This is a genomic window from Streptomyces sp. NPDC041108 (assembly GCF_055592645.1).
In genome coordinates this window covers 1-44,893 of sequence record NZ_JBVIYK010000032.1, presented here as the reverse complement: position 1 = coordinate 44,893, position 44,893 = coordinate 1, and the positions used below count along the sequence as shown (strand labels likewise).

Here is a 44,893-nt window from a genome sequence, read left to right as displayed (position 1 = left end):
CGCTGAAACAGCTCCCACAACTCATCCGGCACCAGCCGCTCAACGATCCTCACCACGACCGGCAGCTTACCCAGCCAAATGAGATGACGTCTAAGAGCGCGGTCCCCAGCGACGCTCTAATCCTGGCCTCAGGTTGATCGGGGACAATGAGCGGCAAAAACATCGACTGGAAGGGGGCGGGCCGGCGTGCGGATCATGATCGCGGATGATGAAGCGGCCATCCGTGAGTCGCTGGAGCGGGTGCTCCAGGTCGAGGGTTACGACACCAGCACCGTCGCCAACGGTTTCGCCGTGCTCGACGGGGTCGTTGGGGCCGATGGCGACACGCTGGATCTGCTGATCCTCGACGTGATGATGCCTCGCCTCGGCGGGTTGGAGACCTGCCGGCGTTTGCGGGCCGCGGGTCGGGATCTGCCGGTGCTGATGCTGACCGCCCGTGACCAGGTCTCCGACCGGGTCACGGGGCTGGACGCGGGCGCCGACGACTACCTGCCCAAGCCGTTCGCCACCGAGGAGTTGCTGGCCCGGGTGCGGGCCCTGCTGCGCCGGCGCACGCCGACCGACGGGGAGTCGCAGATCCTGTCGTTCGCCGATGTCCGGCTCGATCCCGACAGGTTCGAGGTGTGGCGGGGCGGGCGGCCGCTGCGCCTGACCCGGACCGAGTTCTCCCTCCTGCAGGTCCTCATGAGCAACGCGACCCGGGTCGTGACCCGCGACGCGCTGTTCGAGGCGATCTGGGGCTTCGACATGAGCGCCACCGCCAACAACCTGCAGGTATACGTGAGTTACCTGCGCCGCAAGCTGGAGGCCGAGGGTGAGCCGCGATTGATCTACACGCTGCGCGGCCTGGGATACACGTTGCGGGAGACTCCTCCGTGAGCAGGCCGGCCGGACGGGAACCGCGCCGGCTGACCCGATGGTGGCGCCGGCGGTCCCTGCGGAGCAGGCTGACGGTGATCGCGGCGACGGCCATCGCGGTCAGCGTGTTCGTGGCCTTCCAGGTGGCCAGCGAGCTACTGAGCTGGGAGCTGCAGGACAGCGCCGAGAATCAGCTGCGCGCCGACTCCCGCGTCCTGGCGACGAACGCGCAGCGCGCCGGTCTGGCGCAGGTCCAGCTACCGCCGTATCCCGGATCCGGTCGGCTGGTGCGGGTCATCCTGCCCGATGGCTCGACCCGGACGCCGGCCGGCCAACCCGCGCTGCCCCCCGTCAGCGAGCACGCCGGGCGCGTGGCGCAGGGCGCGTCGGCCGACCTGATGGAGTCGAACGACAGCGACGAGGACGGCTACCTCATCTACACGCTGCGGGCGGGCGACGGCGCGGTCCAGGTGGCCCAGGTCGCCGACGACAGCCCGATCAACCAGTTCGGGTTCGGCATGCTGCTGATCGGGCTGTTCTGCGTGGTGGGCGGCGCCCTTGTCGGGCGGACCGTGGCGCGGACCGGGCTGGCACCGATCGACCGGCTCACCGTCGCCGCGGTACGTGTCGCGCACACCCGGGATCTCGACGCCGACATCCCGGATGAGGGCGGTGGGGAGATCCGGCGGCTGATCCAGTCGATCAACGACATGCTCGCCGCGCTCCGGGACTCCCGGCGGGCCCAGCGGCTGCTCGCCGAGGACGCCGCCCACGAGCTCAAGACCCCGCTCACCAGCCTGCGCCTCAACGTCGAGCTGCTGATCCGGCTCGATCGGCGCGGCACCCTGGACAGCGCACTGCCGGCGGAGAGCCGGACCCGGCTGCTGACCGATCTCGGCGCCCAGGTGGCCGAGTTGAGCACCCTTGTCGCCGAGCTGACCGACCTGGCGCGCGGTGACGTCAGCGACGAGAACACCGAGCTGCTCGACCTCGCCGACGTGGTGGCGGCCGCCGCGACCCGGGCACGTTCCCGCACGCCCGACGTCGAGGTCGCGCTCGACGTGACCTCCGTGTGGGTGAGCGGGCGTCCCGCTGCGCTCGAGCGGGCGGTGCTCAACCTCATCGACAACGCAGGCAAGTGGTCCCCCGCGGACCAGCCGGTCCAGGTCCGGCTCCGTGCCGAGGACGCGTCGGTGGTGCTCGAGGTCGACGACGCCGGGCCGGGCATCGACGCCGCCGACGTACCGCGGGTGTTCGACCGGTTCTACCGTGCCGACAGCGCCCGGGCGTTGCCGGGATCCGGTCTGGGGCTGTCGATCGTGCAGCGGGTCGTCGACGCCCACGGCGGCCGGGCCAGCGTCGCCCGCTCCGCACGCGGTGGCGCGCTGCTTCGCATCGACCTTCCGGCCGCGGCCCCGCCCGCCCCGCCCGCGCGGCTCACCACCGGGGAGGACACCGCGGCGTGCTGACCCGCCCCGGCGGCGCGGCGCGGGACAAGGGACGGCGGCCCTCGGGCATGGCCCCGCGCGGCTCACCGTCGGGGCAGGCCACCGCGGTGCGCCGACCCCGGCCCCGGCCGCACGGCGTAGGACCAAAGGGCGGCGGCCGTCGAGCCCCATCAAAAGATCCGGGACGGGCCTGGGTCCCCGTCCCGGATCTCGTCCGTGCCGCCGCGCTCACCGTTGCAGCGCGGGCTCCTCCTCGTCGGCGAGCGGCTGTTGACCGTCCGGCAACTTTGCCGCTGGACGGGACAGCCGGCTCGGCCACCACATCCGGCGGCCGATCAGCAAGGTGAGGGCGGGCACCAGGACCGACCGCACCAGCAGGGCGTCGAGCAGCACGCCGAAGGCCACCAGGAACCCGACCTCGACCAGCATCACCAGCGGAAGTGTGACGAGGACCCCGAACGTGGCCGCCAGGACCAGGCCTGCCGAGGTGATGACGCCACCGGTGGCCGAGAGGGCTTTGAGCATGCCCTCTCTGGTGCCGAGACGCACGGTCTCCTCCCGGGCCCGGCTGGTCAGGAAGATGTTGTAGTCGACGCCGAGCGCCACCAGGAACAGGAATGCCAGCAGCGGCACCGAATAGTCGATGCCCTTGAACCCGAGGATCGTGTCGAAGACGAACACGCTGCCCCCGAAGGCTGCGGCGAATGAGACGATGACGGTGGACATCAGGACCAGCGGGGCCAGGATCGCGCGCAGCAGCAGTCCGAGGACGATCAGGACGACGACGAGCACCAGCGGGATCACCAGCTTCTCGTCGCGCTTGGTGGTCACCTCGGTGTCGAGGTTCTCCGCACTCGGCCCGCCGACGATCGCCTCCGCCCCGCTCACCGCGTGCACGGCGGTGCGCACCCGCAGAATCGTGTCGTACTCCGCGGCGGTGTCCGGCGCGTCCTTCGGGAACACGGAGATGTTGGCCCAGCCACCGCTGGTCTGCTCCGGGATGGCCATGGCCACACCGCGCGTGTCCTTGACGACGTCGAGCACCCGCTCCTGGTGCGCCGGCCGCGTGAAGATCTCCATCGGCTGGCCGCCGAGCTCCGGGAAGTGCTGGCGGAGAACGGTGAAGCCGGTGACCGACTCCGGCGCGGACAGGAACTGGTCCTGCTCCCGCAGGGCGCCGGTGTTGCCCGCCAGCCCGAGGGCGAGCACGCCGAGGACTCCGAGCGAGCCGAGCGTCGCCACCCACCGGCGGCGGCTGATGGCGGTGCCGAGCCGTCCCCACAGCCCCGGCTTCTCCTCCACGGCCGTGCTGAACCGCGGGATGGCCGGCCAGAAGATCCGCCTGCCGAGCACCACGAGCACCGCCGGGAACAGCGTCAGCATGGCCACCAGCGCGCACAGGATGCCGGCAGCACCGATCGGGCCCAACCCGCTGGTGCTGTTCAGGTCCGCGACGAGCAGGCAGAGCAGGCCGGCGACCACGGTGGCCGCGGACGCGACGATGGCCGGCGCCGCGCCGCGTATCGCGTGGACCATCGCGTCCCGGACGTTCTCATGGTGGTGCAGCGCCTCCCGATATCGGGCGATGAGCAACAGCGCGTAGTCCGTGCCGACGCCGAACACCAGGATCGTCAGCAGCGCCGAGTTCTGGTCGTTGACCACGATGCCGAATCCCTTGACGAGCAGGTAGACGGTCCCCATCGAGGTCAGTGCGGCCGCACCGACGGCCACCAGCGGGATGATCCACAACACCGGGCTGCGGTAGGTGAGGATCAGCAGGAGCGTGACGACGGCGATGGTGGTGAGGAGGACCTGCTCGTCGATGCCGTCGAAGACGGCATCCAAGTCGCCGTCGATCGCGCCCGGGCCGGTCACGTCCAGTTCCAGACCGGAGGGGCGGTCCTTCGCGGCGTCACGCAACGGGCCGACGATCTCCTCCGGTGGGCCGTAGGCCGTGCTCACATCGAGGGTGAACGTCATTGCTTTGCGGTCGGTGGAGAGGCTCGTCGGTGAGCCCTCGTCGTCCTCGCCGGCCGCCTCCGTCGTCTTCGGCGGGTATCGCTTGGCAAGGGTGTCGTAGTGGCGCTCGACCGTCGCGCGGTCGGCGGCGGTCATGCCGCCGGCCCGGTGGTACACGAAGACGAACGTGCTGTCCTCACCGCCGGGGAGACTGTCGTCCAGCGCTGCCACCTTGGTGGACTCGGCACCGGCCGGCAGGGTGTCCACGGCGCTGTCGGTGGTGACCGAGCTCAACTTTCCGCTCAGCGGCACCATGCCCGCCGCCAGCACCAGCCACAAGCCAATCACCAACCACGGCACCCACCGGCCTGCCCACCGACCGGCCGGGGCTTCCCCCGACGGCGCTGCGTTGACTGCCATCACTAGCCTCCTGCATACGGGTTGCATCGCTTATCTGGATGCCTACTTCGTACTGAGCGAACCTGAGACGACTGTTAATACGGTGCTCAGGCCGGTCGGCCGAACCATGTGCCCAGCGCACGCACCAGCGTGGTGGTGTCGAGGTCCTGCCGGTGGGCAAGGCCCGGGCGACGAGGCCGTCGGGCCGGATGAGCGACGCGTCGACGTCCACCCGGCCCGTGCGGGCGGTGACGGTGTCGACCCGTCCGCTGCACGCGGCCGCGGCGTCGCGGGCCTCCACGCGGTCGACGAGGTCGAGCAGGGGCCCACACCCCTCACGCAGCAGGTCCGCCGACCGGTTCACCGCGGTGACGACGTCCGGGTCGGGCCGCTCCAGCGTCAACTTCATGTCCGGGCACAGGGTGGCGACGAACCGGTGGTCGTCGCCCAGGTCGTACCGGGCGACCATGCCGGCGAGCGGGTCGGCGACGTACCGGTGGGCGTCGTCGAGGTCCATCAGGTCGGAGAACATCTCCCACAGCGCCCTCCTGCGGGCCGGGTCGCATCAGGGCTCCTGTCGGGCTGGTGGGGCGGATCCGCAGCGACCGGGTGATGCGGCTGCCGAAGCCCTCGATCAAGGAGTACGCCCTGGCCTGTCCCCAGGGCGGGCGACCGCCGAAGCACGGCAAGGAGTTCCGCTTCGCCAACCCCGAGACCTGGCCCGAGGCGGCGATCACCACCGTCACCGACACCACCAACTACGGTAAGGCCGAAGCCCAGGCGTGGGACCGGGTCCACCCGAGGCCTGGCAGAGCGTGCCGGTCGGCCCATCGCGCCCGCGCCCGTTGCCATCGGTTCGGAGGCGGAGGCCCTGTCGGCGGCGGGGGCGCAGGCGGTGCAGACACACGATCACGGTGGGGGACGTATCGCCCGCCTGGCAGGCGAACGGCAGCCTCCACAACGGCACTTGGCATGACGTCTCTGCTGGAGCGCCGGGCCTCGGTGTACGCGCCGACGAGTGGAACGGTTGTCCTGCGCCACCGGACCTTGAGCGCGTGCCATCGCAGGTTGAGTGACCCGTCAGTCCCACGAGTTGAAGATCGCCGCGCCAAGAGTCGCGGGCTGCCAGTGCTTGAACTGGCGCCACTCCGCCTTGGACAGAGCTGAAGTGTCTGCATCCTCCAGCGAGGACAGGAGTTCCGCCGCAGTCAAGAGAGTGAAGCCGAAACTGCCGAGGGCGGCGGCACAGGAGGGTGGGTCGACGAACTCGGTCCGATAGACGAAGAGCCGCTCTCCAACGAAGGCGATCAGCGGGTAGTGGGCGTGGAGAGCCATATGCGACAGCGTCGGCCGTCGAGCATTCGTCCGGCCTCTGCACCGCGACGGTTTAAGGACGGGTTCTAACGTTCGTCTCAGGTTCGCTCGGTAGGAAGTAGGCATCCAGATAAGCGATGCAACCCGTATGTAGGAGGCGAGTGATGGCAGTCGACGCAGCGCCGTCAGGGAAAGCGCCGCCCGGGCGGTTGAGGTTCGGGGCGGCCACCAGGGCGCTGGCGACGGCGTTCCCTGTCGCCGCCCGCGGGTCGCACGCCGACAACAGTGCGGGGCCCGCCGCAGCCGGCCCGCACAGCGCGCACGCGGGCGGGTCGTCAGCTCCACCACAGCCGCTGCGCGCCGGCGAGCGGTTCGTCGACTTGAGGATGGCCGAGGCCTAACGCCCGCGCTGCCGGAGGGCGGCGGCTCGGACGGGTACCGGTGCCAGTTGATCGATCCGGGCCTGACCGAGACGGCGTTCCTGACCGGGACCCAATTCGCACCGGAGAACGTTGCCATCGCGCACCACGCCGACGTGTACGGGGTGCCGCCGGGCGGCGCTGCCGCGGTGCGCGAGCAGGACGCGAAGACCCCTGGTCTCGGCTGGCAGTGTTTCGGCGGGACCGGCGTGGCCGGCGTCGAGGTCGAAGCGGGGGACGCGGCGTGGGCGGACACCTGGGCGCGTCTGGTGACGACGAAGGGTCGAACTGAAGCATCTCGCAGACGGATGCCGTACGGATACCACACCACACAAACACCTGAAGAGAGACTGACATGAAGTCTATGGGACGTCGCGGCTTTCTAGCCGCTGCCACGGCACTTGGCGCTGGTGCCGGCGTGTCCGCGTATGCCGCCGTTTCGGCAGCGGACGGGAACAAGACTCCGGACAAGACTCCGGACATTGCATTGCGAGACCGGGACCTGCCCTTCATCGGCACGGAGGAGACCTTTACGACTCCCACGTTGTTGAAGCTGAACTCCATCAATCAGGATCACATAGCGTTCCTTGAGGAAACTGGTCTTTCGGATCTAGGCCAACGCCGCATCGGCGATATGGATGCGGGGGGACTCAACGTTCAAATCCTATCTGCCCATACACCCTCCGTGCAAAATGTCCCTGGACAAAGGGGCATCGACCTTGCCTATCGCCTTAACCGGCAACTTGTAGACGGGCCAATCGCCAAATATCCGGGCCGCTTCAAGGCTTTCGCCACCTTGCCCTTGCAGAGCCCGGAGGCGGCGGCGGACGAACTGGAACGCTCGGTTCGGGAAGATGGCTTCTTGGGCGCACTAACCAACGGACACATCGCGAAGAAGTATCTCGATCATCCCGATTTCGAGCCTGTGCTGGCGCGTGCCGTTGCTCTCGATGTGCCGATCTACCTGCATCCCGGCTATCCAGCTGACGAGGTCTTCAAGATCTACTACAGCACCACACGGTCTAAATACACGGAAGAGTACCAAGACTACATCTTCAGTGGGTCTGGATATGGCTGGCACCAGGAGGTGCTGACCCAATGCATTCGGATGATCGCGTACGGGGTTTTCGATAGATTCCCCAAACTGAAAATCATCATCGGCCACATGGGCGAAGGTCTTCCCTTCTACTACGAGCGGATCGTCAATGACATGGGCGAGCCGACCAAAGACTCGCTCGAGAAGCCCATCGGGCAATACTTCCAGGACAACTTCTGGGTCACAACCAGCGCATTCCCCCAGACCGAACTGCTCGACCTCCTGCTGAAGTACATAAGCGTGGATCGAGTGATGTTCGCAACCGACTACCCGTTCGCGGACATAAAGGAGCAGACCGACTGGTTCCGCGGCGTCGATTTGCCACGCGAAGCCAAGGAAAAAATTGCGTTCCGAAATGCGGAAAAACTGTTCGGAATAAAAGTTCCCGTGAAGTGACGCGCCAGCGTCGGCAGGAGTGGAAAATGCTTTGACTGTAAGGCGAGAGTACAGTCAAAGTATGCGATGCGCGGCTGCCGCATCACGCGGTCTTCATGCAACGGCGGATCGCATGCGCTTGGGTCTGCTGCAGATTTGGGTGACGGGTTCGGTCACGCGGCCTGTGGGGCCGGTGTGGTCATGACGGCCTCGAATTCTTCAGCACTGCTTCGGCGCCGGTGAGTCCCCAGGGGCCCCGGTGATGTCGAGGCGGTCACCGATCAGCAACGTGAGCGTTTCTGCGGCCCGCCTCCCGTGGATACCGTCATGACAAGCTCCGCAGACCACAAGGGATTTGCGGGGCGTTGTCACGTTGTTGGGTGTGTGGGTGCCTGATGGTGTACCGGGGTGTGGTGGGGCGGGGTGTCGACCTTGGGTCAGGCTGTTGCGGGCTGGCCGGCGGTGCCGGTGATGTGGTCCCAGATGGTGAAGCGGATGGTCATTTCGGCTCGGTAGTCGGGGGCGGTCATCACAGGGCCGGAAGTGCGGTGAGATACCGCTGAACGCGGACAGGAACCGCTGCGCCCCTGCAGCGGAGCGGAAGCCCTTCATCGCCCGTTCACGCTGCCTCGTCGGTTGATGGCTGTTCTCGGCCCGGTTGTTCAGCCCTTTGTGCGAGCGGTGCTCGGCCGAGGGCATGACTTCGCGGTGAGCGGCGCCGTAGACGCGGAGCTTGTCCGTGACGGCCACCCGCGGCACCGTACGGGTCCCTTTTCACCGGACGACGGAAGAATCGCCTGGCCGCCGTCTTGTCCCGCCGGTTCTGCACCAGGATGTCCAGCACCATGCCGGCCTGGTCGACAGCCCGCCAGAGGTACTTCTGCTCGCCGTTGATCTCGATGAAGACTTCGTCCAGGTGCCACTTGTCACCAGGCCGGGGCCGGCGACGGCGCAGCGAATGGGCGTACCGCTGCCCGAACTTCACGCACCAGCGGCGGACGGTCTCGCAGGAGACGATCACGCCGCGCTCAAGCATCAACTCCTCGACCACACGGAAGCTGAGCGGGAACCGGAAGTACAGCCACACGCAGTGGGAGATCACCTCGACCGGGTACCGGTGCCCCTTGTACGACAGCGACGCACTCCCCACGGACGACCCTCCCAGCCTGATCGACCCGAAGATCATCCCACCGGTCAGCCAACGTGACAGTGCCCGTAGTACCGGCATGCCATTTTCGCCTGTTCCACGTTCTGGCCGAGATCGGGCATCTGGGGCTCCCATTCGTGCTCGCGCTTCCACGCTCCTGACCGCAGGATCGCCCGGCCCGGTCGACGCGCACCCGCTGGTGGGCCGATTTGCCCTAGACCTCTCCCGGGGGGCCGTCGGCGGGGCTGGGGTTGACCGGTGCTGGGGCACTGTCGGTGCCGGCCACGACCACGGGGGGATGAACGCCGGTATCGCGCCCGAAGGCCCGCATGCGGGCGTCGACGGGTTCTGTGAGCACATCCGTGGCGCCCTCGCAGTGTGGGCGCTAGGGCTGCTCCACGTCCATGTCCACCGGTCGCTGTCCTGGAAAGCTCCCGCTGGCATCGGGCCTGCGGGAGCCCTCTGTACCGCCTGCTACGTGAAGGGTGAGAAGACGATCACGAGCAGGACGTCTGTGTGGCGCTGCTACAGCGTCGCGGGGCGAGGGGCAGGCTGTCGCCGCGCTCTGCTGACTTCTACGGCCGCTGCGCCGAGCACCGCGGCCTGGCCGACGCGCTGCGCGATGCCAATCTCCTGGTCGGCCCGCGCCACACGCCCACGGCGGCCAGCGCCATTCCGGTGATGCCCGCCAGCGCCGAGGAGGTCGACCTTGTGCGCCAATTCCCGGAGCTGCCCCGGGTAGCCGTCCGCCCCTACGGCTCGGCCGGCGGCGGTCCCCGCGCGTGTGTACTGGCCCCATCCGCCGGATCGGCCCTGGTCCGGGTTCACGGCGGTGCATACGTCGGCGGCAGCCTCGACTGCACGAGTCGCACTGGGTCGCATTGTGGTGCCCGACGACCGCAGGACCGCAGGACCGCATACGGCACGGGATCCTCGCCTCTTCCTGCTGCGCGCAGTCCGTTTGACCGGCTGTGTCGTTGACCCCGGAAACCTCGGAGCCAACGACACAGCCCAAGGCGCGTGAGAGGTGAAGCGGGCGGGCACATCAGCCTGCGTATCTGGCGTCGCCCGCAGAGCTGAAGTGGGACGGCTTCCGCGCGCAGCTGGCCGCACATGCCGGCGAGCGGTGGGGTCCCGTTCGGTCAGCCTCCGAGGACCGATCCGAAGAACTTGTCTCGGTAGGTCAGGCCGAACGCCTTTTCGCTGAACGAGACGGCGTCGGAGGTCGTGAGCCCCGAGGGGCTGCCGCGCAGGACCCAGTCGGCACCGTCGGCATGGTGGACGTTGTCGTCGAAGACGTCCTCGCCGGGGGCGGCGGCGGTGAGGTCCGCGCGGCCGTCGCCGTTCAGGTCCTGGAGCCGCACGGCGTACCCCAGGCGGTCACTGCTCTCGGCGACGCCGGGCACACCCGCGGTGTTCTGTGTGAAGGACTGGGCACCGCTGCCCGTCAGACCGGAGGCCGAACCCTTCAGCAGCCAGACCGCTCCCGCCCACTGGAGGGTGCCGACCGTCTCGAGCTGCGCGCCCACCGCCGCGTCCGGATAGCCGTCGCCGTCGACGTCGCCGATCGAAACGCCGCTGCCGAAAGCGTCGCCGGACTCGTTCACGCCCGGGACTCCCGTGGTGTCCTGGTCGATCAGCCGGCTGCGCGTGCTGCCCGGGATTCCGTCGGCGCCGCCGTAGTGCACGGCGATGGTGCCTGCCCCCGAGTCCCCCTGCCCAGTGGTGACCAGGTCGTCGTACCCGTCCTTGTCGAGGTCGCCCGCGGCCCGTGCGCTCGCGACATCAAGGGGCACGGACGCGGGATCCTCGGTGAGCGTCATGCCGTCGGCGCCGCCCGCGTAGTAGCCGAGCCACACGCCCGAGGGCTCGTCGTCGTCGATGTCCCTTGTCCCGCTGACGGCCAGCTCGTCGGCGCCGTCGCCGTCGAAGTCGCCCGTCACGATCGATCCGGTACCCCGGTTCGCCTCGCCGGAGCCGGTGGACAACTCGGTCCGAGCGGGAGCCGCGGCCCGTGTGAAACTGTCGTCGAACACCGAGACTCCGGCGTAGCCCGTCACGGCGAGCTGGTCGTGACCGTCGCCGTCGAAGTCACCGACCGTGAGGCCGGATCCGTACTGGTACGCGGAGCTCGCGCCCGACGCTCCGTACACCGTCAGTCCACCGCTGGCCAGCCCCGTGGAGCCGCCCCACAGGATCTGGACGATGCCGATCTCCGGAGCGGTCGTGTCCTCCCCCGACACGCCGACGGCCAGGTCGGTGTAGCCGTCGCCATCGAGGTCACCGGTGGTGTAGGACGCGCCGAACCTGTCGTACGCCTCCGCCGTGCCCGGCACTCCCGCGGCGTTCTGGCTGAGCAGGGCGGAACGGCTCGTCGAAACGCCGGACGACGAGCCGTACAGGACGGTCACCTGCCCCGCCTCCGTCTGTCCGTTCACCTTGGCCCTGGGAGTGGCGACCACCAGATCCATGTAGCCGTCGCCGTTGAAGTCGTCGGCTTTAGCGGTGGCGGCGGAGGCCGGCGCAGCGAGGGGCAGGGCCAGGCCTCCGGCAGCCAGTGCAGCCGCAGCGGTCATTGCCAAAGCTCTTCTTCGCACGTCGACCCTCTTCGTCTCATACGGGAATTCCTTCAGAACATGTGACCCCTGAGGCGGCTGAATGGTTGCGCCGTGGCGGTGGCCGGCTGTGATCACCACTGCGGCCGGGCATCCGGCAGGAACTGAGCGGTCTGTGGCGTCTATGGTCTCCCAGATGGCGTGTGCGGCCCTTGGCGTGGCCGTTTCCCGGTCTTAGCGTCAAGCCCGTTCCCGCATCGCACGAACCGGTACTGCGGGAGACCTACGGACCAGGGGGAATCACAATGAAGTTGCGGAAGACTGAGCCCTTTGCAAGCTGCGTTGCTGGTCGCGAGTTGGACTGTCCTGCGCAACGACGAAGCTCCTGGTAGACGGGTTCTCGACCAAGATCACCCGTGTCCGCCCAGGAGCTTCGCGTGCTTGTCTACCCGTCCTCGATTGATCTGTCCAGCCGCACCCTGTCGGTTTCCGAGACCGTCGTGTACGCCGGAACCGAGACCGACATCTGCTACGCGAACCACGTGGAAGCCGTCTTCTGCATCTCCGGGAAGATGATTCTGGTCGACCGCGACGAGAACGAGAAACACGTCATCACGCCCGGCACCCTCCACATCCTGGACGACGCCGACAACCACACGATCAAGCCGATCGAGGACAGCACGTTCCTGTGCATCTTCACCCCGGCCCTCAGCGGCCGTGAGGACCACGACGAGAACGGGGTCTATCCGCTGCTGACGGATGAGGTGGTGGAGGCCAAGTAGGCCGCGCCGTGACCCCGCGCACTGGAGTCTTCGCCAGGCCACTGGCGAAGACTCGGCGTCACCGCGTCCGGGACGGCCCCGGCGACGGGTTGCCCCAGGACGGGCTGGGTAGGTGCGCACGATCATGGATCTGCCAGAAGGGAACCTACAGTGAAAGTCCTGTGGCTCACCGCCCACCCCGAACCCCGTTCCCTGAACGGCTCCTTGTACCGCGACGGTGTCCAACACCTCCTGGACCAGGGGCACAAGGTGCGCACCAGCGACCTGTACACGATGAATTTCGACCCGGTCGTCCGGGCCAGTGACTTCTCTCACCCCGACGGCGAGCGGCTCGTCGTCGGTAGCGCGGCCCAGCATGCCTTCGAAAGGGGTGCGTTGTCCCCTGACATCGCAGCCGAACACGACAAGTTGTCCTGGGCGGACACGCTCATCGTGCAGTTCCCGTTGTGGTGGTACGGAATGCCGGCCATCCTCAAGGGCTGGTTCGACCGCGTCTTCGTCGGCGGGTTCGCCTTCGGCGTCCGCGACGCCGGGGGGCACCAAGTGCGCTACGGCGAGGGGGCGCTCGCGGGCAAGCGCGCAATGGTCGTCGTCAGTGCCGGTGCTCGAGAAGCGAGCCTTGGCCCTCGCGGCGTCAACGGTGAGCTCAACGACCTGCTCTTCCCTCTCCAGCACGGCACGCTGTGGTACGCAGGGATCGAGGTCCTGCCCCCTCTGCTCGTCCACGGAGCCGACCGTGTGGACGAGGCCGCGTACGCCTTCCACGCGAACGTCCTGCGCCAGCGTCTCAAGGACCTTCCGTACGCCGGACCGCTGCCGTTCCGCCACCAGAACGGCGGCGACTACGACGAGGACCTGGTCCTGCGCCCCGAACTCAACCCGCACGCCACAGGGACCGCCGCCCACTACCGCACTGAGGGCACTGTCAACTTTGACTGAACGTCAGACGATCAAGAAGGAAAACCTCAATCATATCCGCCCTCCGGCAGGCCGATTCGGCGCTTCAGTCACGGAATCAGAGGCGAAGATTACAAATCACCTGTGTGATCATCTGACGGTGCGTCAAAGCTGACAGTGCCGCATCGAGTCATCCCGACACCTGGGCCGACACCGCTGGGTCGTGGAACGGACCGTGTCCTGGCTGTCCGGCTGCCGCCGACTCCACCGCCGCTACGAGCGCAAGCCAGAACACTTCCTCGCCTTCACCGTCATCGCCGCGACCCTCATATGCCACCGCAGACTGGCCAACTGAAATGGCGTCGTAGTCGTCGACGCTGCCGTCCCAGGCGGTGGCGTCGAGCATCCACGACCTGGCGCCGGGCGGGGGTGGGACGGTGCCCTCGCGGATCAGCGATTTCGACAGCTTCGCGCCGGTGTCGGTGAGCACCATCGGGGTGAAGATGCGCGGCGGGGCGCCCGGGCCGGGCAGGGCTGCGAAGGCCTCGTCGACCAGCTGGCAGCCATACGCCCAGTCGCCGCCCTTGACCATGACGTTGAGGGTGCGCGGCGGTGAGGGCAGGCGCTCTTTGACGAGGTTGCGGTAGAGGGTGGCGAGGTCGATGTACGGCTCGGGCCGGTCGGGGGTGACTAGGACCTCGTAGGGGCCGTGGTCGGTGCACACGGCCGTGAACACGGCGCCACCGGAACTGTGATTGCTGAGCGAGTCCGGGGCACCAGCTGGGGTGATCGGCGACGCCCTCCGCATGAGCGCCGAAGAGGCGGAGAAGAAGTGGGGACGGGACGAAGCCTCCTGGCATACCCGCAGCGTGGTGGACTGCCTGGTGCTGAAGGACCCCGGCGAGCGCGCCGCGAAGGTCGACCGCTACATCACCAGTTCAGCACTGCTGTCCGTCGGCCGCTGTCCGCCTCGCTGGACGCTGCTGCTCATCTGACCGGCCGCAATGTTGCCGCCGCAGATCACACGTTCACCGGCACCGTCTGCACGGCCTGCGTCCACTGACCCGTCACTGACCCGTCACTGACCCGGCTCCTGTCAAAAGCTGTGCCATATCCCTTGATCGGTGACCGTCTGTGACTGGTGAGCAAGTTCGTTCGCCAGGCTGCAGCAGCTGGCAGGCCGAACCGGGCCGCCTTCTCCGCAGGCGGTGGACGTTCAGTCGTTGTCCTGGCCGCGCCCTACGGCTCCCCTGGTCGAGGGAGGGCCGCTCGGCGGACTCCAGGTCCGCAGTGCGACGAAGGGCCAGGAACAGCGGATCCGCTACCACCTGTACGGTTCCGCCTTTCGCTGTTCTACTTGCCAAATGCGCTGGCGAGACAACGGCAGTTCATGGTGGGTCGCCGGCATCGTGTTCGGGTTGGTTCTCGTGGGACTGGGCGCCTGGCGCATCGGGCCGGCGCACCACCGCGAGCACCAGCAACAGGTCGTGTCGGCGTGTATCGCCGAGCGTGGTGTCGACCAGTGCCTGCCTGTGCGGACCGCCGCCATCACGAAAACACGCGAGCGGGAGGACTGGGGCGGCCTGTCCGTGTTGTACGTGTATCTCGACGGGGCCTCGGAGCCGACGTTCCAGATCGGGCCGAACTGGAGTGAGCGGCACAGCTCGGAGGTCGTCGTCGCCGAATCGCAGGGCATTGTGTGGGCCTGGCAGGAGAGTGTGCACCACCGGTGGGAGGAACAGTACGAACCATGGCCGCAATGGACACTCACCTATCTCGGACTGATCCTGGTCGGCGGCTGGTTCGTACTGCACTACGGGAACGTGCTGCTGATCGAAGGGTCCATTCGATACACCGAACTGGCCGAGCGGTTGGTCGCCACGTACGCGGGAGTGAGCTTTGCGGGGATGGCGATCCTCGTCGGGTTCACCCTCTCCTGGATCTTCGGGCTGCTGTCCATCGTCGCCGTGGCGGGCGCCGTCGGTGTCAACGGCGCGGATACCTGGCGCCATTGGCAAAGCGCCTGGCGCCGTGCCCGCCGTGTACCGCGTTGACCGTACCCGCACCCGTGTCCGTGCAGGACGGCAGCCACTTCCGCCCGGCACACGGCCGCGGCGGCCAGGCGTCAAGCTCACACGCCCCCCACCACGCAGGGCCGGGAAACTCCCGGCCCTTCATGTCTCCTGACGCGTCCGGAATGAGCCACGACTCACGGAGCGTCACAAATTTCCGGGTTCTGACACAGCTTCTCACCCTGACAACGCCCTGTCCCCGGCAGCTGCAATGCCGGGGACAGGGCATTGTCACGGGTGGCTACCCGATCCAGATCACTGGTGGAGTGTCGGTATTCGAGCGCTGCAGTATTCGCCCGCGGTGGACCAAGCGCAGTGCCCGCAGTCGACCAAGCGCAGTGGACGATCGGGAACTCAGCCATCGCGCGCAGGAGCGACGAGCTCGAGTCCTTGGCCAGGGGCGGGTACTGGTACCACCGCCAGCGGCAGCAACCGCACCGCACCGTCTACGACGGGACGTCGGGACCGCCTTCTGCGGACGCCGGCCGGGGTGACGGGCGGTCACCGCTGATCAACCTCCGCGGCGGCCGCAGCGATTCCCTTCACCGGCGGTGCCGTGCTGTGCCTGCACGGCTGGGTTCCCCGGGCCAAGGTCCACCGGGCGCGCTGACGGCAGGAGCTCAGGCCGTCCAGGCCGCCTCGGTGGCCCGGCGACGAGAAGGAGGTGAGGAAAGGTGTCACCTGATGACCACCAGGTGACCGCTATCCGCACGCCACTTTGCCGGAGTCCAGGGAATGCTTGGAGAGCGTCATCGCGAGCGATTAGCCGCCGACACGCCGCGCGCACTACCTCTACCGCACCGGAAGGAATCTCACGCCATGACCGCGACCGCGCCCAAGGCTCCGACTGCACCAGGGGTGCGGTCCTGGTGGGGAATTCCGTACGCCACCGCCGAGCGGTACCGCCGCCCCGTGGTCGCGGATTTCGATCCAGACCGTCCCTATGACCGCAAGGGCGTCGTCTCTGTCCAGCCCGATGCCGGCGACTGGCTCGAAGCGGACAGCGGGATGGGCGAGGACTGCCTGAACCTGAACGTGTGGGCTCCCGAGCAGCCGGCCGGGAAGGCGCTTCCGGTGGCCGTGTACATCCATGGCGGCGGATTCGAGTACGGAGCGAACACGCAGACCACCTCGAACGCCGCCGGTCTCGCCGCGACGGGACGCGTGGTGAGCGTCTCCGTCAACTACCGGCTCGGCGCACTGGGCGCACTCTCGCTGTCGCAGTACGGCGGGCGGCTCGCCGAGGCCAGCAACCTGGGCCTGCAGGACGTCATCGCCGCCCTCGCCTGGGTCAAGCACAACATCGCCTCCTTCGGTGGCGACCCGGATGAGGTCACCGTCTTCGGCCACAGTGCCGGCGCCTACTCCACTCTCGGGCTGCTCGGGGCCTCCTCCGCGGACGGCCTGTACCGGCGGCTGGCCGGGTTCTCCGGCGCGCCCTCTCGTCTCGTCCCGACCTGGTGGGCCGAGGAGCTCGCGGAGCGGTTCGTCACCGAACTCGGTGTCGCGGGCAACCCCGACAAGCTGATCGACCTCGACGCGGCCTCCCTGGTGGCCGCCCTGCACACGGTCTGTCCGACGGATCTCGGAGTCCGTGGCGGGATGGACAACAAGAGTCTCGGTGTCGTCCTGGACGCCGGACAGCCCGGCTCGGTGGTGCACGCCCACCCCCTGGACGTCCTGGCCTCGGGCTCGCACCGGGACATCGACGTCCTGCTGAGCACGGCCAGTGACGAGATGGGCTGGTGGGTGGCGAACGACCTCGACCGCTTCGACCCACACACCGTCGAGCGCGTCACTGACGAATTCGCGGGGTGGCGCATTCCCCGCTCCCGCGCCAGGAAGATCGTCGACATCTACGACCAGGGCGGCCGCACCCCTGCCGAGGTCCGCGCCGCATCCCTGACGGACTACATTTTCACGCTCCCCGCAGCCCGCGGCGCTCTGGCCCACGCCGCCGCCGGCGGCAACGCCCATCTCCTCGCGATCGGGCCCGCCGAGGGCGCGCCCGCCGTGCACGGCACCGAGATGTACGCGCTGGTGGGCCAGGAACGGCCGGGCCGCAGCCCCGAACAGGCCGACCGTGACACGCGTATCCGCGACATCGTCCTCGACTTCGTCACCGGCGAGCAGAGGCGTCTGTGGCCCGCCGTCTCGGACCGGCCCACCTCGGGAAGTGCCGGGGACCTCCCGTATGAGCCCAGCGCCCACTACCAGGAGGTCCTCGACCTGTTCGAGAACATCGCCCGCCCCTGACGATCAACGGGCGGTCCTGAACAGCGCACCGGGGGGCGAACAGAGTAAGGAGCTCGACATGAGCCAATCGTCAGCAGGCGGTGACGCCGCACCGGCGACGATGCGGGCCGTCGTCGTCACCCGGCCCGGCGGCCTCGACGCACTGGAGATCAAGGATGTGCCGGTGCCCGCACGCAAGCCCGGCTGGGTGCGGATCAGAGTGAAGGCGTTCGGCGTCAACGAGTCCGAAGTCACCACCCGCAAGGGCGAGTCGGACGCCGAGGTCACCTACCCGCGTGTGCCCGGCATCGAGGGCGTCGGCGTGGTCGACGAGACCGACGAGGACAGCGAGCTGCGGCCAGGACAGCAGGTGGCGACAATGATGGGCGGCATGGGCCGCTCGTACGACGGCGCGTACGCCCAGTACGTGACTGTCCCCGCGGCGCAGGTCATCCCGTTTGAGACCGGCCTGCCGTGGGAGATCGTCGGTGCGCTGCCGGAGATGTTCCAGACCGCCTACGGATCGCTGACCACCGGCCTGGATCTCAAGGCCGGGCAGACGCTACTGATCCGCGGCGGCACCTCCACGGTCGGGCTGAGCGCGGCCACGATCGCGAAGGACCTTGGAGCCACCGTGCTGTCCACCACCCGCAGCCCGGAAAGAGCCGGGGACCTGCGGGCCGCGGGCGTCGACCATCCCCTCGTCGACAGCGGCACGATCGCCGACCAGGTGAGCGAGCTGATGCCGGAGGGTGTCGACGCCGTACTGGAGCTGGTGGGCTGCTCGGTCCTCGCCGACACCCTCCGCACCGTCCGCCGGCACGGCACGGTCTGCTTCACCGGAGCCCTCGCGGGCCAGTGGACGATCCCCGATTTCACCCCCTTCATGATCCCGGGTGGGGTGCGGCTGACGTCCTACGGCGGTCAGGCCGCCGACCTCCCGGCCGACGTCTTCGCCGGCCAGCTCCAGGCCATCGCCGCAGGGCGTCTCAAAGTCCCGGTCGCGAAGGTCTACCAGGGCCTGGAACAGGTCCGTGACGCCCAGGCCGACCTCGAGTCCGGCACCACGCCGGGCAAGCACGTCGTCGTCCTGGGCGACTGAGACGTGGGCAACTGAGAAACGACAAACAACCGCGCACGATGCCTGCCGGTCGACGACGGCCGGCCACAGCATCCCTGAGAGGAACTGGCACTGGAGTGGGAGAAGTCCTTGATGGACGGCTCAGCTCGGGCATCCCACCCGGCGCCTGCCAGCAGGCGCCGGGCTTCCAGGAGGCGCCGCTCGTCGATGAGCTCCCGTACCCGCTGCCGGCAACACCCCAGAGAGCAGGAGCCCTACGAGAATCCGACTGACCGCCGGAGAGACCGTCCTCAACGCACTCCTCGACGACAACGTGACGGCACGCGACTTCGCCTCGCTGCTTCCGCTGACGCTGCAGATGGACGACCTGCTCAAGCGCGAGAAGTACGGTCACCTGCCCCGGTCTCTCACCGCAGGCGGCACGCCGCAGTCCAGCTACGAGATCGGCAACATCGCCTACTGGTCACCCGGCCCCGACATCGCCCTCTTCTATGACCACGACGGCCAGTCCATCCCCGACCCCGGCATCGTCATCCTCGGCGAAATCGACTCGGGGGCCGATGCCTTGAAGAAGTACGAAGGCACGGTCGACGTCACCATCGAGGCCATCGACTGAGACCCAGCCGGAAACCCCCGAGATCGTCAACCAACGAGAGGAGGGGACCATGTCCCGGGCCTCGCCATCGGGGTCACCGGCGGCGTCGGCTCCCGCCTCGCCGCACGACTCATCGAACAGGGCGACCAGGTCGCGGGCCTTCACCGCCAAACCGAGCAGGCGCACAACCTCGAATCCGACCAAACAGAGCCGGTTCTCAGCGACCTGACGTCTGAAAGGCGCCGACGCAGTCGTCTTCACCGCGGGCGCGATCGGAGCCGCCCGCGACAGGCGGACGCTGTCGACGGGCAGGGCGGCAAAATCGCGGCAGCCGCCGCAGTGAAGGCAGGAGTCCACCGGGTTCTCCTCGTTGTCTGCCTTCCCGCGCCCGGCCCGCCCTACCGGATACGTGTCCATGTGGCGGGCGGAACAAGGAGAGGCCTATGAGCGCGCCAGCACGCCGTCGGGATGCGGCGCAGAACCGGACCCGCATACTGGTGGCCGCCCGCGCAGCCCTTGCCGAGTCCAACCACGTCCGCCTCAACGAGATCGCCAAGCGCGCCGGTGTAGGACAGGGAACGCTCTACCGGCACTTTTCCAACCGCGAAGCGCTCCTCGCTGAGGTCTACCGGCGCGATGTCGAAGAACTCGTGGCCGCCGCCTCCGCTCTTCTGGCGGAACACCAACCCCTGGAAGCCTTGCGTCACTGGCTCGACCGAGTGATCGACTACGCCGGGATCAAGCGCGGCGTCCTGGCAGCGCTTGAGGCGACGGCGTGGCAGGACGTTGTCGCCCACAGCCACAACCCCATCGAGGGCGCCCTCGGTCACCTGCTGGACGCCGGGAAAGCGGCAGATTCCATCCGCGCGGACGTGGACGCCCACGGGGTCCTCCTGCTCATCGCATACCTCGGCCGACTGGACCGGGATGAGTGGGGATCAAGGGCACGGCCTCTGATGAACGTCATCCTCAACGGTCTTGCCCGACAGGACGCGGACCGGTGAGGGCAGAGGACTGGCCCCGATTTGGGCGTAACACGCGGGCCCCCGACGGGAGTTACGGATTCCATGGGAGCGCACGCAGACCGTGACGGGAGCCATCGCCTCCTGACGGCACGGGGCCTCCACCGGGTTTCCGTCACGCGTCGGTCCTCGCTGCGCGGGCCGCGAAGGCGGCCGGGGTGAAGCCGGTGCGGTCGCGGAAGAAGCGGCCGAAGTTCGCGGGGTCGGTGAAGCCGAGGTGGACGGCCACAGTCCGGGCATCCCACCGGGCAGCTCCCAGCAGGCGTCGGGCTTCCAGGAGGCGCCGCTCGTCGATGAGCTCGCGTACTCCCTTCCCGGTGGCGTCCCGGGCGGCGCGGCTGAGGGTGCGCACCGAGCAGCCGAGCAACTCTGCGTAGTCCGCGGCTTGGTGCAGTTCGCGAAAGTGCAGCTCCAAGGCGTCCAGGAAGCGTGCGTACCGGTCGGCGCGGCCCGCGTGGGCCGTGGCCGTGCCGATGGAGGGGATGCCCGGGGAGTCGGCCAGGCGCAGCAGCAGCGATTCGAGCAGGCTGCGCCGCAGTGCGTGGTGGATGTCGAGGGGGCGGCGCCCCAGTGCGCGGTGTTCGTCCAGGAGTTGGAGTGCCGTCTGCTGGAGCCAGGCGGTGTCGTCGGGGTGCGGGCTGAGTACGGCAGGGGCCTCGTGTGCGGTGAGCGGGGCCAGGAGACGGGCGAGGTCGGGCCGCAGCACGTCTGGTTCGAACAGGATGAACGGGCCGCGGGCCGCGCCGGGCGGATGCCAGCACTGTGCGTGTCCGGGACGGACCCACAGCCACTGGCCGGGGGCGACGGTCCGCGTGACGTGGTCGACGTCGTGCTGCAGCTCACCCTCGGTGACGGCGATGAGGTAGTGGAAGGTGGCGCGGCCCGGACGGGGCGGGTTCCACGGCCAGTCGTCGTGGTGGGCGAAGAAGTCCTCGACGGTACTGACCTCAAGGCCGTACGGGGTACCGACCGGGGGCTGGAAAGCGAACAGCGGAACTGCGGCCGGACTGGCCGCGTTTCCGCTCGAGCCGGGGTGTCGCTTGTCGACCATCACGTGTCCGCAGCTTACCGCCCTTCTGCTCGGCTGCGGCGGAAGGATGGAGGTGCCACCGCCGCCCGCGCGGCGCGCCCTCCACATTCCTCGATGCCACAGTCCGTCACCACCTGAGGAAGGCAACGCCCCATGAACGGATCGGCCCTGCACAAGACCGCCGCCGACTGCGCGGAGGAACTCCCGGGATCCCAGCTGGAGCACCCCTTCGGCCCTGACTGGGAGGTCTACAAGGTGCGCGGCAAGGTGTTCATGCTGATGACCGAAGTCCCGGGGCGGCCCGTCGTGATCCTCAAGGCGGACCCCGGAGAGGCCCACGCCCTGCGGGAGCAGTACCGCCACATCACCCCCGGCTACCACATGAACAAGAAGCACTGGATCACCCTGGAGGGTGGAGAAGGCGTCGACAAGGAACTCGTCAGGGAGCTCGTCACCGAGTCCTACCGGCTCGTCGTCGCCCATCTACCCAAGGCCGAGCGGCCTGTCGACCCGCACACCTACGGCACCGGCAGGCGGGCGGCCCGGTGAGCGCGGCCGGTGACCGGCTTCAGGACACCGCCCGCCAGGCGGCGCTGGCCCTCCCGGGCGTCAGCCACGGTTACCTCTTCACCCCGGGACTCGACGTGTACAAGGTCGCCGGCAAGGTGTTCCTGATCGTCACCGACGACCCGGACGACCAGATCATCACGGTCAAGTGCGAACCCGAGCACGCGCGAGCACTGGAGCGCGGCCACGCCTCGATCACCCCGGGCCGCTACCTCGACAAGCGCCACTGGATCTCACTGGGGCCTGGACCCGGCATCACCGAGCATCTGATCACCGACGCGGTCGAGGATTCCTACGACCTGGCCGCCGAGCAGCTGCCGAGAGGCGACCGACCCAGAGCCCGATGAGCGCCGCGAGATTCCTGGGGGGCCGCCCGGCTCGGGAAGACACCATCGCCCGACTCCTCACCGACGGCCAGCGACATGGCATTCGAGCCGGGGCCGGCACCTTCCCCGGCTCAGCACCCACGGCTCGGCAGGCAGCCGCTACCCCGCTGCGATGCTGCGGTGAGCTGGTGCTCCCCGAGGGATGGTCCGAGGACGACGCGTTGGACTTCGAGCGGCCGCCCGCCTTCATCCTGCATGTCTTCGACGGCGAACGGCTCGTCTCCCACACCCGCGTCGTCCTCTGACGGCGCCCATCGCACCTATACGCGCTGAGCGCCACCCATCACCCGTAGACGCTGAGCGCTCCCTCAGACGCTGAGCGCTGCCCGCACGGTCTGCTCGGCGCCCGTTCCGCCCTCGCCGGATGAGGTCACCCGGCCCGCCTCCAGGACGTAGTAGTGCTGGGCCGCCCGCATGGCGAAGCCGACGTGCTGTTCCACCAAGAGGACGGACAGTCCGCCGCGCCGGGCGAGGGCCAGGATCGTCTCCTCGATCTCGGCGACGACGGACGGCTGGATACCCTCGGTCGGCTCGTCGAGCAGGAGCAGCCGCGGGCGGGTCACCAGGGCGCGTGCGATGGCGAGCTGCTGGCGCTGGCCGCCGGAGAGCAGGCCGGCCCGGCGCGCTGACAGCTCGCGCAGGACGGGGAAGAGGTCCAGGGCCTCGGCGATCGCCTCCTTGCCGTCGGGGCGTCCGTCCGCGACGAGCTGGAGGTTCTCGGCGGTGGTGAGGTGCGGGAACGACTGCTGGCCCTGCGGAACGTATGCCATGCCCCGGGCGACCCGCTGGTGCGGGGCGAGGCGGGTGATGTCCTCGCCGTCCAGCAGGATCGTCCCGCCGGTCAGCTTGAGCAGGCCCATGGCCGCACGAAGGAGGGTGCTCTTGCCGGCGCCGTTGTGGCCCAGGACGGCCGCGACACCGTCCTTCGGGACGGAGACGGTCACGCCGTGCAGCACAGTGGTGCGGTCGTAGCCTGCCCGAACGGTATTGATCTCCAGCATGGGTGTCACGCCTCCTCGGCGGCGGGTACGGAAGCGGCGGTCGGCTCCGCGGGCTCGGAGGCGCGTCCGAGGTAGACCTCCTGGACACGGGGGTCGGCCTGGACCTCGGTGACCGAGCCCTCGCTGAGGACCTTGCCCGCGTGCAGGACGGTGACGCTGCGGGCGAAGGAGCGCATGAAGTCCATGTCGTGCTCGATGACGACGACGGTGTGGTCCTCGCTGACGCGCTGCAACAGCCCGCCGGTGGCCTCGCGTTCGTCATGGCTCATGCCGGCGACGGGCTCGTCGAGCAGCAGCAGCTTCACATCTTGGACGAGCAGCATGCCGATCTCCAGCCACTGCTTCTGCCCGTGGGCGAGGACGCCCGCCGGGCGGTCGCGCAGGTCGGTCAGCCCCGTGGTCTCCAGGGCCTTCGTCACCGGCTCGGGTATGCCCTTGCGGCGCCGGAGCATCGTCAGCGGGCCGCGTCCGGCGCCCGCCGCGATGTCCATGTTCTGCAGGACCGTCAGTTCCTCGAAGACCGTGGCCGTCTGGAACGTACGGCCGATACCCATACGGGCGATCCGGTGCACGGGCTTGCCGATGAGCTCCTCGCCGCCGAAGCGGACCGAACCGGTGGACTTCACCAGGCCGGTGACCGCGTCGACGAGCGTGGTCTTGCCCGCGCCGTTGGGTCCGATGAGGAAGCGCAGATCACCGGGGCGGATGTCGAGGTCCACGCCGTCGACGGCCTTGAACCCGTCGAACGTCACGCGCAGGTCGCGGACCGTCAGTCCCTCGCCGCTCATGCTGTCCCTCCAGTCGTACGAGAACCACCGGTACCAGTTCCGGCACGGCGCTTGCGCAGGACGACGCCCAGGGAAGCCAGGCCGCCGGGCAGGAACCCGACCGCTACGACGAACAGCAGGCCCTGGAGGTAGGTCCAGGCGGCGGGGAAGGCGTCGGAGAGGGTGCTCTGCGCCCAGGCCACAGCGATCGCACCGAGCACCGCGCCCACCAGCGAGGCCCGCCCGCCGACCGCGGCGCCGATGACGAACCCGATCGACGGGACGATCCCGATCAGGGCCGGGGAGATGATCCCGACCGCCGGGACGAACAGGGCGCCCGCCAGTCCCGCCATGCCCGCGGCGATGACGTACGCGACGAGCTTGACGTTGGCCGGGTCGTAGCCGAGGAAGCGGACGCGTTCCTCGGAGTCCCGTACGGCGATGAGGAGTTCGCCGTAGCGGCTGACGAACAACTGGCGGGCCAGAGCCATCAGCAGCAGCAGGACGGCAGCGATGATGAAGTACACCATCCGCTGGTTGACCGGGTCGTCCAGCGAGTAGCCGAAGAAGCCCTGGATGTCGGTGAGGCCGTTGGTGCCGCCGGTGGTGGCCTGCTGGCCGACGAGCCAGATGGCGAGGGCGGCGGCCAGCGCCTGGCTGAGGATCGCGAAGTATGCGCCCTTCACCCGGCGGCGGAAGACGAAGAAGCCGAGCAGCCCGGCGACCGCCATGGGCAGCAGGACGGTCATGGCGAGCGCGAAGGCCGGATTGGCGAACGGCGCCCACCACCAGGGCAGGGTGTCGCCGGTGCCGTACAGCTGCATGAAGTCGGGCAGCGTCTGGCCCGTGGCGGCGGCGTCCGCGAGCTTGAGGTGCATGGCCATGGCGTAGCCGCCGATGCCGAAGAAGACGCCCTGGCCGAGCACCATCAGCCCGCCCCGGCCCCAGGCCAGGCTCACGCCCACCGCCACGATCGCGTAACACAGGTACTTCGCGAGCAGTGAGAGGCGGAAGTCGGAGAGGGCGAGCGGGGCGACGCCGATGAGCAGGACAGTGCCGAGGGCGAAGCCGACGGGGACGCGGAAGCGTTCCAGCAGGGTCACGGGGGGCGCGGTGGAAGTGGTCGTGGTCGTCGTCATGCCAGGCTCCGGGTACGCAGTGTGTACAGGCCCTGGGGTCGCCACTGCAGGAAGGCGACGATCGCCACCAGCACCATGACCTTGGCGATGCTGACCGTCGTCGAGTATTCGAGGACCGACTGCAGCACGCCGAGCACGAACGCCGTGATCACGCTGCCCTTGAGCTGCCCGATGCCGCCCACGACGACGACCAGGAAGGCGTCGACGATGTAGTTGGTGCCCATCGTCGGGCCGATCGGGCCGACCAGGGTGAGCGCGACACCGGCCACGCCCGCGAGGCCCGAGCCGATAAAGAACGTCGTACGGTCCACGCGTTCGGTGGCGATGCCGGACACCTCGGCGAGGTCCCGGTTCTGCACGACGGCCCGGATGCGCCGCCCGAGCGGGGTGAGCTTCAGGATGAGGGTGAGGGCGAGGACGCTCAGCAGGGCGAGGCCCAGGATGAACAGCCGGCTGTTGGCCAAGGTGATGCCGCCGCCCAGCGTGAGGTTGCCAGTCAGCAGATCCGGGGCATGGGTCTGCACATTGGGGGCGCCGAAGATGTCACGGGCGAGCTGCTGGAGCATCAGGGAGACACCCCAGGTCACCAGCAGCGTGTCCAGCGGCCGGGTGTACAGGCGCCGGATGAGCAGCCACTCCAGGAGCACGCCCATGGCGCCGGCGACGAGGAAGGCCACGGGCAGCGCGACGAGCAGGGAGACGCCCGCGTTGCTGATGGACTTCTGCAGGACGTACGTGGTGTAGGCGCCGGCCATGATGAACTCGCCGTGCGCCATGTTGATCACGCCCATCTGACCGAAGGTCAGGGTCAGGCCGAGCGCGATCAGCAGGAGGACGGCACCGATGCTGATGCCGGTGAAGGACTGGTTGAGGATGACCGTCATGAAGCGGCTCCGGGTCGGGGACGGGCGTGCGGGCGCGGGGCGGACCCGGCCTGTGAGGGGGCCGGGTCGCGCCACGAGTGGGGCCGGAGGTCAGGACAGGCCGGAGGCCCAGTCGTAGCCCTTGAGGTACGGGTCCGGCTTGATCGGGCTGCCCGAGTTCCACACCTCGGTGATCAGCCCGTCCGAGCCGACCTTGCCGATGCGGGCGGTCTTGTAGACGTGCTGGGTGGCACCGTCAACGGTGACCTTGCCCTCAGGGGCGTCGAGCTCGATGCCGTCCGAGGCGGCCTTCACCTTCGCCACGTCGAACGAGCCCGCCTTCTCGACCATCTCCTTCCACAGGTAGACGGAGATGTACGCGGCCTCCATCGGGTCGGAGGTCGGCTTGTCCTTGCCGTACTCGGCCTGGTAGGCCGCCACGAACTTGGCGTTGACCGCGCCCGGCGTGGTCTCGTAGTAGTTCCACGCGGTGAGCTGGTCCTCCAGGTACTGGGTACCGATGCTCTTCACCTCCTCCTCGGCGATGGAGACCGAGAGCACCGGCATGCTCTTCGCGGTCAGTCCGGAGGACTTGTATTCCTTGAAGAAGGCCACGTTGCTGTCGCCGTTGAGGGTGTTGAACACGGCGTCCGCGCCGGAGTCCTTGACCTTGTTGACGATGGTGCCGAACTCCGTGGAGCCCAGCGGGGCGTAGTCCTCGCCGACCACCGTCATGCCCTTGGCCTTCGCGTACGCCTGGATCTCCTTGTTGGCGGTGCGCGGGAATACGTAGTCGCTGCCGACCAGGTAGAGCTTGGTCAGGCCCTGCTTCTTGAGGTAGTCCAGAGCCGGGACGATCTGCTGGTTGGTGGTGGCGCCGATGTAGAAGATGTACGGGGACTGCTCCAGGCCCTCGTACTGCACGGGGTAGAAGAGGAGCGACTTGTAGCGCTCGAAGACCGGCTTGACGGCCTTGCGGCTCGCCGAGGTCCAACAGCCGAAGGTGGCCGCGACCTTGTCGTCCTTGATGAGGGCCTCGGCCTTCTCCGCGAAGGTCGGCCAGTCGGAGGCGCCGTCCTGGCTGACCGCCTTCAGCTTCTTGCCCAGCACACCGCCGGAGGCGTTGATCTCCTTGATGGCGAGCAGCAGCGCGTTGTGGACGGTGACCTCGCTGATGGCCATCGTGCCCGACAGCGAGTTGAGCAGACCGACTTTGACCGTGCTGCCGGAGGTGTCCGCCTTGGCGGCGGAGTCCGACGACGTGTCGCTGCCGGTCTTCGCGCCACAAGCGCTGAGGGCCGCGGACGCGCCGGCCGCCGAGATACCGGCCAACAGGCCACGTCTGCTGATGCTGAGCCCGGACATACAAAACCTCCAAGCCCCGAAGGGGGCGGTACGAAGAGAGCGGAAAAACTCTGGGGAGGGAATCGACGGAGCACGCTTCAGAAACGGCGGCGTTGGCGCCCGGATCCCCCAGCCGTACCGGGGTACCGTCCGAGCTGGTCGCTGAAGTGCGTCCACAGCCTGCGGCGGAACTGTTTCCCCTGCGTTTCGACGCAATTGAGGAACAGTTTCCAGTGGAAGCAAAAATGCAGCCAAAAGAAAGAGCAGTCGCTGACGATGCGCAGCTGATGCCATCTCGGAGACGACAATTAACGCTTCCTGCAGAAAGGATCCATTTTCCTCATTCCTCTTGTCAGGAGTGAGGTGCTCGACGGTAGGCTCCGCTCAACCCCTCACGGGGGACCAGTGCTTCGAGCGGAGGAGTGCGATGGCAAGTCGGCCCCAGGAACTGCTCCATCTGCTCACACGGGCCGAGCGCCTCTCCGTGCGCCGAGTGCAGTCCGTGCTGGACGAGTTCGACTGCTCGGTGGAGGCATGGCGGGTCCTCGACCTGCTGTCCGACGGGCAGGGTCACAACATGACGGCGCTGGCCGACCACGCCTTCCTACCGGCGCCGAGCCTCACCAAGCTGATCGACCAACTCGTCGACCAGAACCTGGTCTTCCGCCGCGTCGACCCCGCCGACCGGCGCCGTGTCCTGGCCTGCCTCACACCGCGGGGCACGCAACGCTGGCAGCAACTGGTCCGCGGAGTACGGGCCGACTGGGCGGAGCTGGCGCCCCTGTTCGCGGATGAGACCGGGGAGCGGCTGGACATTCTGCTGAACCGGCTGGCCGAAGCGCTGGAGGGCGGCCGGGTCACAACAGGTCGTGAGGAGCGCGCAGTTGGGCGAGGACGTTGAAGTCGAGCCCGTCCGCTTCCGCAAGGTAGATGCGCTGGCGCACATGCCGGCCCTCCAGAGTCAGCAGGCCACGCGGGCCCTCGTAGGAGACGGCGCCGGCGGCCGCCCCGATGGCGGACACATCCAGGGTGCGCGCCCGTTCGATGAGCGCGGCCAGCAGCAGGACGCCCTCGTAGCAGGACTCGCCGAGACTTCCCGGGGTCGGGGCAGCCACCCCGAAGCGGTCGGCGTACTGGCCGTGGAAGTCCATGGTGTTCTGGTCGGCCAGTGAGGCGAAGAAGCCGGCCGCGCTGTAGAGGTCGGAGGTGGCCTCCGGGCCGCTGCCCACCAGCATGTTCTCGTCCATCAGCGTGCTCAGCCTGAGGCACCGCTCGTCCAGTCCGGAGGCGGCGAAGGCCCGGTTGAAGCGGATCGCGTCACTGCCGACCAGCAGCATCAGTACGGCGTCGGCGTCGGCGTGCTCGATCCGGCGCAGCACGTCGTGGAAGTCGTCGGTGCCGAGGGGCAGGTACGCCTCGCCGCAGACCCTGCTGCGGGAGTCGCGTGCGTAGCGGCGGGCGGCCCGGGCGGTGTGCCGGGGCCAGACGTAGTTGTTGCCGACGACGAACCAGCGGCGCACGCCCCGGGTCTCGGTGAGCAGTCGCATCGCGGGCAGCAACTGCCAGGCGGGGGTCTCCCCGGCCATGTAGACGCCGTCGGTGCGCTCTCCGCCCTCGTACAGAGCCGTGTAGACGTACGGCACCCGGTGCGCGATCCGTGGAGCCACAGCCTGCCGTACCGAGGAAATGTGCCAGCCTGTGACACCCTGCACCGTGCCTGTCGCCACCAGGGCCTCGACGTCCTCCGCCACCTGCTGCGGCTCGGCACCGCCGTCGACTTCAAGGAGTCGCAGCTCCTTGCCCAGGACACCGCCCGCCTTGTTGATCTCCTCGGCGGCCAGCCGGGCACACGCCTCGCAGGTGGGACCGAACACCCCGGCAGGCCCCTGCATCGGGTACACGAGCGCGACGTTCAGTGCCGAATCGTCGGCCGTGAACCACTCCGGGGTGTGGAATCGGACGGGGCGGGACATGGCCCCATGATGGCACTGTCACGTTGTTGGGTGGGTAGGTGTCTGATGGTGCGTCGTGGTGTGGTGGATCCCGGTTCCGGGCTGTGGTCAGGCCGTGGCGGTGGGACCGGCAACGCCGGTGATGTGCTCCCAGACGGCGAAGCGGACGGTCATCCTGCGCGGTAGCGTTGTGCGGACGTCAGATGGCGGCGGGGTCGGAAGTGGGGCGTGATGCCGCTGAACGCGGAGAGGAACCGCTGCGCTCCGCCCACGGAGCGGAAGCCTTTCATCGCCCGTTCGCGTTGCCTGGTTGGCTGGTGGCTGTTCTCCGCCCGGTTTTTCAGGTACTTGGACTGGCGGTGCTCGACGGAGGGCATGACCTCGCGGCGGGCGGCGCCGTGGGCACGGAGCTTGTCGGTGACGATCACTCGCGGCACCGCGCCGATGTTCTTCAGCAGCCTGCGGAAGAAGCGCTTGGCCGCGGCCTTGTCCCGGCGATCCTGCACCAGGATGTCCAGGACGTTGCCGTCCTGGTCGACCGCCCGCCACAGGTACTTCTGTTCCCCGTTGATCTTGATGAAGACTTCGTCCAGGTGCCATTTGTCCCCGGGCCGGGGCTGTCGGCGGCGCAGCGCGCCTGCGTAGGTCTGCCCGAACTTGGCGCACCAGCGGCGGACCGTCTCGTAGGGGACGACGATCCCGCGCTCGAGCATGAGCTCTTCGACCTCGCGGAAGGACAGCGGGAAGCGGAAGTACAGCCACACACAGTGGGAGATCACCTCGACCGGGTACCGGTGCCCCTTGTACGACAGCTACGCACGCCCCACGGACGACCCCTCCCAGCCTGATCGACCCGAAGATCATCCCACCGGTCAGCCAACGTGACAGTGCCCATCGACGACCTCCAGGACCTGGCGACGGCGGACGCCGGCAAGCTGAGGATCCACCCCGAAGTCGTGCGCCTCGGGGACGTTCTGCATCATGTCGCTGCCGCGCACCGGGCCTCTTCCGACACAGCAGGGGTCCGGCTGACGGTCGAAGGCGAGGCCGACATCGACCTCACCGCCGACCCCGCGCGACTGCGCCAGGCCGTCGGCAATCTGGTGTCCAACGCGGTACGCCACACAGGGCGGGGCCGAAGCGTCACTCTCTCGTCGTTCGTAGTCGGTGACGAAGTCGTCATCGAGGTGGCCGACACCGGCACGGGCATCGACCCCGATGACCTGCCCAGGCTCTTCGAGCGTTTCTGGCGGGCCGAGAAGTCACGAAGCCGCCACACCGGAGGCAGTGGCGTGGGACTTGCCATCGTCCTCCACCTCGCGCACGCCCATAACGGCACCGTCACCGTCACCAGCACGCCCGGAGTCGGATGCGTCTTCGCCCTGCGCCTGCCTCGCATGGGCGGGGGCGGCTGGTACAGCCGCCCGCTATCGACCGATGCCGCCGCGAGCCAGGGAGTTCGCATCCGCAAGAAATGGCCTGCGTAGCGGCGCCCCGGCGTCCCGTTCTCCCACCCCGACACAGTCGAGGCACGGCTAGCGGGCAGCCCGGAATCCTGCACACGGGCTATGCGGCTGGGTTCAGGTTAGTTGATGTTGTTTCGAGTGCTGTCTCATAGGTGCTGGGACTGCGTTGTCCGAGGCTGGAGTGGCATCACGGAAGCAGGCGACGCCGTGCTGGTAGGCGTGGTCGATGCGCAGGTCGTGGGGGTTGCCATGGAGGAAGAACTCGGCCGCCCGGTAGTAGGCGGAGGCCCGCAGCAGCCCGTCCCGCGCGCTGACGGGGTGGCTTGCACGGGCTTCGACCTCCAGACGCTTTGCTGTGGACAGCCAGGCGTCGTGCCAGCCGTCGTAGTCGCCGGAGGTGACCTGGGAGGCGGTTGCTACGACTTCACCGACGTCCGAGCCGCCGTAGACGGCCAGGCCGAGATCACGCAGGGTTTCGAACCACAACTGCTGATCGTCCTGGAACATCAGCTGCTGCATCGCATCTCCCTCTCAAGGAGCGCTCGGAAGGTGCGCGAGGGCCGACCGGTGAGGCGGTGGACGGTGAGCAGCTGGGTGCCGGCCACGGAGTCCTGGACACTGGCTGCGGTGACCAACACCGCGAGAAGCAGTCCGAGCGTGTCGGTGACGATGCTCCGCTTGCGGCCGACGATCTTCTTGCCTGCGTCCGTGCCCTGGCTCGCGGCGGGAACGCTGACGGAGGCCTTCACGCTCTGCGCGTCGATCACGCAGGCCGAGGGCTCGGCATTCCGTCCCTCGCTTCGCCTCACCAACTCCCGCAGCACGCCGTTGAGCTGGGCGAACACCCCTTCCTTCTGCCACTTCGCGAAGTAGCCGTAGACCGTCGCCCAGGGCGGGAAGCCGTGCGGCAGGTAGCGCCACTGCACCCCCGTGCGGTCCACGTAGAGGATCGCGTTCAAGATCTCGCGCAGGTCGTGTTCGGGAGGCCGGCCGAAGTCCAGGGCCCGGCCGCGGCGCTCGAAGCGCCAGGCCGCGAAGACCGGCTCGATCAACTCCCAGCGGGCATCGGACAGATCACTCGGATACGGACGTCGCTCACTCATGACCTGGGCGTACCGCTCCAAGCCGAGGGCGCCCAGGCGTGCGTCTTCGGTCGTGGAAGCACGGCCTGAATCCGGGCGGGCGCACGTCGCATCCCGCCCCAGACATCACCCCGTCCGGCTCTCAGGGACCCACTCGTGCCGGCAATCTCACCAGCATCAAACCACCACGACTCGCAATCTACGAGATACATGAGCAATTAAGATGAAAACGACCCCTCAGAAGCTGTGTCTGAGCCCTGCATGACAAGTCGGCGGCTGCGTCCTGGTCCTGCGCGGCGAAGGGTTCCGCAAGCACGGTGACATGTCGTTCGACACGATCCCGAGCGCCTCGGCTGTCTCCCGCAACCAAGCCTGATCTAGTGAATTACCGGTGAAATTAGCTAGGTTGCCGTCATCTGACTTGACGTTCACAAGGGAGCGGCAGCATGAGTCAACAGCAGAAGATCTTCCGTGCTATCGAGGTCGGCGACGGAAGCGACGGGCGATGGGCCACCCATACACAAGCCCTGTGGCCGCTCGCGGAGGGGTGGATGACCGAGGAGAGCCGGACGTTAGAGGGCGCGGACCGTGCTCGGAAGCTGTTCGAGGCGCACATGCCGGAGCTGGTTCCAGTTCTCGACCGCCTCGCCGGTCAGCTCGACCGGCCCGAAGGGGAAACCTTCCTCACCCTCGCGGCGCTGAGACCATTCTTCTCGGGCTGCACCCAGATCGGCGGCAGTGGCACCCTGCTACGCAACTACGACTTCAGCCCCGACGAGTGTGAGGGCACCATTGTCTCCTCCCACTTTCTCCGACCGGTGATCGGAATGCAGGATGCCGCCTGGGGCTTGCTGGACGGGATGAACGACGCCGGGCTCGCGGTGTCACTCACCTTCGGTGGGCGATTCGTCCATGGCCCCGGCTTCGCCATTCTTATCGTCCTGCGCTACCTGTTGGAGACGTGTGACACCGTTGACGAGGCACTCGGCAGGCTGCGGTCCATACCGATCGCGATCCCGCAGAACGTCACCCTTGTCGACTCCGAGCAGGCAGTGACGGTGTTCGTGGGACCGGACATTTCAATGACTGGGGCAGCGGATGCCTGCGCTGCCAACCACCAGCACTTGCCGGTGCCTGACGAGCAGGAGCAGTTCTCCCGGACCCAAGAGCGGCTGAAGGCGATTCGTGAAGCGGGTACGGACGTGGCGGCGATGCTGAAGCCGCCGCTGTATCAATCCGCGTACGACGAGGGATTGGGAACGGTCTACACCGCCCGTTACCGGCCGTCCGAGGGTCGTGTGACCTACTACTGGCCGGGTGAGTCCTGGGAACAGTCCTTCGATGGCTTCGCTCCGGGATCCCGCACCGTGACCATCGGCCAAGTCGGCTGAAAGGTCCTCGCGGCCTTGAGCCGACGAACCGTCGTACGGTGGCCGCATGCGCAGGGACAAGGTGTTACCGGCTGAGGCTGCGGCACTGGCCCGACGCCGACCGCGACGGCTGCTCCACCCGCTCGGAGGTCTTGATCGAGGAGGCCCCCCCGAACAGGGCGTCAACTGCGCGCTGAGCGGCGGGACCTGGTACTCGCCGTACGACGACACCACCTTCGACCAGGCCCGCGCCCTCGACATCGACCACCTGGTCCCCCTCGCTGAGTCCTGGGACTCCGGCGCCTCCACCTGGACCGCTGGCGAACGCCAGGCTTTGGCCAACGCCTCGACGCCCCCCCCGCCCTCATCGCCGTCTCCGCCTCCAGCAACCGCTCCAAGGCCGGCCAGGACCCCACCACCTGGCAGCCGCCAGCCGAGGGTTAGCGCTGCACCTACGCCACCGGCTGGATCGCGATCAAGACCCGCTGGGCTCTGGCCGTCGACCCGGCCGAACAGGCCACACTCACCAACGTTCTCGACGGCTGCCCGGAGGCGATCATCGAGGTCACCCGCGCCCGCTGCCCTCCCCCGGCGCACTCTCGGCACGGAGCAGGTGAGCAGAGCAGGTACCGGTGCGGCCGGTGGCCGGGGTAAGCGTTTGACACGGTTGCGGACGGCGAGGGCGGTCAGCCCCAGCGGGACGGGTTCGGTCAGGCGCGAGGTCATCTCGATGTACGTGCCAGCGGTGGTCAGGTCCTGGCCGGAGGAGCGGAACACCCCCGAGTTCAGCGTGATGTTCAGGGCCCTCTCGGAGCGTTCGCCGGTGAACCGGTTGCCGGTGGGGTTCCGCGGGTCGTCCTTGTCGATCTCGAAGGTGACCCTGCCGCCGCCGGCCGGGACGGTGCCGGTCGCGGTCGGCTTCGGGGTGTCCTTCGCCAGGCCGACGGCCGTCAGCTGCACGACGGTGAGGCACATGGCGGCGCCCAGCCGGGGCCAGCGCCCGGGAGGCTCGCAGACCATACCCGGACAGCGCCCAGTACGCGGTCAGCAGCCCCCGTTCGCTGCGGGGGATGTCGTCGGCGTGGCGGCGCATCTCCATCTCCCCGAAGTAGAAGTCCGCCGCCCCCGGCTCGTGCTTTCCGTCCTCCAGAGCTTTGCGCAACGCCCGATGCACCGGCGCCAACTGCCCCCAGTACACCGGTGAGGCGGCGGGCAGCGAGTCGGTCGCGGAGGCGACCCGACAGCCCCAGGTCCGGGTGGAGTGGCCCATATGTGACAACTGCGAGAGAACCCTGGTGGGCTAAGTACTTGCGGGTTTCGCGCACGATGCGTGGGAGCGGGTCCTCTACCTTCTGGACTATTAGAGGAGTCATTGCCAAAGCAAGGGAGATCACCGACACAGCCCCAGTCCTTCGCGCCGTGCGCCGAAGGCTGTGGCGGGGGTCATGGGGTGGCTGCGGGGGCCGGGATCCATCCGGGTTCCGGGTCGGTCGGGTGGGTCAGGACCGTGGTGAGGTGGTCGGCGGTGGTGTAGGGGATGCGGGGGTCGGCGAGGAACGCGGCCGGCTCGATGGTGCGGGTGACCATCAACGGCAGCACCCGCCAGGGGCGTTCGGCCGTGGCACCGCAGGCCGCCGCCGCGTGGTCCGCGTACTGGGCGATGGTGGCGGCCTTGGTGAGCAGTTTGTCCCGGTAGCGGGTGGTGAACTTCTTGATGTGCTGTTGCAGGGCGTGCACCGCGACGGCCCGGGTGGGGTTCTTCGCCTCGATCACCCACAAACGGCCCGTGTCGGGGTCGGCGACCATGAGATCGATCTCGCCGGTCAGGCCGGGGACGCCGAGCTGAGCGGCGATCTTCTCCAGGAGGCGGAAACGGTGCGGCAGGCCTGCGGCGCGGGCGGCTTCGCGGACGTCGGACTCCAGGCGCTGGTCGAGTTGCTGGCGGTGGCGGGTGAGGGCTTTGTCGACGGGGTCGGGGAGTTCCGGGTGCGGGAGGCGGCCGTCGTCGAGGGAGGCCGCGTAGGCCTCGCGGGCTGCGTGGGCGAGCCAGGGCAGGACGAGAAGGTCCTCGCCGTCGGTGATGAGAGGGTGGGTCAGGGGGCGGGTGCATCGTTCGACCTCGGTGTAGGCGTGCTCGGTGGTGCTGGCCGCGTTACCGGGGTGCAGGCGCAGGCGGCCGACGGCGGCGCGGAGGTGGTCGCCGGGCAGGCCGGACCAGGCGGCGCTTTCGGTGACCAGGTCCTCGACGGTGACGGTGGCGGTGCCGTGTTCGCTGGTAGGCCAGTCGGAGGCAGTGGCGAGGACTGCGCCGAGTGCGTCCAGGCCGCATCCCCACTGCTGGCGCAGAAGCCGGTCGGCCTGGGCAAGTTGGCTGCCGGACGGGAGGACGGGCGCGGTGAAGGGGGTCTCAGTGCGCACGGGTGGGGAGGCGAGCAGGGTGCTGGCGTCGAGGAGTTCGGGTTCGGCGTCGACGGCGGCCGCGATCATTCGCTGCTGGCGGGCGTGCCGGTAAGCGCCGAGGTCGAACCCCAGATGCTCACCGCCGTGGGGCTCGGCCGTGGAGGCCAACGCGCCTTCGGAACCGGCGGTGAGGGTGAACACGCCGGCGGGGTCGATGTCCAGGCTCACGTCGTGCAGTCGGCGGGCGGCGGCGACCGCGGTGATGCCGCTGCCGAGGACGAGTTCGGCAAGGGCGACGAGCTCGGCTACGGCGAGGACGTCGACGGGCCGGGTGCCGGTGGGCGCCGTGATGAGGGCCTGCTGCAGCAGCAGGTGCAGGGCGGAGGTGGCGGTGGCGGCCTCGGTCTGCCGGCGGCGTGCCTCGGCGGTCCAGTTCGCGGCCCACGGGGCGGCGAGGTTGACCGCGGTCTCGGTGAGCGAGCGGGTGCGGTGCGCCCAGGCGGCGTTCACCTGGCGGGCGAGTTCGCCGAGCAGAGCGGGCTGGTGGGCGCGGAGTTGTTCGGTGAGGGCGTTCTCCAGGGCGTGCAGGAGCTGCTCGGCGGGACCGCCGGGGCGCAGGGCGTCGGCGCCGCGCCAGCTGCCGGCCGGAACGCGGGCGCGGCGGATGGCGGCGGCCGCGGTGCGCAGGGCGCGGGCGTGCAGGTGAGGGGTGCGCGGCAGGGTGTAGGCGGGAGCGGTGGCGGGCCAGGAGTGGGTGGTGCCGGACAGCCGCAGCACGGGGTGGGCGGTGTTCCAGGCGGTGGTGAAGGTGTCCGCGTCAGTGCCGGGGCCGGCGACGCGGCCGGTGCGGACCTGGGTGATCAGGTCGTGGACGAGCATGCCCAGGATGTCGTGTCCTCGCTGTCCGTCGCCGTTGAACGCGGCGAGCAGCGGCGGGTCGATGACGAGGCCGATCCGGGCGGCGGCCGGGTCGGCCCCGGCGCGCAGCAGGAGCCGCTCCCCCGCATCCCCGGTCTCGTCTGCCGGGGTCTTTTCGGTGGCGGGTGGCTGGTGGGGCTGGTCGGTGACGGTCACCTCGATGACGAGGGGCATGCCGTCGGGGAGCGTGGCGTGCGCGGTGACGGGCGCGAGGGTGGTGAGGGTGGTGCGCAGGGAGTCGGCGAAGGCGGCCATGCCGCCGGCGTCGAGCAGGGCGCCGGGGTGGTGGGAAGGGACGGCGACGATCGCCACTGGGGGGGCGGTGGAGGTGCGGATCAGCAGCGTGCCGTCGTCCGTGTGGTGCTCGAGGTCGGTGTGGGTGCCGCTCGCTCCGGCCTCGGGCGTGGTATGCCGGGCGTGTCTGAACTCCTGTACGGCGGGCAGGTCGGCGGCGGTCAGGACGCGGTCGGTGGCCGCGTGGTCGGCAGCGCGCTCCCAGGCCTCGTCGTGCGAGGCGGCGGGGACGTAGACGACGTCGTCGCTGTCGGGGCCGGGTAGCAGCAGGGTGGCGTGGTGGTGCCAGGCGGTCCAGGCGTCGAGGGCGTCGTCGTAGGCCACGCCGTGCACGCCGGGGTGCTCGGTGAGCTCTAGGAGGAACAGCGCCGTAAGCGTCGGGTCGCCGTCGGCGGCGTGCAGGATCTCGGCGAGTTCCTCGACGTGGAGGAGGGCGGTGTCGCGGATCAGCTCGCGTCCCAGGAAGCGGGGCCCGCCGTAGACAACGAGGCGGCCGCGGCCGGGCGGGGTGTCGGCGAGAGCGGCGCGGCCTTCCTCGACGCGGGCGCCGAGGAGGCCATCGGCCAGCGCGCTGACGACGGCGATGTCGTAGCGGTGAGTGGGCGAGGTCAGCCGGCACACCTGGCCGGTGCGGGCGGGGACGTGGCCCAGGCCGAGGAGCTGGGCGAGCCGGGAGACGGTCAGCTCCTGCAACCTGGTCTCGGCCGCGGGCAGTTGGTCCGGTGGCAGCAGGCCGAGCAGGCGTCCGGCGACCGGGGCAAGGGCGTCGGTGGCCGCGCCGGCGGGGACGGGCAGACGCCGGCCGTGCGCGGTGAGGGCCAGGACCGGTCCGAGCAGGGGGACGTCGGGGTGGTAACGCAGCGGCAGGTCCTTGACCGGCCGGGTCAGCCACGCGAGGGCGCGGGCGGCCAGCTCCGGGTGCTGGCAGGCGGGGACCAGGTCGCTCGGGTCGGCCGTGGCGATCGCGGTGGCGGCATCGACCTCGGCCGGGGTGAGGTGGCAGGCGACCTGCTCCTCGCTGTCCCCGGTGACTGGTTCGGGCCATACCGGGCTGAGGGCGCTCAGGGCCCGGTCGGTCAGACGCAGGGCCAGCTCGAGAACGTCGCCGATCCCGAACCCGGTGGCCGTGCACAGGGGTTCGTCGACGGCCAAGGCCGTCAGCTGCAGGCTGCGCAGCACGAGGAGTGGGTGGGCGAGCTGTCCGGGGTGGACGAGCAGATGCTCGCCTGCGAGTAGATGGCGTACTCCTGGGCGCAGAGCGTTGGGATGGCGGCCGGTGACGACGCCGCGGCCGGGTGCGGCCCGCACAACGGCTTCGACCAGGCGGGGCAGGTCCTCGGCGCCGGCGGATGTACCGGTGCGGGGCGGGGTGCGCAGGACGCGGGTGAGCATCAGCAGCAGGTGGTCGGCGAGGCGTTGGCAGTCCGGCGAGGTGAGCGCGGCCTGGAGCAGCACGATCAGGGAGTCGGTGTCGTAGGGGGCCAGGGCGCGGTCGAGCACCTTCCACTCCACGCGGCGGTGGGCGGCTGCAGTGACGGGCGTCTTCGAGGGCATGGTGCGCTTCCTGGTCTCATACCGGGGCTGGTTCAACGGCACAGCTTCGCAGGCGGGTAAAGGACGTTGCGACGGATCTGACCGATCGCCGTCCGCCCTGCTGGGGGAACTGGGCGATGGTGGTGGCACGTCAGGCACATGCGGCTGGGGCTCGCTCGGGTGGCGGTTTGGGCAGGGGCACGGCGCCAGGTTCCAGGAAGGCAGGGCAGTCGGGGTCGGCCAGGTCCCAGCCACAGCAGCGCTCGTCGAGGACTTCCCTGGTGAACGGGTCGGCAACGCCTACCGGGGCGGTGTCGGGCGGGTTCGGCCAGGTAGCGCTGGTAGTTGACGCGGGCGTGGCGCTGGCGGCAGCAGCCTCCCAGGCCTGGGGCACGCCTGGGCTCCCCCATCGGCAGTCGGCACGGGGCGTGCGTCCTGAAGCGGGACGGCGGCGGGAACTAGCGAGGGCCCCTCCCTCTTGGCCGCGCCCGTCCGAGGTAACCGGACTCGAACAGGGCACGCCGTACTGATCGCGGACCCATCGCCGGGCCATCGTGGTGCGACAAGCTGATGGCGCTACGGATGGGATACGCGGATGTCGGAATCGACCCAGGCTATGAGTCGGCGCAGTCTGCTGATCACCGGTGGGGCGGTGGCGACCAGCGTCGCTGCCACGGGCGGGTCCAGTGCTCTGGCCGGGGAGGAAGCGGTGCTGCGGGGCTCGGGGAGCGGTGATGACGCCGGCCGGGCAAGGATTGACGTCCACCACCATTTCACCGCTCCGGCATGGGTCGACTGGGCCGAGCAGGAGGGCCTGGTGCGGCGGCAGGAACTACCGTGGTGGGCGCGTTGGGATCTGGACTCCACTCTGGCGCTGATGGACCGGGTGGGAATCGCAACCGCGGTCCTCAACCCGACCATGCAGGACCGGTACCGCTCCGCGGCGCAGGCCAGGGAAGGGCTCACGGTCGTCTTCGAGGCGCTGGCCGGCCTGGTGGCCCTGCACCCGGACCGTTTCGCCATTCTCGGCCCTGCTGTCCTGGACCATCCCGAGGTGACCACGTGGGCTCTGCGACACGCCTTCGACGAGCTCGGTGCCGTGGGAGTCAGTGTGAAGGCCAACTACAACGGTATCTACCTCGGTGATCCCTCGTACGACCGTTTCCTCGCAGAACTCGACGAACGCGCCGCGGTCCTTTTCACCCACCCGCTCGACCTCCCGAGCGGACCACCCGGCGTGCCCACCGTCCCCGGAATCCCGAACTTCATGTGCGACTTCCTGCTGGACACCACGCGCGCCGCCGTGAACCTGATCCGCACCAAAACACTCGACCGCTACCCGCACCTGTCAGTCGTCCTGCCACACGCCGGCGGATTCCTCCCCCAGATCGCCACCCGCATGGAAGCCTTCGGCGCCTTCTGCACCCCGCCCCTCGATGCTGCCCTGGTACAGGACTACCTCCACCGCTTCTACTACGACACAGCGGGCCCGCTCGCCCCCTCGGGCACTCTGGTAGCCACCGCCGGAGCCGACCGGATCCTCTTCGGCACCGACTGGCCCGCCGCCTCCACCGACATCATCACCAACTTCACCGTGCCCGCCATCGAGACCGACCCCGTCCTCACCAACCGCCAACGCCGCGGCATCAACCGCGACAACGCACTCCGCCTCATGCCCACGCTGAGGCGCGACTAGCTTGTCGGCCTCCCCCAATCTGCAGACCCGGCTCGGGCACGAACGGCTCGATGCTTTCCCGCGACCAGACCAACGGACATTCCCCAGGCTGACCTCGCCGACCGTTCGGGACCGGCTCACGGGGCGGGAGCCGCCGGAGCCGGTCCAGGGGCGGTGGGCCGAGGTGGGCTCAGCGGTTGACGAAGGTGAGGCTGGTCGCGTCGTAGCGGGTGCCCCAGATCTGCTCGGCCGGGGCGGCCACCTCAATGGCGGCGAGGTCCTCGGGTGACAGCTCGACCGTGAGGGCCGCGATGTTCTCCTGCAGGTATTGCTGCCGCCGGGTGCCGGGGATCGGCACCACGTCGTCGCCCTGGTGCTGCACCCAGGCCAGGGCGAGCTGGCCGGCGGTGACTCCCTTGGCCTCGGCCAACTCGTTCAGCCTGGCCACGATCGCTAGGTTGCATTCGAGGTTGCCGTCGGCGAAACGTGGCTGGCTTCGCCGCACGTCACTCTCCGCCATCCCCTCGACCGAGCGGTAGCGGCCGGTCAGGAAGCCGCGCCCGAGCGGGGAGAACGGGACCATACCGATGCCGAGTTCACGGCAGACCGGGACGATCTCCGCCTCCAGGTCGCGGGTCCACAGTGACCATTCGCTCTGCAGTGCGGCGATCGGATGCACGGCGTGCGCCCGCCGGATGGTCTGCGCGCCGGCCTCGGACAGCCCGAGGTGGCGGACCTTGCCCGCCTGGACCAACTCGGCCATGGCGCCGACCGTTTCCTCGATCGGCACCTGAGGATCGACCCGGTGCTGGTAGTAGAGGTCGATGTGGTCGACCCCGAGACGGCGCAGCGATGCCTCGCACGCCTGCCGCACGTAGGCTGCGTCACCGCGGATCAGGGTGGGCTCGCCCAGGCGGTTGGCGAAGCCGAACTTCGTGGCCAGCACCACCTCGTTCCGGCGCCCGGAGATGGCCCGTCCGATCAGCTCCTCGTTGTGCCCGGAGCCGTAGAAGTCGGAGGTGTCCAGGAGGCTCACCCCGAGGTCGAGGGCGTGGTGCAGCGTCGCGATCGACTGCGTGTCGTCCGTGGCGCCGTAGCCATGGCTCATTCCCATGCACCCCAGGCCCTGCGCGGAGACCGCCAGTTCGCCGAGGTGCCGGGTAGGGACGGTGGTCATGATGCTGCCTCCTGGGCTCGTTGGAACCGTATGCCCAGGACGCTAGAAATTGGAGCGCACTCGATGTCAAACGACGGCAAGGCCCGACGGCGCGCCGCCCACCGAACCTCCCCGTTTCCCTGAAGGAATCGCCATCAGTGGGAGCCGGCAGCAAGACAGGCACAGGTCTTGGCGATCATGGAGTTGCGACATGCGCCGCACTCAGCGCCTCCACCGCAGCTGAGTCCGGCCGTTTCGCCAGCACGGCCACAAAGTCGACATCACTGCACTCTACCCGCTGGCCCGGGGCTCCAACGTCACCAGTGGGGCCGAGTCCTGCAACTCAGCCAGGTGCCATCACAAGATCGTCGACAGAGCCAGGCTCTTCGGCTTTCGTCACACGGCCCTCAACGGCATCTGGAGAGCCCCCAGTTACGCCACATCTCACCGTCTCCGACGTGGGAGGGTGGTCTCTGGCCCCCGTCCCGGTGTCTGCTGAAACCGTTGAACAGGAGGCGGGGCACGGTTGGAGGCGTGAGTGAAAGGCCCCGATATGTCCCACGGTGCTCGTCTGGCCGCCCACGGCTCCGTTTCCACATCGCTGGCACTGCGCAGTGACCGCAGTCTGCGCGAGTTCGTGGACGCCGGCGCACCGCTGGGGTCAGGCATTGGCGGGAAGACGGTCCTGCTGGAGGTTGAGGGAACCCGGGTCTTCGTCAAGCAGGTACGGCTGACCGATCTGGAGCGACGGCCGGAGCATGTTCACTCCACCGCGAATCTGTTCGGACTCCCGGCCTTCTGTCACTACGGCATCGGTACCATCGGCGCCCCGGGGTTCGGGGCCTGGCGGGAGCTGAGCGCGCACACCATGACGACGAACTGGGTGGTCGCGGGTGACTACGAGGGCTTCCCCCTGATGTACCACTGGCGGGTGATCCCAGACTCTGGCCAGCCGCTGCCCGAGGAGCTGGCCGATGTGGATCGAGCTGTCGCCTACTGGGGAGGCGGACCAGCGGTACGCCGACGGATCGAAGCTCTCCAGCAGTCCACGGCAAGCCTCGTGCTGTTCCTGGAGTACATCCCGCAGAACCTGCACGACTGGTTGGGCGTCCAGACCGGGGCCGGTGACGAGGTGGCCGAGCGGGCCTGCGCCATGGTCGACGACGAGCTGAAAGCCGGCATCTCGTTCATGAACGCCCGCGGGCTTCTGCACTTCGACGCGCACTTCGAGAACATCCTCACCGACGGCCGACAGCTCTTCTTCACCGACTACGGCCTCGCGATCTCCTCACGCTTCGACCTCACACGGGACGAGGCCGACTTCTTCGACCAGCACCGCACCTACGACCAGTGCTACGCCGTCACCCACCTGGTGAACTGGGCTGGCCGTCGCTCTCTACGGATACACACCGGAAGAACGCAGGACGTTTGTGAATGCGTGCGCCCAAGGGGTGCCCCCACAGGGAGTTCCCGCGTCGGTCGCGGCGCTCCTTGTCCGTTACGCACCGGTCGCCGCGGTGATGGGCAACTTCTACCGCGAATTTCAGCAGGAGAGTCGAGCAGCTCCCTGTCCCGCTGGCAACGATGTGCCGGATGGGGCGAAGCACGTGATCACCAGCAGCCGGTCACAGGCGGGGGGTGAACCGGCCGTCGGGTAGCTTCCGCAGCCAGCCGCGGTCGACGAGTCTGACCAGTTTCCCGCGCAGCGGTTCCAGCTTGGACCGGACGTTGACGTCCACTCCCAGCAACTCGCCGACCTGCCGGGCCATGACCGGTCCCGCGGCCTGCCGCACGCTGGCGAGAATGCGCTGGTAGTCCGGCGGGAGCACGTGCTCCCAGATGGCGAAGCGAACGGTCATCTCGGCTCGGTAGTCGTGTGCGGGCATCAGATGGCGGCGGGGCCGGAAGTGGGGGGAGATGCCGCTGAACGCGGACAGGAACCGCTGGGCCCGCCCGTGGAGCGGAAGCCTTTCATCGCCCGTGCGCGCTGCCTGGTGGGCTGGTGCCTGTTCTCCGCCCGGTTGTTCAGGCCCTTGTGCGAGCGCTGTTCCACCGAGGGCATGACCTCGCGGTGGGCGGCGCCGTAGGAGCGGAGCTTGTCGGTGACGACCACCCGCGGCACCATTCGGCGCTTCTTCAGCAGGCGGCGGAAGAAGCGCCTGGCCGCGGCGGTGTCCCGCCGGTTCTGCACGAGGATGTCCAGGACATCGCCGTCCTGGTCGACGGCCCGCCACAGGTACAGCAACCGCCCGTTGAGCTTGATGAAGACCTCGTCCAGGTGCCACTTGTCACCGGGCCGTGGCTGCCGGCGGCGCATCGCGTTGGTGTGGGTCTGCCCGAACTTGGCGCACCAGCGGCGGACCGTCTCGTAGGAGACAGACGGTCACGCCGCGCTCGAGCATCAACTCCTCGACCTCGCGCACGACAGCGGGAAGCGGCGGTAAAGCCACACACAGTGGGAGATCACCTCGACCGGGTACCGATGCCCCCTGTACGACAGCGACACAGCCCCCACAGACAGCCCCTCCAGTCCAGCGCGATCAACCAGAAGATCATCCCACCGGTCAGCCAACGTGACAGCGCCGTGCGGTGCGGAACTGCGGACCGGCAGAGTCAGGCGGGCGGCGGTGGCTCAGTTCCAGGGGTTTGCGGGCTGGTCGTTGATGGTGGTCCAGAAGCGCGTGTTCTCGGGGAGGTAGCCATGGGCCCAGAACGACCAGCCGCCGCTCGACTCCAGGTTGCTGCCGTAGCGGCCGTCGTGGAACTCGGCCATGCGCCAGCCGCTTCCGTAGTACTGGACGCAGAGGTTGTTGGCGACGGCGAGGCTGGTCAGTGCTTTGCCCTGGACGGGAGGTGTGGCGGCGACGGTGCCGCGAGCCCAGCCCGCGTAGAAGTCCGGGGTGATTCCGCTGGGTACGCCACTGCCGGTGATGCGCAGGCATAGCAGCGGCAGCGTGGCGGTGGCCGGGGTGTCGCCGTAGTAGGGATCGGTCGCGGAGTCCGCCCCCACTCTGACCGTGCCGTTCGCGGTTCCCTCGGCGAGCACGGTCCAGGTCATCCCGGACGGGATGGCGGACGGGACAGCCTGGGCAGGGGTGACGGCTGTTGGCAACAGCGTGAGCGAGGCGGCGGCCGAGAGGCCGATGATGCCCTGGCGGAGCAACTTCCTCATGGGTACTCCTTGTGGCAGGCGCGAGCATGTGTGTGCTGATCACTGGTGCGGGATCTCCGGAGCCGGAGCCCGAACCAGCATCCGACACACACATGGGTCCGTCACGGATTCTTCACATTCCTGGCGGCATGCAGTCGCAGTTCGGCTCAAACAGCCTCTCTCGCCCCTGTGCGCATCGTTGAGCCACCCGCGGCGCTGATGAGGATTCTTGATCTCGGCTGTGGCCGCAGTTCCGTGAACCACAGCGCCAGAGACAGGAGCAGTGCTCGGAACCTGTGGATCAGTGCAAGAAGGGACGCGGAGGGCGTACCTTCCCGAATGATCCTGTGATGGTCACCGAGTAGGCCCGCGTTCGCAGCGCGGGTCGGGAAGGCACGCCCGTGCTCAGCGTGGTCACCGACAACGGCTCGACCCAGTCCGGCTCCTTGATCGACGAGATCGTTCGCGAGGGCGCCCGCCGGATGCTCGCCGCCGCCTTGGAGGCGGAAGTCAACCAATACATAGCTGAATTGGCTGCCGAGACC

General features: G+C 68.7%; 34 protein-coding genes and 10 pseudogenes. 23 read left to right on the top strand and 21 right to left on the bottom strand.

Going from position 1 to position 44,893, the window contains the following annotated elements; all coding sequences use genetic code 11:
• The first annotated feature begins 186 nt into the window (after positions 1-186).
• Positions 187-879, top strand: coding sequence for a response regulator transcription factor (locus ACZ6BB_RS40800; RefSeq protein ID WP_308409119.1), 693 nt, complete (start codon positions 187-189; stop codon positions 877-879).
• On the top strand, positions 876-2,327 hold the full coding sequence (locus tag ACZ6BB_RS40795; RefSeq protein WP_471620146.1) for a HAMP domain-containing sensor histidine kinase: 1,452 nt from the start codon (positions 876-878) through the stop codon (positions 2,325-2,327). Before ACZ6BB_RS40800 ends, ACZ6BB_RS40795 begins: the two co-directional genes overlap by 4 nt.
• A gap of 207 nt (positions 2,328-2,534) precedes the next feature.
• Here the strand turns inward: ACZ6BB_RS40795 and ACZ6BB_RS40790 are convergent, their stop codons facing one another.
• Positions 2,535-4,580, bottom strand: a complete 2,046-nt coding sequence (locus tag ACZ6BB_RS40790; RefSeq protein WP_471620150.1) for an MMPL family transporter — start codon at positions 4,578-4,580, stop codon at positions 2,535-2,537.
• The gene (locus ACZ6BB_RS40785) at positions 4,462-5,196 is read right to left on the bottom strand and encodes an aromatic-ring hydroxylase C-terminal domain-containing protein (RefSeq protein WP_471620145.1); all 735 of its coding nucleotides are present in this window, start codon (positions 5,194-5,196) and stop codon (positions 4,462-4,464) included. Before ACZ6BB_RS40785 ends, ACZ6BB_RS40790 begins: the two co-directional genes overlap by 119 nt.
• A gap of 41 nt (positions 5,197-5,237) precedes the next feature.
• Here ACZ6BB_RS40785 and ACZ6BB_RS40780 point away from each other — a divergent pair.
• Positions 5,238-5,468: pseudogene (locus ACZ6BB_RS40780) on the top strand (transposase); the annotation flags it as partial.
• Between the two features lie 276 nt (positions 5,469-5,744).
• Here ACZ6BB_RS40780 and ACZ6BB_RS40775 read toward each other — a convergent pair.
• The gene (locus ACZ6BB_RS40775; RefSeq protein WP_471620144.1) at positions 5,745-5,999 is read right to left on the bottom strand and encodes a hypothetical protein; all 255 of its coding nucleotides are present in this window, start codon (positions 5,997-5,999) and stop codon (positions 5,745-5,747) included.
• A gap of 427 nt (positions 6,000-6,426) precedes the next feature.
• Here ACZ6BB_RS40775 and ACZ6BB_RS40770 point away from each other — a divergent pair, with 427 nt between their 5' ends.
• Both ACZ6BB_RS40770 and ACZ6BB_RS40765 read left to right on the top strand, forming a co-directional pair.
• Entirely contained in the window at positions 6,427-6,756 is a 330-nt protein-coding gene (locus ACZ6BB_RS40770; RefSeq protein WP_471620143.1) for a hypothetical protein, read from the top strand.
• The gene (locus ACZ6BB_RS40765) at positions 6,753-7,889 is read left to right on the top strand and encodes an amidohydrolase family protein (protein WP_051948565.1); all 1,137 of its coding nucleotides are present in this window, start codon (positions 6,753-6,755) and stop codon (positions 7,887-7,889) included. Before ACZ6BB_RS40770 ends, ACZ6BB_RS40765 begins: the two co-directional genes overlap by 4 nt.
• A gap of 416 nt (positions 7,890-8,305) precedes the next feature.
• Here the strand turns inward: ACZ6BB_RS40765 and ACZ6BB_RS40760 are convergent.
• Together ACZ6BB_RS40760 and ACZ6BB_RS40755 are read right to left on the bottom strand one after the other, a co-directional pair.
• Positions 8,306-9,018: pseudogene (locus ACZ6BB_RS40760) on the bottom strand (IS6 family transposase).
• A gap of 1,139 nt (positions 9,019-10,157) precedes the next feature.
• Positions 10,158-11,591 (bottom strand): FG-GAP and VCBS repeat-containing protein, encoded by a 1,434-nt coding sequence (locus tag ACZ6BB_RS40755; protein WP_471620142.1) that lies wholly within the window; start codon positions 11,589-11,591, stop codon positions 10,158-10,160.
• A gap of 416 nt (positions 11,592-12,007) precedes the next feature.
• Here ACZ6BB_RS40755 and ACZ6BB_RS40750 point away from each other — a divergent pair, with 416 nt between their 5' ends.
• The 10 genes and pseudogenes from ACZ6BB_RS40750 (at position 12,008) to ACZ6BB_RS40705 (ending at position 20,236) form a co-directional block, all read left to right on the top strand.
• Complete coding sequence (locus tag ACZ6BB_RS40750) at positions 12,008-12,352, top strand: ectoine synthase (protein WP_471620141.1); 345 nt, start codon at positions 12,008-12,010, stop codon at positions 12,350-12,352.
• A gap of 150 nt (positions 12,353-12,502) precedes the next feature.
• Positions 12,503-13,291: an NAD(P)H-dependent oxidoreductase gene (locus ACZ6BB_RS40745; RefSeq protein WP_471620140.1), complete on the top strand. Its 789-nt coding sequence runs from the start codon at positions 12,503-12,505 to the stop codon at positions 13,289-13,291.
• 142 nt (positions 13,292-13,433) lie between these two features.
• Positions 13,434-13,604: pseudogene (locus tag ACZ6BB_RS40740) on the top strand (transposase); the annotation flags it as partial.
• Positions 13,605-14,055: 451 nt separating this feature from the next.
• Entirely contained in the window at positions 14,056-14,244 is a 189-nt protein-coding gene (locus ACZ6BB_RS40735) for a hypothetical protein (RefSeq protein WP_471620139.1), read from the top strand.
• 369 nt (positions 14,245-14,613) lie between these two features.
• Positions 14,614-15,303 carry a hypothetical protein gene (locus ACZ6BB_RS40730; protein WP_471620138.1) on the top strand — a complete coding sequence of 230 codons (690 nt, stop codon included), beginning with the start codon at positions 14,614-14,616 and terminating at the stop codon, positions 15,301-15,303.
• A gap of 837 nt (positions 15,304-16,140) precedes the next feature.
• Positions 16,141-17,577: a carboxylesterase family protein gene (locus ACZ6BB_RS40725; protein WP_471620137.1), complete on the top strand. Its 1,437-nt coding sequence runs from the start codon at positions 16,141-16,143 to the stop codon at positions 17,575-17,577.
• 58 nt (positions 17,578-17,635) lie between these two features.
• Positions 17,636-18,658: an alcohol dehydrogenase catalytic domain-containing protein gene (locus ACZ6BB_RS40720; RefSeq protein ID WP_471620136.1), complete on the top strand. Its 1,023-nt coding sequence runs from the start codon at positions 17,636-17,638 to the stop codon at positions 18,656-18,658.
• A gap of 241 nt (positions 18,659-18,899) precedes the next feature.
• Positions 18,900-19,253 carry a cyclophilin-like fold protein gene (locus ACZ6BB_RS40715; protein ID WP_471620149.1) on the top strand — a complete coding sequence of 118 codons (354 nt, stop codon included), beginning with the start codon at positions 18,900-18,902 and terminating at the stop codon, positions 19,251-19,253.
• A gap of 66 nt (positions 19,254-19,319) precedes the next feature.
• The gene (locus ACZ6BB_RS40710; RefSeq protein ID WP_471620148.1) at positions 19,320-19,679 is read left to right on the top strand and encodes an NAD-dependent epimerase/dehydratase family protein; all 360 of its coding nucleotides are present in this window, start codon (positions 19,320-19,322) and stop codon (positions 19,677-19,679) included.
• Positions 19,676-20,236: a TetR/AcrR family transcriptional regulator gene (locus tag ACZ6BB_RS40705; protein WP_471620135.1), complete on the top strand. Its 561-nt coding sequence runs from the start codon at positions 19,676-19,678 to the stop codon at positions 20,234-20,236. The genes ACZ6BB_RS40710 and ACZ6BB_RS40705 overlap by 4 nt, the downstream gene beginning before the upstream one ends.
• A 133-nt stretch (positions 20,237-20,369) precedes the next feature.
• Here ACZ6BB_RS40705 and ACZ6BB_RS40700 read toward each other — a convergent pair whose 3' ends face one another.
• A complete protein-coding gene (locus ACZ6BB_RS40700; RefSeq protein ID WP_471620134.1) occupies positions 20,370-21,308 on the bottom strand; it encodes a helix-turn-helix domain-containing protein in 939 nt (312 codons plus the stop codon).
• Positions 21,309-21,437: 129 nt separating this feature from the next.
• Here ACZ6BB_RS40700 and ACZ6BB_RS40695 point away from each other — a divergent pair, with 129 nt between their 5' ends.
• Both ACZ6BB_RS40695 and ACZ6BB_RS40690 read left to right on the top strand, forming a co-directional pair.
• On the top strand, positions 21,438-21,833 hold the full coding sequence (locus ACZ6BB_RS40695) for an MmcQ/YjbR family DNA-binding protein (protein ID WP_471620133.1): 396 nt from the start codon (positions 21,438-21,440) through the stop codon (positions 21,831-21,833).
• Positions 21,830-22,198 (top strand): MmcQ/YjbR family DNA-binding protein, encoded by a 369-nt coding sequence (locus tag ACZ6BB_RS40690; protein WP_471620132.1) that lies wholly within the window; start codon positions 21,830-21,832, stop codon positions 22,196-22,198. Before ACZ6BB_RS40695 ends, ACZ6BB_RS40690 begins: the two co-directional genes overlap by 4 nt.
• 347 nt (positions 22,199-22,545) lie before the next feature.
• Here the strand turns inward: ACZ6BB_RS40690 and urtE are convergent, their stop codons facing one another.
• The 5 genes from urtE to urtA all read right to left on the bottom strand — a co-directional run bounded on the left by urtE (position 22,546) and on the right by urtA (position 27,372).
• Positions 22,546-23,238, bottom strand: coding sequence for an urea ABC transporter ATP-binding subunit UrtE (urtE, locus tag ACZ6BB_RS40685; protein ID WP_471620131.1), 693 nt, complete (start codon positions 23,236-23,238; stop codon positions 22,546-22,548).
• Between the two features lie 5 nt (positions 23,239-23,243).
• Positions 23,244-24,026, bottom strand: a complete 783-nt coding sequence (gene urtD / locus ACZ6BB_RS40680; RefSeq protein WP_471620130.1) for an urea ABC transporter ATP-binding protein UrtD — start codon at positions 24,024-24,026, stop codon at positions 23,244-23,246.
• Entirely contained in the window at positions 24,023-25,144 is a 1,122-nt protein-coding gene (gene urtC / locus ACZ6BB_RS40675; RefSeq protein WP_471620129.1) for an urea ABC transporter permease subunit UrtC, read from the bottom strand. The genes urtD and urtC overlap by 4 nt, the downstream gene beginning before the upstream one ends.
• Positions 25,141-26,028 (bottom strand): urea ABC transporter permease subunit UrtB, encoded by an 888-nt coding sequence (gene urtB, locus ACZ6BB_RS40670; protein ID WP_471620128.1) that lies wholly within the window; start codon positions 26,026-26,028, stop codon positions 25,141-25,143. Before urtB ends, urtC begins: the two co-directional genes overlap by 4 nt.
• Positions 26,029-26,118: 90 nt before the next feature.
• Positions 26,119-27,372: an urea ABC transporter substrate-binding protein gene (urtA, locus tag ACZ6BB_RS40665; RefSeq protein ID WP_471620127.1), complete on the bottom strand. Its 1,254-nt coding sequence runs from the start codon at positions 27,370-27,372 to the stop codon at positions 26,119-26,121.
• A gap of 406 nt (positions 27,373-27,778) precedes the next feature.
• Here urtA and ACZ6BB_RS40660 point away from each other — a divergent pair, with 406 nt between their 5' ends.
• Entirely contained in the window at positions 27,779-28,252 is a 474-nt protein-coding gene (locus tag ACZ6BB_RS40660; protein ID WP_471620126.1) for a MarR family winged helix-turn-helix transcriptional regulator, read from the top strand.
• Here the strand turns inward: ACZ6BB_RS40660 and ACZ6BB_RS40655 are convergent.
• Together ACZ6BB_RS40655 and ACZ6BB_RS40650 are read right to left on the bottom strand one after the other, a co-directional pair.
• Positions 28,209-29,324, bottom strand: coding sequence for a substrate-binding domain-containing protein (locus ACZ6BB_RS40655; protein WP_471620125.1), 1,116 nt, complete (start codon positions 29,322-29,324; stop codon positions 28,209-28,211). The genes ACZ6BB_RS40660 and ACZ6BB_RS40655 overlap by 44 nt on opposite strands.
• An 87-nt stretch (positions 29,325-29,411) precedes the next feature.
• A pseudogene (locus ACZ6BB_RS40650) lies at positions 29,412-30,115 on the bottom strand (IS6 family transposase).
• A gap of 81 nt (positions 30,116-30,196) precedes the next feature.
• Between ACZ6BB_RS40650 and ACZ6BB_RS40645 the strand changes: the two are divergent.
• Positions 30,197-30,790: pseudogene (locus ACZ6BB_RS40645) on the top strand (sensor histidine kinase); the annotation flags it as partial.
• 93 nt (positions 30,791-30,883) lie between these two features.
• Here ACZ6BB_RS40645 and ACZ6BB_RS40640 read toward each other — a convergent pair.
• Together ACZ6BB_RS40640 and ACZ6BB_RS40635 are read right to left on the bottom strand one after the other, a co-directional pair.
• Positions 30,884-31,288 (bottom strand): hypothetical protein, encoded by a 405-nt coding sequence (locus tag ACZ6BB_RS40640; RefSeq protein WP_471620124.1) that lies wholly within the window; start codon positions 31,286-31,288, stop codon positions 30,884-30,886.
• Positions 31,289-31,353: 65 nt separating this feature from the next.
• Positions 31,354-31,872 (bottom strand): annotated as a pseudogene (locus ACZ6BB_RS40635) (IS5 family transposase); the annotation flags it as partial.
• Positions 31,873-32,297: 425 nt separating this feature from the next.
• Between ACZ6BB_RS40635 and ACZ6BB_RS40630 the strand changes: the two are divergent.
• Complete coding sequence (locus ACZ6BB_RS40630) at positions 32,298-33,242, top strand: C45 family autoproteolytic acyltransferase/hydolase (protein WP_471620123.1); 945 nt, start codon at positions 32,298-32,300, stop codon at positions 33,240-33,242.
• 633 nt (positions 33,243-33,875) lie between these two features.
• Here the strand turns inward: ACZ6BB_RS40630 and ACZ6BB_RS40625 are convergent.
• Positions 33,876-34,407: pseudogene (locus ACZ6BB_RS40625) on the bottom strand (hypothetical protein); the annotation flags it as partial.
• 257 nt (positions 34,408-34,664) lie between these two features.
• Entirely contained in the window at positions 34,665-38,387 is a 3,723-nt protein-coding gene (locus ACZ6BB_RS40620; protein ID WP_471620122.1) for a hypothetical protein, read from the bottom strand.
• A gap of 595 nt (positions 38,388-38,982) precedes the next feature.
• On the opposite strand from ACZ6BB_RS40620, the gene ACZ6BB_RS40615 reads away from it, so the two are divergent.
• Positions 38,983-40,062 (top strand): amidohydrolase family protein, encoded by a 1,080-nt coding sequence (locus ACZ6BB_RS40615; protein WP_471620121.1) that lies wholly within the window; start codon positions 38,983-38,985, stop codon positions 40,060-40,062.
• A gap of 169 nt (positions 40,063-40,231) precedes the next feature.
• On the opposite strand, the gene ACZ6BB_RS40610 is transcribed toward ACZ6BB_RS40615, so the two are convergent.
• Entirely contained in the window at positions 40,232-41,218 is a 987-nt protein-coding gene (locus tag ACZ6BB_RS40610; protein WP_471620120.1) for an aldo/keto reductase, read from the bottom strand.
• Between the two features lie 532 nt (positions 41,219-41,750).
• Here ACZ6BB_RS40610 and ACZ6BB_RS40605 point away from each other — a divergent pair.
• A pseudogene (locus tag ACZ6BB_RS40605) lies at positions 41,751-42,855 on the top strand (protein kinase family protein).
• Here ACZ6BB_RS40605 and ACZ6BB_RS40600 read toward each other — a convergent pair.
• From ACZ6BB_RS40600 to ACZ6BB_RS40590, 3 genes and pseudogenes are all read right to left on the bottom strand, one after another.
• Positions 42,823-43,056, bottom strand: a complete 234-nt coding sequence (locus ACZ6BB_RS40600) for a hypothetical protein (protein ID WP_471620147.1) — start codon at positions 43,054-43,056, stop codon at positions 42,823-42,825. The pseudogene ACZ6BB_RS40605 and the gene ACZ6BB_RS40600 sit on opposite strands and share 33 nt — an antisense overlap.
• A 39-nt stretch (positions 43,057-43,095) precedes the next feature.
• A pseudogene (locus ACZ6BB_RS40595) lies at positions 43,096-43,712 on the bottom strand (IS6 family transposase); the annotation flags it as partial.
• A 117-nt stretch (positions 43,713-43,829) separates the two neighbouring features.
• Complete coding sequence (locus tag ACZ6BB_RS40590; protein ID WP_471620119.1) at positions 43,830-44,369, bottom strand: hypothetical protein; 540 nt, start codon at positions 44,367-44,369, stop codon at positions 43,830-43,832.
• A 380-nt stretch (positions 44,370-44,749) separates the two neighbouring features.
• Between ACZ6BB_RS40590 and ACZ6BB_RS40585 the strand changes: the two are divergent.
• Positions 44,750-44,893: pseudogene (locus tag ACZ6BB_RS40585) on the top strand (IS256 family transposase); the annotation flags it as partial.

Excerpts from the sequence above, each read along its gene's own strand:
- ACZ6BB_RS40790 (WP_471620150.1), bottom strand. The coding sequence starts at position 4,580 with ATGGTGCCGCTGAGCGGAAAGTTGAGCTCGGTCACCACCGACAGCGCC.
- ACZ6BB_RS40785 (WP_471620145.1), bottom strand. The coding sequence starts at position 5,196 with ATGTTCTCCGACCTGATGGACCTCGACGACGCCCACCGGTACGTCGCC.
- ACZ6BB_RS40775 (WP_471620144.1), bottom strand. The coding sequence starts at position 5,999 with ATGGCTCTCCACGCCCACTACCCGCTGATCGCCTTCGTTGGAGAGCGG.
- ACZ6BB_RS40765 (WP_051948565.1), top strand. The coding sequence starts at position 6,753 with ATGAAGTCTATGGGACGTCGCGGCTTTCTAGCCGCTGCCACGGCACTT.
- ACZ6BB_RS40755 (WP_471620142.1), bottom strand. The coding sequence starts at position 11,591 with ATGACCGCTGCGGCTGCACTGGCTGCCGGAGGCCTGGCCCTGCCCCTC.
- ACZ6BB_RS40735 (WP_471620139.1), top strand. The coding sequence starts at position 14,056 with ATGAGCGCCGAAGAGGCGGAGAAGAAGTGGGGACGGGACGAAGCCTCC.
- ACZ6BB_RS40730 (WP_471620138.1), top strand. The coding sequence starts at position 14,614 with ATGCGCTGGCGAGACAACGGCAGTTCATGGTGGGTCGCCGGCATCGTG.
- ACZ6BB_RS40725 (WP_471620137.1), top strand. The coding sequence starts at position 16,141 with ATGACCGCGACCGCGCCCAAGGCTCCGACTGCACCAGGGGTGCGGTCC.
- ACZ6BB_RS40720 (WP_471620136.1), top strand. The coding sequence starts at position 17,636 with ATGAGCCAATCGTCAGCAGGCGGTGACGCCGCACCGGCGACGATGCGG.
- ACZ6BB_RS40705 (WP_471620135.1), top strand. The coding sequence starts at position 19,676 with ATGAGCGCGCCAGCACGCCGTCGGGATGCGGCGCAGAACCGGACCCGC.
- ACZ6BB_RS40695 (WP_471620133.1), top strand. The coding sequence starts at position 21,438 with ATGAACGGATCGGCCCTGCACAAGACCGCCGCCGACTGCGCGGAGGAA.
- urtE (WP_471620131.1), bottom strand. The coding sequence starts at position 23,238 with ATGCTGGAGATCAATACCGTTCGGGCAGGCTACGACCGCACCACTGTG.
- urtD (WP_471620130.1), bottom strand. The coding sequence starts at position 24,026 with ATGAGCGGCGAGGGACTGACGGTCCGCGACCTGCGCGTGACGTTCGAC.
- urtC (WP_471620129.1), bottom strand. The coding sequence starts at position 25,144 with ATGACGACGACCACGACCACTTCCACCGCGCCCCCCGTGACCCTGCTG.
- urtB (WP_471620128.1), bottom strand. The coding sequence starts at position 26,028 with ATGACGGTCATCCTCAACCAGTCCTTCACCGGCATCAGCATCGGTGCC.
- urtA (WP_471620127.1), bottom strand. The coding sequence starts at position 27,372 with ATGTCCGGGCTCAGCATCAGCAGACGTGGCCTGTTGGCCGGTATCTCG.
- ACZ6BB_RS40660 (WP_471620126.1), top strand. The coding sequence starts at position 27,779 with ATGGCAAGTCGGCCCCAGGAACTGCTCCATCTGCTCACACGGGCCGAG.
- ACZ6BB_RS40655 (WP_471620125.1), bottom strand. The coding sequence starts at position 29,324 with ATGTCCCGCCCCGTCCGATTCCACACCCCGGAGTGGTTCACGGCCGAC.
- ACZ6BB_RS40640 (WP_471620124.1), bottom strand. The coding sequence starts at position 31,288 with ATGCAGCAGCTGATGTTCCAGGACGATCAGCAGTTGTGGTTCGAAACC.
- ACZ6BB_RS40630 (WP_471620123.1), top strand. The coding sequence starts at position 32,298 with ATGAGTCAACAGCAGAAGATCTTCCGTGCTATCGAGGTCGGCGACGGA.
- ACZ6BB_RS40620 (WP_471620122.1), bottom strand. The coding sequence starts at position 38,387 with ATGCCCTCGAAGACGCCCGTCACTGCAGCCGCCCACCGCCGCGTGGAG.
- ACZ6BB_RS40615 (WP_471620121.1), top strand. The coding sequence starts at position 38,983 with ATGAGTCGGCGCAGTCTGCTGATCACCGGTGGGGCGGTGGCGACCAGC.
- ACZ6BB_RS40610 (WP_471620120.1), bottom strand. The coding sequence starts at position 41,218 with ATGACCACCGTCCCTACCCGGCACCTCGGCGAACTGGCGGTCTCCGCG.
- ACZ6BB_RS40600 (WP_471620147.1), bottom strand. The coding sequence starts at position 43,056 with ATGACCGTTCGCTTCGCCATCTGGGAGCACGTGCTCCCGCCGGACTAC.
- ACZ6BB_RS40590 (WP_471620119.1), bottom strand. The coding sequence starts at position 44,369 with ATGAGGAAGTTGCTCCGCCAGGGCATCATCGGCCTCTCGGCCGCCGCC.